50 protein-coding genes (1 of these 50 running past the window's edge) are annotated in these 57671 nt (G+C 39.2%); 33 read left to right on the top strand and 17 right to left on the bottom strand.

What is annotated here, in order from left to right:
* Together DRF67_RS14315 and DRF67_RS14310 are read right to left on the bottom strand one after the other, a co-directional pair.
* Nucleotides 1-835: the 5' portion of a DUF4349 domain-containing protein gene (locus DRF67_RS14315; RefSeq protein ID WP_115928978.1), read on the bottom strand. Its footprint begins 41 nt before the window's first position; only the first 835 of its 876 coding nucleotides appear in the window; its start codon is at nt 833-835; its stop codon lies beyond the left edge, outside the window.
* Between the two features lie 110 nt (nt 836-945).
* Nucleotides 946-1419, bottom strand: a complete 474-nt coding sequence (locus tag DRF67_RS14310) for an Mpo1 family 2-hydroxy fatty acid dioxygenase (RefSeq protein ID WP_115928977.1) — start codon at nt 1417-1419, stop codon at nt 946-948.
* Between the two features lie 74 nt (nt 1420-1493).
* On the opposite strand from DRF67_RS14310, the gene DRF67_RS14305 reads away from it, so the two are divergent.
* The 5 genes from DRF67_RS14305 (at nt 1494) to DRF67_RS14285 (ending at nt 7879) form a co-directional block, all read left to right on the top strand.
* Entirely contained in the window at nt 1494-2339 is an 846-nt protein-coding gene (locus DRF67_RS14305) for a helix-turn-helix domain-containing protein (RefSeq protein WP_115928976.1), read from the top strand.
* An 87-nt stretch (nt 2340-2426) separates the two neighbouring features.
* Nucleotides 2427-3737, top strand: coding sequence for a TolC family protein (locus tag DRF67_RS14300; RefSeq protein ID WP_115928975.1), 1311 nt, complete (start codon nt 2427-2429; stop codon nt 3735-3737).
* 22 nt (nt 3738-3759) lie between these two features.
* On the top strand, nt 3760-4878 hold the full coding sequence (locus DRF67_RS14295) for an HlyD family secretion protein (RefSeq protein WP_115928974.1): 1119 nt from the start codon (nt 3760-3762) through the stop codon (nt 4876-4878).
* A gap of 79 nt (nt 4879-4957) precedes the next feature.
* Entirely contained in the window at nt 4958-6550 is a 1593-nt protein-coding gene (locus DRF67_RS14290; RefSeq protein ID WP_115928973.1) for an MFS transporter, read from the top strand.
* 624 nt (nt 6551-7174) lie between these two features.
* Nucleotides 7175-7879: a class I SAM-dependent methyltransferase gene (locus tag DRF67_RS14285; protein ID WP_115928972.1), complete on the top strand. Its 705-nt coding sequence runs from the start codon at nt 7175-7177 to the stop codon at nt 7877-7879.
* Nucleotides 7880-8079: 200 nt separating this feature from the next.
* On the opposite strand, the gene DRF67_RS14280 is transcribed toward DRF67_RS14285, so the two are convergent.
* From DRF67_RS14280 to metG, 3 genes are read right to left on the bottom strand one after another with little or no spacing between them, the layout of a single operon-like run.
* On the bottom strand, nt 8080-8811 hold the full coding sequence (locus DRF67_RS14280) for a hypothetical protein (protein ID WP_115928971.1): 732 nt from the start codon (nt 8809-8811) through the stop codon (nt 8080-8082).
* Between the two features lie 18 nt (nt 8812-8829).
* Nucleotides 8830-9189: a hypothetical protein gene (locus tag DRF67_RS14275; RefSeq protein ID WP_115928970.1), complete on the bottom strand. Its 360-nt coding sequence runs from the start codon at nt 9187-9189 to the stop codon at nt 8830-8832.
* An 11-nt stretch (nt 9190-9200) separates the two neighbouring features.
* Nucleotides 9201-11237, bottom strand: coding sequence for a methionine--tRNA ligase (metG, locus tag DRF67_RS14270; RefSeq protein WP_115928969.1), 2037 nt, complete (start codon nt 11235-11237; stop codon nt 9201-9203).
* Between the two features lie 331 nt (nt 11238-11568).
* On the opposite strand from metG, the gene DRF67_RS14265 reads away from it, so the two are divergent.
* From DRF67_RS14265 to DRF67_RS14185, 17 genes are all read left to right on the top strand, one after another.
* Nucleotides 11569-14412: a SusC/RagA family TonB-linked outer membrane protein gene (locus tag DRF67_RS14265; protein ID WP_123912751.1), complete on the top strand. Its 2844-nt coding sequence runs from the start codon at nt 11569-11571 to the stop codon at nt 14410-14412.
* 11 nt (nt 14413-14423) lie between these two features.
* Entirely contained in the window at nt 14424-16016 is a 1593-nt protein-coding gene (locus DRF67_RS14260; protein ID WP_115928967.1) for a RagB/SusD family nutrient uptake outer membrane protein, read from the top strand.
* A gap of 19 nt (nt 16017-16035) precedes the next feature.
* A complete protein-coding gene (locus tag DRF67_RS14255) occupies nt 16036-17106 on the top strand; it encodes a SusF/SusE family outer membrane protein (RefSeq protein WP_115928966.1) in 1071 nt (356 codons plus the stop codon).
* A 79-nt stretch (nt 17107-17185) separates the two neighbouring features.
* The gene (locus DRF67_RS14250) at nt 17186-19342 is read left to right on the top strand and encodes a glycoside hydrolase family 97 protein (RefSeq protein WP_115928965.1); all 2157 of its coding nucleotides are present in this window, start codon (nt 17186-17188) and stop codon (nt 19340-19342) included.
* 80 nt (nt 19343-19422) lie between these two features.
* On the top strand, nt 19423-20409 hold the full coding sequence (locus DRF67_RS14245; RefSeq protein WP_115929054.1) for a bile acid:sodium symporter family protein: 987 nt from the start codon (nt 19423-19425) through the stop codon (nt 20407-20409).
* 25 nt (nt 20410-20434) lie between these two features.
* Entirely contained in the window at nt 20435-21484 is a 1050-nt protein-coding gene (locus tag DRF67_RS14240) for a succinylglutamate desuccinylase/aspartoacylase family protein (protein ID WP_115928964.1), read from the top strand.
* A gap of 11 nt (nt 21485-21495) precedes the next feature.
* A complete protein-coding gene (locus tag DRF67_RS14235; protein ID WP_115928963.1) occupies nt 21496-23355 on the top strand; it encodes a glycoside hydrolase family 13 protein in 1860 nt (619 codons plus the stop codon).
* 9 nt (nt 23356-23364) lie between these two features.
* Nucleotides 23365-23886, top strand: a complete 522-nt coding sequence (locus DRF67_RS14230) for a nuclear transport factor 2 family protein (RefSeq protein WP_115928962.1) — start codon at nt 23365-23367, stop codon at nt 23884-23886.
* A gap of 10 nt (nt 23887-23896) precedes the next feature.
* Entirely contained in the window at nt 23897-25279 is a 1383-nt protein-coding gene (locus tag DRF67_RS14225; RefSeq protein ID WP_115928961.1) for an MFS transporter, read from the top strand.
* A gap of 274 nt (nt 25280-25553) precedes the next feature.
* A complete protein-coding gene (locus tag DRF67_RS14220; RefSeq protein ID WP_115928960.1) occupies nt 25554-26282 on the top strand; it encodes a pirin family protein in 729 nt (242 codons plus the stop codon).
* Between the two features lie 106 nt (nt 26283-26388).
* Nucleotides 26389-26940 (top strand): NADPH-dependent FMN reductase, encoded by a 552-nt coding sequence (locus DRF67_RS14215; RefSeq protein ID WP_115928959.1) that lies wholly within the window; start codon nt 26389-26391, stop codon nt 26938-26940.
* A 289-nt stretch (nt 26941-27229) separates the two neighbouring features.
* Nucleotides 27230-28222, top strand: a complete 993-nt coding sequence (purM, locus tag DRF67_RS14210; RefSeq protein ID WP_115928958.1) for a phosphoribosylformylglycinamidine cyclo-ligase — start codon at nt 27230-27232, stop codon at nt 28220-28222.
* Nucleotides 28223-28305: 83 nt separating this feature from the next.
* A complete protein-coding gene (gene purN / locus DRF67_RS14205) occupies nt 28306-28872 on the top strand; it encodes a phosphoribosylglycinamide formyltransferase (RefSeq protein ID WP_115928957.1) in 567 nt (188 codons plus the stop codon).
* 168 nt (nt 28873-29040) lie between these two features.
* A complete protein-coding gene (gene purH / locus DRF67_RS14200; RefSeq protein ID WP_115928956.1) occupies nt 29041-30558 on the top strand; it encodes a bifunctional phosphoribosylaminoimidazolecarboxamide formyltransferase/IMP cyclohydrolase in 1518 nt (505 codons plus the stop codon).
* A gap of 89 nt (nt 30559-30647) precedes the next feature.
* Nucleotides 30648-31886 (top strand): phosphoribosylamine--glycine ligase, encoded by a 1239-nt coding sequence (gene purD, locus DRF67_RS14195; protein ID WP_115928955.1) that lies wholly within the window; start codon nt 30648-30650, stop codon nt 31884-31886.
* 173 nt (nt 31887-32059) lie between these two features.
* Nucleotides 32060-33589, top strand: coding sequence for a glutamine-hydrolyzing GMP synthase (gene guaA / locus DRF67_RS14190; protein ID WP_115928954.1), 1530 nt, complete (start codon nt 32060-32062; stop codon nt 33587-33589).
* A 301-nt stretch (nt 33590-33890) separates the two neighbouring features.
* Nucleotides 33891-35399 carry a carbon-nitrogen hydrolase family protein gene (locus DRF67_RS14185; RefSeq protein WP_115928953.1) on the top strand — a complete coding sequence of 503 codons (1509 nt, stop codon included), beginning with the start codon at nt 33891-33893 and terminating at the stop codon, nt 35397-35399.
* Between the two features lie 100 nt (nt 35400-35499).
* Here the strand turns inward: DRF67_RS14185 and DRF67_RS14180 are convergent, their stop codons facing one another.
* The 5 genes from DRF67_RS14180 to DRF67_RS14165 form a co-directional block, all read right to left on the bottom strand.
* A complete protein-coding gene (locus DRF67_RS14180) occupies nt 35500-37176 on the bottom strand; it encodes an alpha/beta hydrolase (protein WP_115928952.1) in 1677 nt (558 codons plus the stop codon).
* 71 nt (nt 37177-37247) lie between these two features.
* The gene (locus DRF67_RS14175) at nt 37248-38060 is read right to left on the bottom strand and encodes an AraC family transcriptional regulator (protein WP_115929053.1); all 813 of its coding nucleotides are present in this window, start codon (nt 38058-38060) and stop codon (nt 37248-37250) included.
* 82 nt (nt 38061-38142) lie between these two features.
* On the bottom strand, nt 38143-38754 hold the full coding sequence (locus DRF67_RS14170; RefSeq protein WP_115928951.1) for a class I SAM-dependent methyltransferase: 612 nt from the start codon (nt 38752-38754) through the stop codon (nt 38143-38145).
* An 81-nt stretch (nt 38755-38835) separates the two neighbouring features.
* Nucleotides 38836-38991, bottom strand: a complete 156-nt coding sequence (locus DRF67_RS21580) for a hypothetical protein (RefSeq protein ID WP_165851804.1) — start codon at nt 38989-38991, stop codon at nt 38836-38838.
* A gap of 170 nt (nt 38992-39161) precedes the next feature.
* Nucleotides 39162-39359, bottom strand: coding sequence for a hypothetical protein (locus DRF67_RS14165; protein ID WP_115928950.1), 198 nt, complete (start codon nt 39357-39359; stop codon nt 39162-39164).
* Between the two features lie 203 nt (nt 39360-39562).
* Here DRF67_RS14165 and DRF67_RS14160 point away from each other — a divergent pair, with 203 nt between their 5' ends.
* The 4 genes from DRF67_RS14160 (at nt 39563) to DRF67_RS14145 (ending at nt 44178) form a co-directional block, all read left to right on the top strand.
* The gene (locus DRF67_RS14160) at nt 39563-41263 is read left to right on the top strand and encodes an ABC1 kinase family protein (RefSeq protein WP_228435814.1); all 1701 of its coding nucleotides are present in this window, start codon (nt 39563-39565) and stop codon (nt 41261-41263) included.
* A gap of 16 nt (nt 41264-41279) precedes the next feature.
* Nucleotides 41280-41783 (top strand): hypothetical protein, encoded by a 504-nt coding sequence (locus DRF67_RS14155; protein WP_115928949.1) that lies wholly within the window; start codon nt 41280-41282, stop codon nt 41781-41783.
* A 95-nt stretch (nt 41784-41878) separates the two neighbouring features.
* Complete coding sequence (locus tag DRF67_RS14150) at nt 41879-43231, top strand: DEAD/DEAH box helicase (protein WP_115928948.1); 1353 nt, start codon at nt 41879-41881, stop codon at nt 43229-43231.
* A 101-nt stretch (nt 43232-43332) separates the two neighbouring features.
* Nucleotides 43333-44178: a DUF5829 family protein gene (locus DRF67_RS14145; protein ID WP_123912750.1), complete on the top strand. Its 846-nt coding sequence runs from the start codon at nt 43333-43335 to the stop codon at nt 44176-44178.
* A 47-nt stretch (nt 44179-44225) separates the two neighbouring features.
* Here DRF67_RS14145 and DRF67_RS14140 read toward each other — a convergent pair whose 3' ends face one another.
* The 6 genes from DRF67_RS14140 to DRF67_RS14115 form a co-directional block, all read right to left on the bottom strand.
* A complete protein-coding gene (locus tag DRF67_RS14140; RefSeq protein ID WP_115928946.1) occupies nt 44226-44882 on the bottom strand; it encodes a GDSL-type esterase/lipase family protein in 657 nt (218 codons plus the stop codon).
* 66 nt (nt 44883-44948) lie between these two features.
* On the bottom strand, nt 44949-45434 hold the full coding sequence (locus DRF67_RS14135; protein WP_115928945.1) for a lipocalin family protein: 486 nt from the start codon (nt 45432-45434) through the stop codon (nt 44949-44951).
* Between the two features lie 239 nt (nt 45435-45673).
* On the bottom strand, nt 45674-46837 hold the full coding sequence (locus tag DRF67_RS14130; protein ID WP_115928944.1) for an iron-containing alcohol dehydrogenase: 1164 nt from the start codon (nt 46835-46837) through the stop codon (nt 45674-45676).
* A gap of 89 nt (nt 46838-46926) precedes the next feature.
* Nucleotides 46927-47175, bottom strand: a complete 249-nt coding sequence (locus DRF67_RS14125; RefSeq protein ID WP_115928943.1) for a hypothetical protein — start codon at nt 47173-47175, stop codon at nt 46927-46929.
* A gap of 105 nt (nt 47176-47280) precedes the next feature.
* Nucleotides 47281-47886, bottom strand: coding sequence for a hypothetical protein (locus DRF67_RS14120; RefSeq protein ID WP_115928942.1), 606 nt, complete (start codon nt 47884-47886; stop codon nt 47281-47283).
* Nucleotides 47887-47963: 77 nt separating this feature from the next.
* Complete coding sequence (locus DRF67_RS14115) at nt 47964-48686, bottom strand: hypothetical protein (RefSeq protein WP_115928941.1); 723 nt, start codon at nt 48684-48686, stop codon at nt 47964-47966.
* Between the two features lie 104 nt (nt 48687-48790).
* Here DRF67_RS14115 and DRF67_RS14110 point away from each other — a divergent pair, with 104 nt between their 5' ends.
* Together DRF67_RS14110 and DRF67_RS14105 are read left to right on the top strand one after the other, a co-directional pair.
* On the top strand, nt 48791-51325 hold the full coding sequence (locus DRF67_RS14110; protein ID WP_115928940.1) for a phosphoenolpyruvate carboxylase: 2535 nt from the start codon (nt 48791-48793) through the stop codon (nt 51323-51325).
* A 1-nt stretch (nt 51326) separates the two neighbouring features.
* On the top strand, nt 51327-51896 hold the full coding sequence (locus DRF67_RS14105) for a hypothetical protein (protein WP_115928939.1): 570 nt from the start codon (nt 51327-51329) through the stop codon (nt 51894-51896).
* Between the two features lie 44 nt (nt 51897-51940).
* Here DRF67_RS14105 and DRF67_RS14100 read toward each other — a convergent pair whose 3' ends face one another.
* A complete protein-coding gene (locus DRF67_RS14100) occupies nt 51941-53536 on the bottom strand; it encodes a S8 family peptidase (protein WP_115928938.1) in 1596 nt (531 codons plus the stop codon).
* Nucleotides 53537-53624: 88 nt separating this feature from the next.
* On the opposite strand from DRF67_RS14100, the gene DRF67_RS14095 reads away from it, so the two are divergent.
* From DRF67_RS14095 to DRF67_RS14075, 5 genes are read left to right on the top strand one after another with little or no spacing between them, the layout of a single operon-like run.
* Nucleotides 53625-54749, top strand: a complete 1125-nt coding sequence (locus tag DRF67_RS14095; protein ID WP_115928937.1) for a DegT/DnrJ/EryC1/StrS family aminotransferase — start codon at nt 53625-53627, stop codon at nt 54747-54749.
* Nucleotide 54750: 1 nt separating this feature from the next.
* Entirely contained in the window at nt 54751-55257 is a 507-nt protein-coding gene (locus tag DRF67_RS14090; protein WP_115928936.1) for a hypothetical protein, read from the top strand.
* A 21-nt stretch (nt 55258-55278) separates the two neighbouring features.
* Nucleotides 55279-56301 (top strand): UDP-glucose 4-epimerase GalE, encoded by a 1023-nt coding sequence (gene galE / locus DRF67_RS14085; RefSeq protein ID WP_115928935.1) that lies wholly within the window; start codon nt 55279-55281, stop codon nt 56299-56301.
* A gap of 13 nt (nt 56302-56314) precedes the next feature.
* A complete protein-coding gene (locus tag DRF67_RS14080; protein ID WP_115928934.1) occupies nt 56315-57079 on the top strand; it encodes a methyltransferase domain-containing protein in 765 nt (254 codons plus the stop codon).
* A gap of 11 nt (nt 57080-57090) precedes the next feature.
* On the top strand, nt 57091-57543 hold the full coding sequence (locus DRF67_RS14075; protein ID WP_115928933.1) for an adenylyltransferase/cytidyltransferase family protein: 453 nt from the start codon (nt 57091-57093) through the stop codon (nt 57541-57543).
* The last annotated feature ends 128 nt before the right edge of the window (nt 57544-57671 follow it).

Below are 57671 nucleotides of genomic sequence, written 5' to 3'. Positions count from 1 at the left end.
AAATGACAACTGGAACTAATAAAAAGAAAGGCCAAAGAGAGACGACTCCAAGGAGAAAACCTACGAAAAAGTTCCAGCCTTCGGTTAGAGAGTCTATAAAGCGGCTTCCGAATCCTATTTTTGATGTGGCGGAGCTTCTTACTTTTTCTTTATATAAGCTAATGTACAGTGTGCTGTAATTCACCCGGTCATCAATAAAACGGAGCCTGCCTTCCGCAATATCCATTTCATCTTCAAGCCCCCTGATTTTCTCCTGAATTTCGAGCATATCTTTTGTTGTAGAGGCGCTTTTAAGCATGTCACGGTACTTCTCAAGATAGATTTTTTTGTTTGCGAGTTTTATAGAGATGTCAGTATATTCTTCGGTCATGTCATCGGACGAGATATTCTTTGACAGCACAGACCCCACACCGTCTGAAAATGAATTCACAAGGACATCAAAATTTTTATGGGGAACCCGGACCGTCAGATTAAGATTCTCACTCCTATCTGTATTTTGAAAATCTTCCTTCTGAATATACGCATTGTTGCTTTTTAAAATCGCATTCACCTGGCTCTGAGATTTTTTAATATCTCCCACCTGAATTTTCATATCCCCATTTTTGATGATCTTTTTGGATAGGGTATCCGTTTTTTTTGAAACAGAAGATAAAGTTTCATACCCTTTATCTGGAGCCAGCTTTTCGGAAACGGCATTGGGAGGAGCAACAGGTGATATCGGCTCATCTTCAGAAATGACCTCAAACAGATCAGCCTTTACAGAGTGTTCAGCAACTCCGGATTTGTTGCAATGGATGAGAAGAAGACAGGATAATGCCAAAACTATATTTTTCATGATTGTTTTTTGTGAATGTTATCAAAAACCATGCTTGAAAATTACAAAATCACAAAAAAAATATAAAAAATACGTTTATATCTGTAGAATCATGGTTGTTCACATGGAAATTAATATCTGATTCCTGTTTTCTTTAAGATAAAACCCAACAGCCAGATGGGCCCGATCAGCATTAACTGAATATCTTTAAGAAAAGAAGTTTTTTTTCCCTCTCTCTTATGGCCGATCACCTGAAAAATCCAGGTGATAGCAAAAATACTCAGATAAACGATCCATGACTGTTTCCCCAAGCTGATATTGGTAAGGTAAATAAGATGTTCCAGGGCCATCATGACAAAGATCATCATTATTCCGATCAGAAAAGAAAGCCTGATGTAAAATAAAGTGGCCAACAGGATAACAATAAGACTTACTGTGCTGAGACATCCAAAATAAGATGTACAGAAATGAGGCGAAGGAACAAGAGATGTAAACCCAAGGATGGCCCAGAAAATTAAGGGAACACAGATCCAATGGATGAACTTGTTGGTGGCGTTTCTATGGCTTTTACTATATTCTGCAAATAATAGATCAACCTTTCTCATAAAGACTAGGAATTTGGTAAATGCTAAAATAATAAAATTTTGTATTCGCTGGCAAGATTGCTTACATTTGTGTTATGTCTGCTTTAGAAAAGTTCGGAGTTGAAATCTTTACGCAACGCAATATCTTTGAGAGAATTGCTGTCGATAAGCCTTTCCGGCCTGATAATCCGGCTTTTATTTTTATTAAAACAGGAACAATTAAGCTGAGACAGCATTTCAGCGATCTTGAACTTTCTGCCAACATGTTTATGGTAACAGATCCTCAGACCATTTATGAGGTGGTTTCTGTAAGCGACGATTTTCAGTCCAGAATGGTTTCCTACAAAAGGGAATTTATTTCGGCTCTTTCTTTAAAATTCAACAGACTTATCACCTACCGTTATTTCAGGCAACAGATGAATAGAGGAGTGCCTTTTCCGGAAAGTGAAATGGAGGTGGTCTGGAAAAGCGTGAATTTTCTGAAATACATCCTGGATTCCGAAACAGAAATGCTCTACAAAAAAGAAATGGTAGAACATCTGTTTTCTGTTTTCTGCTATCAGATGGCCGGAATCATTTCCAAAGAAGATAACAATTCGATGAATCAGATGTCAAGACAGGAAGAAATTGTTTTTGTGTTTCTGACAGATCTGGCGACTTATCATCTCACGGAGAGATCTGTAGAATTCTATGCAGAACGGCAGTCCATTACAACCAGACATCTATCCTCTGTCGTGAAGGAGGTCACCGGGAAAACGGCAAGTCACATTATTTCACTCATTGTAATGAATGAAGCAAAAGTGCTTCTAAACTCGTCTAAAAAAACGGTTTCCGAGATTTCTTCTATCCTTGGCTTTAGTGATCAGTACTCTTTTTCCCACTTTTTTAAGAAGCATCTTGAAGTGAGTCCCAGACAATACAGACACCAGTTTGAAAGCTAATCCTACATTTGAACATCTTTTTCCAATAATCAAACATTTGATTGATTTTGTGGTTGGCCTAACTTTGCATCTGTAAAACAAGGTACAATGACAAAGAAAATAAAAACAGCACTATCAGTTCTGATAGCAGCTTTTCCTGCGCTGTTTTTTTCGCAACAGATCAAACAGATGACCGCAGGTGAGGTGGCGGAACTTGCTGTTCGAAATCATCAGCAGCTGAAAGTTTCCGCTCAGAATATTGATATTGCCAAGCAGAATACAAATGTTGTAAAACTTCAGAAACTGCCTACGATAACGGCTTCTACAAGTCAGTTCTATTTAGGAGACGCTGTAGCCATCGATAAAGATTTTTCCAATTCTACTAAGGTTCCGATGCCACATTACGGAAGTTCTTACGCAGTACAGGCTACTCAGCTGATCTTCAAAGGAGGACTGGTGAATAAGTCTATTGAAATGGCGGGGCTCCGTGAGCAGCTTTCAGAACTTGATCTGGAGAAAAATAAGCAGGATGTAAAATTTCTGGTGATTTCAAATTACCTGGATGTTTATAAGATCATCAATCAGGAAGAAGTTTTTCAGAACAATAAGACTCTGGCCCAGGAACGTCTTAAAAATATTCAGAAATTTTATCAGCAGGGAATGGTCACGAGAAATGAGGTCATCCGTGGCGAGCTTGCGATTAAAAATCTGGATCAGGGGATCCTGACGCTTTCGAACAACAAAAAAATCCTTAATTATAATTTAAATATTGCTTTGGGGCTGCCTGCTGACACTGAAATTATTCCTACAGAGGACTTAGAGAACAAAGAATCGGGTATAGGAATGGACTATTATGCAGGTTTGGCACATGAGAGCAATCCGGTATTGAAATCTGCAAAGAAGAATATCGATGTGGCTGACAAGAATATTGAAATTATCAAAACAGATAACATGCCTACGCTGGCGGGATTTGGAGGATATAGCTTGCAAAGACCGATTACGAATAGAAATCCGGTCCTGGATATGTATTCAGGAGGCTGGCAGACAGGTGTTTCTCTCAGTTATAATATTGATACCCTGTATAAGACCAAAGAAAGAGTAAAATTAGGTGAACTGCAAAAGAACCAGGCTAATGACGCAATGACTCTGGTACAGCAAAATGTAGATATGGGAGTCAATGCAGCGTATACCAAATACCAGGAGGCCATTCAGCAGGCTGATATCCTGAACGATTCCAAAAGACTGGCGGAAGAAAACTATAAGATTACCGAAGCCAAGTATCTGAATCAACTGGCGGTACAAGCTGAAATGATCGATGCACAGAATCAGAAATTGCAGGCTGAACTGGATTATGCCAACGCTGAAATCAATGTTCTGTACCAATACTATAATCTTTTGAAATCGACAGGAACACTTTAATTTAAAACTGAAAATCAACACAATGGAAAACAAGGAACAAACTACTCAAAATACTACTCAGACGCAGGCAAAATCCAGCGGAGAAGATAAAAAAAAGAAAAATAAAACCAATAAGATCAGAGCCATCTTATCTAATATCATCGTTTTTCTGGTGATCGGATTCGGATTATTCTGGCTGATCCGGGAATATTTCCATATCGGAAGCAAAACCTATACAGAAGCCGCACAGGTGGAAGAGTTTATCAATCCGATCAATACCAGGGTTTCTGCTTATATCAAGGAAATTAAATTTATAGAACATCAGAGGGTAAAAAAAGGGGATACGCTGGTGATACTGGATGACCGTGAAATCCTGACGCAACTGGGACAGGCTGAAGCGGCCTATCAGAATGCTATGGCTCAGAAAACGGCGACAGGTTCATCAGTGAACACGGTTTCCAACAATATTAGTGTGATGGAATCCAATATTGCCGGTGCAAAAGCCAGACTCTGGAATGCGGAGCAGAATCTGAACCGGTACAAGAACCTTCTGTCTGCTGAAGCGGTAACAAGACAGCAATATGATCAGGTAAAAACCGAATATGACGCCCAAAAGGCTGCATATGAAACCCTGGTGAACCAAAAGCAATCTGCCAGTCTTTCTACGACAGAAGTGAAAAGCAAACTGGGAATTAATGATGCAGAGATCAAAAGAACAAAATCTGCGCTGGATATGGCAAGAATTAATCTGTCTTATACAGTGATTACAGCACCTTATGATGGGATCATGGGAAGACGTACCATTTCTGAGGGACAGCTGATCCAACCGGGACAGCAGGTCGCTACCATCGTTCTGAACGGTCAGAAATGGGTAACGGCTAATTTCCTGGAAAGCCAGATGCCGAACATCAAAGTGGGTGAGAAAATAACCATGACAGCTGATGCGCTGGGCGGCCAGCCGTTTGAGGGAGTCGTGACCGCAGTTTCTGCTGCGACCGGATCAAGATATTCCAGTGTACCTACCGATAACTCTACCGGAAATTTCATCAAAGTTCAGCAAAGAATTCCAGTAAGAATAGAATTTACTGCTTCCAATAAAAAAGAAGACTTGGATAAACTGAGTGCGGGAATGAACATGAACGTGAATATTAATAAAGACTAAAAAGAAAGAAGGATACCAGATTCCGGACAGGCTGGCATCAGACATCTACTATCTGAAATCTGACATCTATTTAAAAAACATGTACAACAAAGGATTATATAGTGACTGGGTACCCAAACCCGTACAGCTCCTGCTGATTGTGTTGCTGCTTGCCGCAGTGATGCCGATCGGTGGAGTATATACAGGGAATATCAGCAGTCTGGTAAGTGGTACCGGCGCAATGACGGAATATTTTATGTGGGCCAATTATGCTACTACCATCGGAATGGGGGCTTGTATGCCTGTTGTGATCAGGATTAAAATGAGATTCAAGGTAAGGGATAAGATGGTTCTGCTGCTGGTTCTATTAGGATTACTAAACTATATGAATGCAACGACCTTACAGCCCATGGTTTTTGTATGTACTGCTCTGGTAATAGGATTTATAAAAATGATGATTACCATAGAACTTTTTCTGCCGCTGATGACAATGATTGGAAACCGTGGAATGTTTTATGGGCTATTCTATACATTTGTTTTGGTGATGAATCAGGTTGCAGTGTACTATTCTGCTGAATTTTCACTTTTGTACAATTGGCAGCAATATTACCTATTTACTTCAGTGTTATGTTTTATTCTGGCATTGATCCATTGGGTTTTCATGCATAACAAATACTTTGCACTGAAGGTTCCTCTACATTATATCGACTGGTTGAGCATCCTGCTTTTCGTATCCACCTTTATGTTTTCAGCATATGTGTATGCGTTCGGAAGACAGCAGGACTGGTTCAACTCAAAGAATATCATGAATGCCAGTATTGCAGCTTTTGTAAGTTTTGCCTTACTGTCCATTCGCCAGCTGACCTTAAAGAGACCTTATCTTTCATTCAAAATATTTACAAAAAACAACGTCCAGCACGGTTTATTTATGTTGTTCTGGCTGGGGATGTTTTTAGGAACAGCCTCTATTCAGAACACCTTTGCAGTGGGAGTGCTGGGATATGATCAGCTGACCAATGCAAAATTGAGTGTCATGATGATTCCCGGAATTGTATTAGCTGGTGCCATTGCTGTATTTTGGTTCAAAAAAGAAAAACCGCTGAAAATGTATATTTTTTCAGGGTTCGCAGGAATGATGGGATATGCCATTATCATGTATTTTTCTATGGTGCTGGAATTCAGCTATGACAATTGGTATTTACCCATGTTCTTAAAAGGCTATGGAATGTGTTCATTATTTATTTCCGTGTGGTTTTACACCCTGGATAAACTTGAGATGGATGAAATGCTTGCTGCTATCGGGCTTGTATTGGTGTGGAGAACCTTTCTTGCTGTCGGTATTTTTTCCACCCTTTATTCATGGTTCCAGTATCGTTTTCAGGTTACTGCAATCGGAGACCTGGCCGTTTATATGGACGGAATGACGGTGACTCCCCAGAATGTTGCTGCCAATATGAAGGCAATACAGCTCAATGCGATTATTATAGCCAGTAAAAAGATTTTCGGATATATCATCCTGGTTGGGTTTGGAGTATTATTTTATGTCTTCACCCATCATTTCGGAGCAAAGCGATTCCAGTATTTGAGATTCGTAAGAGTATTGGGCGGTAAATCTGTCATTGCAAGAAGGAGACTTCGCGAAAGAAAACAATTGTTGGAAGAAATAAAAGACGCTGCCGGACCGGCAGTATAGAAGATACCTTGTTTTTCACTAGTAAAATCCCGGGCCTTACCTCAAAGGTCGGGATTTTACGTTTTTAGGTGGATCGTTAAAGATTCTGTGGCCTCTAAGGGCATTGAAGATTAGTCATCGTAACATTCAGGAAGCTGACAAAAATCTCTGAGATTCCGGGTCCGGTCTATTAAATATTTCTACAAATTCGGTTTAGGTAAAAACGTGATGTGAGAGGTTGGTTGATGGTACTGGTTGTTAGTTAATAGATGGTTGGTTGCTAGTTGCTAGTTGCTAGATGGCAGGTCGTTGGTTGCTAATTGTTAGTTGCTAGTTGCTAGTTGCTAATTGCTAATTGCTAATTGTTAGTTGATAGATGATAGAAGATAGAAGATAGATGATAGGTGGTGGTTGCTAGTTGCTAGATAGCAGGTTGTAGGATTGGAGAGTTTAATGGGTAAAGTTATGGGTGACCAAGCAACCAGCAACAAATTAAACCAGCAACTACCACCGCACCATTTCCCTAACAAAAGCAACCTGCAACATAATAAACTAGCAACCTGCAATAAGCATCCAGTACCAACCCGCAATCCGCCCCCAACAAAAAACTTTGAACATTGCCTCCCTAACGCTTATCTTTGCCATATGAAAGATTTAATGGGCAGAGCGATCTGGGATTATTACCATCAAGAAAATCCTGAAGATCTGCAGACCGAAACGTCAATTTCCGAACTGGATGAACTTCCGGTGGATTATTTATTCAGAGATTTTGAAGAGATGAATGCCATTGAGCAGAAAGCACTGCAGTTATCCGAAGGAAAAGTTTTGGATATTGGTGCGGGAGCAGGTTCTCATGCTCTGTATCTTCAGAATGAAAGGAACCTCGACGTTTGGGCATTAGATATTTCGCCCAAATCTATTGAAGTCTGTAAGCTGAGAGGAATTGAAAATGCGGTTTGTGAAAATATGCTTGATTTCTCCGGAGAAACCTTTGATACCATTTTGATGCTGATGAATGGGACGGGAATCTTTGAAAGCCTGGCAAAAATTGATACCTACCTTCAGAAGCTGCATTCGTTATTAAATGAAAACGGACAAATCTTGATCGACAGTACAGATATTTTGTATATGTTCGACCGCGATAAAGATGGGGGAGTGTATATTCCTGCCGGTGGATACTATGGAGAATTAGATTATGTGGTGCATTATAAAGGGGAATCTGAAGAGCCGATTACCTGGCTGTACCTTGATTTCAATACTTTGAGAAATGCAGCTAAAAATAACGGCTTTAAAATAGAAAGAGTTTTGAAGGATGAGGATTCTTACCTGGCGAAACTGACAAAGAAATAATGACTGGGTGATCATTGTGAACTGAAACCGAAGTAATTTCAAAAATAATAGATTGTCATTCTATATGGGATGACAATTTTTGTTTTTTTGTACTTCTTCTAGCCCCGATAGAAACGGTTACCCCACAGCATAGGATGGACACTTCAGAGTGACCGCTTTGGCGCGAGGAGTAAAAGTGGATAGCGGGAATCAGCTCCTGATTATTGTCTGAGTAAATGCATGCTTCTTACAAATGGATAATGAGAGAACCATTCCGGAAAGTAAAAATACATCAGAACAACAGTTCCGGCACATAAAATAATAGGAAGAACATACGGTTTTTGGCGGTATGGTAATTTTTCTGGAATCGCTAAGACCCAAAGGACAATGAACCCCAGTGCTCCAGCACCAATAACGCCTATTTCCGGGCTATATCGTGGAGATGAACCAATCTCAAAATGGGATAACAGAACGTATTTTTGCAAAACGAAAAAAAGAAATCCATACATCAGCGTCAGAACCGCAGCGAAATACTTTTTTAGCTTGATTAAATTCAGGGAGAGCAGAATGGCCGCAGGAATAGTACTGAACAGAATACTGCTTATAAAAATGGTCGTTCTTGAATAAAGCTTAATGGCATTGGGATCTTCCGTCACATGATCCTTCCAAAGTTCTTTTTCCTCTCTGGATTTTGATTCTTCTGCTTCCTTTTTGCGCTCTATGAATTGCTGAACGGCAGTTTTTTCCTGTGCCGTAAAATACCTTCCTCTTTCTTCCAGGATTTCAAAGGCCATCTGTACTGCTTCCGGAATAAAGCCACTGTCTTCTTTTAAATACTTTTCTAATTCTACGTTGGACAGCTTTCTTAAAGCACCCTTGTTGACCATAATCATGGCTGCAAAGATAAAATTAAAAATGGATTGATCATTCTGATCATAAAAAAAGACCGCCACCAGGGCGATCTCTTATTTCTATTTACAAAATTTTTCTAACAGCGGATTAAAAATACTCTTCTCCAGAATGGATCTGAACGGCATTTTTTTACGGTCAATCTGATATTTCTGATCTCTGAATTTGATTTTAACAATCTCATCAGACATTGTTCTATCTGAACATTTAAATTCTACAAAATATTCTGTAGATTCTGTGTCTGGGTTTTCTGTTGCCGTGTATACCACTTTAACCCAGGAATAGAAGCCATCAGTAGTTTTTTTGTCAAACGAATAGCTCCATTCTGCTCCGTATTGATCTTTACTTATCGGTAAATATTCAAGCTTTTGTGCGCTTGAAATTGATGAGTATACAACAAAAAAGAGTAGGATGCCTTTCATAAATGAAGGGGTTATCCGATCTCAATACCGTTTTCAACATTGCTGTCGTCCGGTGTTACGAAAGATAATTTTCCGTCTGGCTTTGTCGTTAGCAACAACATTCCCTGAGATTCAATTCCTCTGATTTTTCTTGGCGCAAGATTTAATAAAATCATTACCTGCTTACCAATAAGTTCTTCCGGAGTGAAACTTTCTGCAATTCCTGAAACTACAGTTCTTACGTCTACTCCTGTATCAACAGTCAGTTTTAATAATTTATCTGCTTTTTCTACTTTTTCAGCTTCTGTAATCGTTGCTGTTCTAAGGTCTATTTTAGTAAAATCATCAAAAGTGATCTCTTCTTTCATTGGGTTGGCGTTAGGGTTTGTCTTTTTATTGTTTTGTTTAGTGTCTTCCAGCTTTTGAATCTGAGCATCGATCACACTGTCTTCAATTTTTGAGAAAAGGAGAGATGCTTCATTGATCTTATGACCCGTTTCTATTAAAACAGGTTGAGTTTCAATATCATTCCATGCTTTCTTTTCAACATTGAACATGTTCAAAAGTTTTTCGGAGCTGAAAGGCATAAAAGGTTCACATAACTGAGCTAATGCTACAGCGATCTGTGCTCCAACAAATAATGATTGAGCAGCCTTTTCTGGACTATTTGTAATCGTTTTCCATGGCTCTTCCGTTTGAAGATATTGGTTTCCAAAACGGGCAAGGTTTATCAATGCCGTTAAAGAATTTCTGAATTCATAATTTTCCAGAAATCCGGAAATCTCTTTTGCCGATTTGGTGATTTCTTGCAGTTCAGGACTGTTAATATCTCCTTGCGGTACGACCCCATCGTAATATTTATGAATAAGAACTGCAACTCTATTGATAAAGTTTCCAAAGATCCCTACCAACTCAGAATTATTCTTAGTCTGGAAATCCTTCCATGTAAAGTTATTATCTTTTGTTTCAGGAGCTGAAGAAAGCAAAGCATATCTTAAAACATCCTGTTGACCCGGGAAGTCTTCAACATATTCATGCGCCCATACCGCCCAGTTTCTTGAAGTTGAAATTTTATCATTCTCAAGATTCAGGAATTCAAAAGCAGGAACATTTGCCGGCATGATATAATTGCCGTGGGCCTTCATCATCGCAGGGAAAATAATACAGTGGAATACAATATTATCTTTTCCAATAAAGTGTACCAGGTCACTGTTTTCGCTCTGCCAGTAATCTTTCCAGTCTTTTCCGTTTTTCTCAGCCCATTCTTTGGTAAAAGAGATATACCCGATAGGAGCATCAAACCATACGTACAATACTTTTCCTTCTGCATTGGGAAGGGGCACCGGAACGCCCCAGTTCAGATCTCTCGTCATGGCACGAGGCTTCAGGCCGTCATTCAGCCATGATTTAACCTGTCCATATACGTTGGGTTTCCAATCGTCTTTATGGCCTTCAATGATCCATTCATTTAAGAAGTCTTCATATTCATTTAATGGAAGATACCAGTTTTTTGTTTCTTTAAGAACAGGAACGTTTCCGCTGAGCATTGATTTAGGATTGATCAGTTCTGAAGGAGAAAGCGTAGAACCACATTTCTCACACTGGTCACCATAAGCATTTTCGTTGCCACAGTTCGGACATGTTCCTACAATATAGCGGTCAGCAAGGAACTCTCCTGCCTGTTCGTCGAAATACTGCTCAGAAATTTCTTCGGTAAATTTTCCCTTATCATATAAAACCTTGAAGAAATCCTGGCTGGTCTCATAATGTTTTGGAGACGTTGTTCGGGAATATTCATCAAAAGAAATTCCAAGATCCGAAAAAGATTTCTTAATGATCTCATGGTATTTGTCGACAATATCCTGAGGGGTAACTCCTTCTTTTTTAGCCCTTATGGTAATAGGAATTCCATGTTCATCCGATCCACAGATAAACGCGACATCTTTTCCTAACCTCCGCTGAAATCTAGCGTAAACATCCGCAGGAATATAAACACCTGCCAAATGTCCTATATGAACCGGACCGTTTGCATAAGGCAAAGCTGCCGTAATCATCTTTCTGTTTGACATTTATACTAAAGTTTTATCTGCAAAGATAAGGATTATCTCTTGAATACCGCTATGAGTAGACTTATTAAGATGTTTCTGCCCTTTTTGGCAGGCTGAACATGAAATAAAGTTAAACAATTGTTTAACTTTATGTTAAACTCAAGTTTATATTATGCAAAACATAGGATCGTTTAAAATATTGACCATTAGATTATTAATCTATTGGGGTATCGTAATATACATAATTTTATCTTAAATTATATTAATTTTATGATAATTCTATTTTTTTTATAAATTGCAAAACTGGCTTGAAGCCAAAATACAACGAAAACGAAACTATAAAAATAAGATTGTGAAGAACTTTACAACGGTATTAAAAATAGCGCCTGCTTTTTTACTGGCCAGCACAGTAATGCACGCGCAGACCAAAGACACCATTCCTCAGGAAAAAAAGATTGAGGAGGTTGTACTTATTGGGTACGGTGCTAAAAAGAAATCAGACCTTACAGGGTCAGTCACTGCGGTTTCCGAAAAAGATTTCAATAAGGGTGCCATTGTTTCTGCGGACCAGCTGATCAATGGAAAAGCACCGGGTGTAAGGATTACCAGCGATGGCGGAGCGCCGGATTCTAAACCCAATATCAGAATTCGGGGAGGTGCTTCTTTAACGGCTAATAACAATCCGCTTATTGTCATTGATGGTGTTCCTTTGGATTCGGCCAATCCAGCAGGGGTATCCAATCCGTTGTCATTGGTAAACCCGAATGATATTGAATCATTTTCGATATTAAAAGACGCTTCTGCTACGGCCATCTATGGTTCCAGAGCCTCCAACGGGGTTATTATCATCACCACGAAGAAAGGTTCTTCCGGAAAAATGAGAATCAACTATAGTGGAAATGTCTCTATTGGTAAAGTGGCCAAGACTATTGATGTCATGGACGGTCCTACTTTCGAGAGATTCATGAATGAGTATAACCCAACGTATGCTAATATGCTGGGCGTTACAGAAAATGGAAAACAAGTCATGTACAATACCAATTGGCAGGATGAGATTTTCAGAACCTCAGTATCCACTGATCATAATTTGAGTATCAGGTCCAATCTGTTTAAGGCAATTCCTGCAAGATTTTCATTTGGATATAATAATACCCAGGGGATCGTAAAGACTAATGATTACGACAGGTATACCGCTTCAATGAAGTTGAATCCGACTTTATTTGATAATCATTTAAAAATAGATATTAACATCAAGAATATTATTTCTAAGAAAAATACAATTGATGCTGAAGGTGCAATTGGCGGAGCAATTACTGCAGATCCTACAAAACCGATCTATAATACAGACGGAAGTTACTACCAAACCTTTAATGGTTATGTAATGACTGGTGCCAGAAACCCGGTGGCTATATTAATGCAGCGTACAAGACCTGAAGAAGTGCAAAAATTCTTAGGAAATATTGAACTCGATTATAAAATGCATTTTCTGCCAGACTTAAGGGCCGTTGTGAATTTGGGAGCTGAATCTTCTTATGCGAAAATCCGTGAAGTATATGGTGCCAACGCACTGCAGTCTTACAGACCTGTTTATCAGGGGGATGTTGCCGTAGGAGGAGTGTATAATCCCGGTTTGAACTATGGCGAAGATCAGAATATTTTCAATCGCCTGATGGATGCTTATCTGGCATACAGCAAGAAATTCGATGACAAATTCATTTCAAAGTTCGATATTCAGGGAGGATATTCTTATCAGAATTTTGACAATAAAGGAACAAAACAATTGTTTAATATGGATTCCCCAAGCGGCATCCGTGAAGAATCTCCTTATAGCAAATATGCCAATAACTATCGGAATGTTCTTAATATTCAATCATTCTTCGGTAGAGCAAATATTGACATACAGAATAAATATTTATTCACGTTGAGTTACCGTGCAGACGGTTCTTCTCTTTTCCCGTCAAACAAACGATGGGGACACTTCCCGGCAGCTGCTTTCGCATGGAAGATCAACGATGAGAAATGGATGGAAAACTCAGGCTTCTCAGAATTAAAATTAAGATTAGGATGGGGTAAAACCGGTCAGCAGGATATAACTGGATCAGCCGGTTTCTATCCATACAGCCCCTTATATGAAATTGGAGATATCAGGTATTTCTATTTCCCAAGGACGGTGTTGGCCAACGGTGCGATTTTGCCGGAATTGTATACTGCGCTGGCCTATAATCCAAATCTTACCTGGGAAAAAACAACAACATATAACGCCGGGATTGATTTCGGGACCAAAAACAGAAGATTGTCTGGATCCATTGAGTATTATTATAGAAAAACAACCGACTTATTGGCACAGGTTCCTTTCCCGTCTGGGCAGATGCTTACCAACCAATTCATCGATAATGTAGGAAGCTTAACCAATAAAGGTTTCGAAGCTTCTTTTAATGCTACTCCTGTAAAAATGCAGGATTTTAACTGGGATCTAAATGGTAATATCGCGTATAATATCGGAAATGTAGACGATCTTAGAGGTAGAGATAAGGTAGCAGCTAATGAATCTTCTCTGGCTTTTGCAGGGACAGGAGTCATTTTAGCACAACATGCGGTCGGGCAACAACCGTACTCTGCCTGGGTTTACAAGCAGGTTTATGACAGCGATGGAAGAGTCTTGCCTGGTGTTTTTGTAGATCAAAACGGTGATGGAATCATCAATGATGACGATAAATCTTTTGTTCCTTTAAGACCTAAATGGACGTTTGGGTTCGGAACTTCTGTGAATTATAAAAACTTTGACCTGACTGCCAGCTTCAGAGGACAGTTAGGAGGTAAGGTTTATTATGCTGCAAGAGTAAACAGAGGATTTACTGAGGCTTCCAACCCGGTAAACAGTAACAGTTTATACAACGTTCTCGATTTTTACAGCGGAGCTGCAGATCCACGTTTTACTTCCAAAGCAAGTGCAGAGCCATTGTCTGACTACAACTTGCATGATGCAACGTTCCTACGTTGCGAAAACATCACATTAGGATATCGATTTGATAATCTGTTCAAAGGGACAACATTAAGAATTTATGGTTCTGTTAATAATGCGTTCGTGATCACCAATAACTATGTAGGTCAGGATCCTGAAAATTTTAATGCGATAGATGCCAACTTCTATCCACGTCCTAGAATATATACTTTTGGAGTAAATGTTGATTTTTAAATTTGAATACAATGAAACTTAATAAATTAAAAATAATACTACTATCATTCGCATTGATTTCAACTACTTCATGTCTGAATGAACTGAATACAGAGCCCGAATATCTTCTAACCCTGGAACAGCTTTTGGAATCTCAGCCTAATGCAGCCAATGGTCTTGTAGCTAAAGTATATGCATCTTTATCTATGTCCAGCGCGAAAGGACCCGGAGAAGCAGATATTACCGGAGACGATAAAGGAGAAACTGTATTTCTAAGGGGAATCATCAATCTTCAGGATTTTACTGCTGACGGAATGAAAAACAGATGGGGAGACAATGGTCTGGACCAGTTGACTACAACAGCAAAATGGACTGCTGATAATAAGTTTTTCAGATATCTTTTTGACAGGGTCTATTATACGGTACCTCAGGCTAACGCATTGATTGACGCTTTTGGTAAAGTAAATATTAACAACAAAGAACAGTATGTCAGTGAATTAAGATTTATCAGAGCTTTCTCTTACTTCTATATGATCGACTGTTTCGGAAAAGGAGTTATCGTTACAGAGAAAGACCTTGCTAATCCGGTTCCAAAAGGACAGGCGTCAAGGAAAGAACTTTTTGAATATGTGGAAGGTGAACTGCTTGCTATCGAACCCACCATCGCAAAAACAACAGAATACGGCCACGTGAACAGAGCTACTGTACAGATGCTTTTATCAAGATTGTATCTTAATGCTCAGGTGTACACAGGTACTGCAAGATGGAATGATGCTGCTACGTATGCTAAAAAAGTAATTGATGAGGGTGGATACTCATTAGATACCAACTATGTCAAAATGTTCTCTGCAGATAATAATACTTCATCTGAAGTTATTTTCCCATTGATTGCGGATCCCATTGGAACACAGAGTTATGGAAACTCTACCTACATCATCAATGGTAACACCGGAGGTAGCCCATCTACTCTGAATCCTGCCGTTCTTGGTATAAAAGGAGACGGCTGGGGCGGTCACAGAGCCACAAAAGCCTGGTATGGGTTGTTTGGAAACAGCCTTACAGATTACAATGGAGGCAGTGCTTCGGCTTTGGCGGCTACCCAGGATCAAAGAGGGAAGCTTTTCTGGCAGACCGATCATCAATATGAAATGACTGATTATAAAACGTGGACAGATGGTTACCCTTCTACGAAATTCAGAAACCTGAGAACAACAGGGAATTCTGAAGCAACAGACTTTTCAGGATCAGATTTTCCAGTATTCAGGTTAGCAGAAGCCTACCTTACCTATGCTGAGTGTGCGATAAGAGGGGCTTCTACAGCAAACGTAGGACAAGCTTTAACCTATATCAATGAATTAAGAGGTAAAAGAACCGCTTCCCAGATTAATGCAGGTAATCTTACCTTAGATTTTATCTTGGCGGAAAGAGGAAGAGAATTCAATCTGGAAGGTCAGAGAAGGACAGATCTTATCAGATTTGATAAGTTTACAGGTGGTACTTACTTATGGCCATGGAAAGGAGGTGTAAAAGACGGAACAGCAATTTCTGCCAATTATAATGTATTCCCGATTCCAAACACAGCTTTGTCTGCCAACCCTAATTTGACTCAAAATCCTGGTTACTAATCTCAAACAGAAACTAAAAATGAAACATTTTTTTAAAATATTAACACTGGCCTTCATTGGTTTTCTGGTTATTTCCTGTTCAGAGGATGACCAGGTGATGCTTACTGAAACTGCCCAGAGCAAAATATCATCAGATAAAACTGAGGTTATTTTGGATAAAGATCATCTGGATGCTACAGCCATTACTTTTACATGGGCAAAACCGGCATTTGATCAGCCTATCGTTTCTTCTTCGAAAATTGAATTCGGAATTAAAGGCGAAAATTTTAAAAACAGTAAAACTGTAGATGTGGCAACTTCTCCTTTCGTTATGACCAATAAGCAGCTTAATACCTTATTATTAAGCATGGGAGCGATAGGGAATGAACCCAATCAGATAGAAGTACGGTTAAAAACTGCTGTGGGATATGGAAATTATCATTCTAATACCTTAATGCTTACGCTGACCCCTTATATCTTAGGACCTGTATACAATTATACTGACCTTTATCTTGTGGGTGATGCTACTGCTGGAGGCTGGGATAATTCTGCGACCAATGCAAAACTTTATCCTTTACAAAAATCTGCCACGGCAGGCATATATTCCTACACGGGATATTTTGCGGCAGGTGGATTTAAGCTTATTCAGAATCCGGGATCGTGGGATCCTCAATATGGAATGGGAGCTTCTGCAGGTAGTCTGTTAGCGGGCGGGGGATCCTCCAATATTCCAGTTGCTGCAGCTGGATATTATAAATTGACCATTGATATCAATACATTAAAGTATACTTTAACGGCGATCAGTGACCCTACAGTTTCCTATACTACTATATCCATGATTGGAACGGCTTCAGGAGACTGGAATACAGATGTAGATTTAGAAAAATCAACCTTTGATCCTCATATCTGGGTGAAGAAAAAAGTAGCAATGAATGAAGGAGAATTTAAGTTCAGAGCTAATCATGACTGGACAACAAGTTGGGGGATTGCTCAGGAGTTTTTTGGAGTTACAACCATTGGAGGTGCCAATATCCCTTTAACAAGTTCATTTAATTATGATGTGTACTTCAATGATATCACAGGGGAGTACTCTGTAGTTCCGGTATTCTAAATAAAATCAGATTTAATTAAAGCAAAGTGCTGCTTTACTGCAGCACTTTATTTATTTTTTAAGTTAATAAATAGTCATTATGAAGAAAATTACAGTTGGAGCGCTTTTGCTCTCAATGATGTTTGCAGGTGTGAAAGCACAATCTTTAAAATCTCCGGATGGGAAGTTTGAAATGAGCTTCCAGTTGAAAGAAGGAGTACCTTACTATAACCTGAAATACAATGGCGCAGTAGTGGTTGAAGATTCTAAATTGGGATTGAGATTATTTAAAGACACAGCCATAAAATTTGCTTCTGAAATTGCCAAACCAGAAGATGCAAAATTCGATTTGAATAACGGTTTTGCAAAGGTAGATGAAAAAAGAGACTCCAAAAACGAGACCTGGCAGCCGGTTTTAGGAGAAAAGAAAAATTATATCAATCACTACAACGAATTGGCGGTTACGCTGAATCAGGCTTCTACAGACAGGAGCATTGTGGTGAAATTCAGACTTTTCAATGATGGGCTTGGGTTCAGATATGAATTCCCACAGCAGAAAAATCTTAATTATTTCGTTATCAGAGAAGAAGATTCGGAGATCGATTTCCCAACCGATATGAAGGCCTGGTGGATGGTGGCAGATTATGATTCCCAGGAATACCAGTATCAGGAAACAAAAGTTTCTGAAATTCCTGCAAAATGGGATAAAGCTTATGATGCCAACGCTTCACAGTCTTTGGTGAAAAATGCGGTACAATCCCCATTGATGCTGAAAAAAGAAGGAAAACAGCCTCTGTACATCAATGTAGCTGAAGCAGCTGTACTGGATTACCCGGCTTCGCACCTTGAAGTGGATGCCCAGAATTATAAGTTCAAAACGCATTTGACCGCAGACAGACAGGGAGCAAAAGGATACATCCAAACTCCTTCGGTAACCCCGTGGAGAACCATTATCGTTGCACCGAAAGCAGAAGAAGTAATGGATTCCAAAATGATCTTTAACCTGAATGAGCCTACAAAATATACGGATACCTCTTACATTCACCCTACAAAATATATGGGGGTTTGGTGGGAAATGATCATTGGAAAATCACAGTGGGCCTATTCTACAGCTGAAAACGTTCATTTGGGGAAAACAGACTTTAATAAGCTGACTCCAAACGGAAAACACGCTGCTAACAATACCAAAGTAAAAGAGTATATTGACTTTGCTGCTGAAAACGGATTTCAGGGACTGTTGATCGAAGGATGGAATATCGGATGGGAAGACTGGTTCGGTCACTCCAAAGAATATGTTTTTGACTTCGTTACGCCTTATCCGGACTTTGACATCAAAATGCTGAATGACTATGCGCATTCAAAAGGGATCAAGCTGATTATGCACCATGAGACGTCAGGATCTGCAACCAATTATGAAAGATGGGCAGATAAAGCATTCCAGACCATGAATAAATATGGATACGATGCTGTGAAAACAGGATATGTAGGAGATATTATCCCTAGGGGAGAACACCACTATTCTCAGTGGACGATCAACCATTATTATAGAATTGCTGAAAAGGCAAATGACTATAAAATTATGATCAACTCTCACGAATCTGTACGTCCAACCGGAGAAAGCCGTACCTATCCGAACTATATTTCTGCAGAAGCAGCCCGTGGAACAGAATATGAAGCATTCGGAGGAAACAAGCCGGACCATCAGACCGTTCTTCCTTTTACAAGATGGATGGGTGGATCTATGGACTATACACCGGGTATCTTCCAGACAAAGCTCGACTACTACTTCCCGGGAGACAACCGCTTTGTGAAAACCACTTTGGCAAAACAGCTTGCATTGTATGTAACGATGTATATGCCGCTTCAGATGGCTGCTGACCTCCCTGAGAACTATAAAAAGCATATGGATGCCTTCCAGTTCATCAAAGATGTGGCCGCAGACTGGGATGATACAAAAATTTTGTCTGCAGAGCCGGGTGATTATGTGATCACCGCCAGAAAGGCAAAAGGTACCGAAAACTGGTTTGTGGGTGGTATTACCGATGAAAACAAAAGGGAGTATACTGTAGATTTCTCCTTCCTGGATAAAGGAAAGAAATATGAAGCAACGATCTATGAAGATGGAAAAGATGCTGATTATATTGACAATCCTCAAAGTTATAATATCTATAAGAAACAGATTACAAGCAAGTCTAAAATTAATTTTAAAATGGTAAGAAGCGGTGGTTTCGCGATCTCTATCAAGCCTGTAAAATAAATATTTCTTAACTTTATAATCCTTAAAGGTTTTTGCCTTTAAGGGTTTTTTTATGTGTAAAATTCTATCCCTTAATGTTGATGGCTAAAATATTTAATAAGCAAAATGTATTTCTTCTTCTGTTGATCCTGATGGTCGTCATGGCAAAACTGATCCCGTTTAAAGAATCCTACAACAGTTATTTTAATCTTTCAGCATTTATAGACTGGGGTATTGCAGGTATTTTTCTTCTGTACGGGCTTAAGCTTAATCTGAAAGAAGTAGTAAAGGATATTTCAAACTGGAAGCTTCATTTGCTGATCCAGTCCGGAACGTTTATTATTTTTCCCCTTTTGGTTCTGATCTTTTATCCGTGGGTAAAAGGTTCTGAATATTATGATATCTGGCTGGCTGTATTTTTCCTTGCCTCTCTGCCTTCCACTGTTTCTTCATCTGTGGTAATGGTTTCTATCGCGAAAGGAAATGTTACATCAGCAATTTTTAACGCGTCTATTTCTGGGTTGATCGGAATTGTTATGACTCCATTGCTGATGAGCTTTTTCTTAACTTCGGATGCCGGTCCCGGAAATCACAGTGAAATTGTACAGCAGCTTCTGATCAAAGTTTTATTACCCATTATTTTAGGGGTCTTATTAAATCCTGTTTTCAAAAAATGGATCATAAAATATTCAAATGTCATTGCGGAATTTGACCGCTTAATTATTTTACTGATCGTTTACGAAAGCTTCTCGACCGCATTTATCGGAAATGTTTTCAGTTCTGTTCCTCCGGTGGTCTTTTTAATCCTGGCCTTAAGTGTGGTTTTTCTCTTTTTTACGGTCTATAATATTCTTAAATGGATCGCACGGAAGATGAGATTGAACGCTCAGGATACAATAGCCGTAACATTCTGCGGTTCGAAAAAGTCACTGGTTCACGGAAGTCTTTTTCTGCTGGTTTTAAACGTTCCGGATGAGCAAAAAGTACTGTTTTTATTACCGGTAATGGTATATCATAGCTTTCAGCTGTTTTATGTGAGCTGGCTGGCAGGAAAAATTGCAGAAAAGTCTTTAAAAATCAAGGAATAAAATATATTTCATTATCTTTAAATCTATGAAATCTATTCTTAAGACCGTTTTATTGTTGTCGGGTATAATGGGGCCGTTGGCAGATGCACAGAAGATAAGCCGGATGCTGGAGCAGAAAGGTCCTTTTCGAAAAGATACCGTTTTTACCATGACAGCCGGTTCAAAAGAAACCCGTCTTCCGGTTATACTTATTAAAGGAAAAGAAAAAGGCCCTGTTTTCAGCATTGTTGCAGGAATTCACGGATATGAATATCCGCCTATTGTTGCTGTTCAGGAAATCACAAAGGAGATAGATGCATCATTTGTTTACGGAACTCTTATTATTGTTCCCGTTGCCAATGTCGAAGCTTTTCACAGGAGAACCCCTTTTATTAATCCGTCAGATCACAAAAACCTCAATAATGCTTTTCCCGGATCACCCAACGGAACTGCTACAGACCAGATCGCAGACTTTATGACCAGAGAAATCATTGCCCGTTCTACTGTTTTTCTGGATATTCATGGTGGTGATGCCAATGAAGATCTTTTACCCTTTGTCTGTTACTATGACAGGAAAGACACTCCTCAGAATACACAGATGGCTCATGAACTGTCCGTTCAGTCTGAAATAAAGCATATTGTATCGTACCCTTACAACCTTACACCGCAAGAGCCCGCAAAATATGCCTTCAAACAGGCCGTGCAGCATGGAATTACGGCATTAAGCATAGAAGCGGGAAAACTGGGAACCGTGCAGAAGGAAAATGTCGACCTGATTAAAAAAGCAGTGTATAATATGTTAGAACATTCCGGCGTTTATGTAAGAAGAAAATCAAAACTTAAAAGTCCTAAGGCAGCGATCTATTTAAACCGTCAGGATTACATCCGTGTTCCGGAAACGGGAATTTTCTACAGTGATTTGAAAAGCGGAGATCCCGTTAAGAAAAAACAGCTGCTCGGTTACATAACAGATGAGTTTGGAAATAAAATACAGGATATCGTTTCCGATTCCGAAGGAACCATCCTGTATAAAGTAGGTACACCTCCTGTGAACAAAGGAGAAACGTTGTTTTGCATTGGGTATACTCAAAATTGAAATAAAAAATTATGAAGAAGTTATATTGTATCATAGCATTATCGGCAGCATCAGCTGCTTTTTCTCAAAAAGCACTGGAAAGGGTAGAGCCTTCATTTTGGTGGAAAGGAATGAAAAATCCCGAACTTCAGATTCTTGTGTACGGAAAAGGAATTGCCGGCCAGGAAATCAGCCTTTCGGACGGGATACAGATCAAGGATCTTCAGAAAGTAGAAAACCCGAATTATGTTTTTATTACGGTCAATACCAATGAAATTACCGTTCCTAAGTTTACCATCAATATTAAAAAAAATAAAAAAACGCTGGGCTCCTACGTCTATGAGCTCAAGCAAAGAAATTCCGGATCTGCCGACCGGGAGTCTTATACCTCAAAAGATGTGATGTATCTGATCATGCCGGACCGCTTCGCGAACGGTGACGAAAAGAATGATTCCACTCCGGATTTAATAGAAAAAGCCGATCGCAGTATGCCCAACGGAAGGCATGGAGGTGATTTAAAGGGAATTATTAATCATCTCGATTATATCCAAAACCTGGGTGCAACGGCAGTTTGGTTAACGCCTGTAAACGAAGATAATGAAAAAGTCTATTCCTACCACGGATATGCCCAGACCGATCTGTATAAGATTGATTCCCGGTACGGAACCAATGAAGACTACAAGACCCTTTCCCGGGAATTGAATAAAAGAAATATGAAACTGGTCATGGATTATGTGACCAACCACTGGGGAGTTTCCCACTGGATGATCAAAGATCTTCCTACAAAAGACTGGATCCACTGGTTCAGTGATGGCGAAAAAGGATTCAAAAGATCCAACTATAAGATCACCTCTCAATTCGATACCAACGCATCGGAAATCGATAAAAAATATGCACTCGACGGATGGTTTGATACAACGATGCCGGATATTAACCAGAAAAATCCTCTGGTTTTAAAATACCTGACCCAAAATGCCATCTGGTGGATAGAATATGCCGAACTGGGTGGGTTCCGTGTAGATACCTATCCTTACAATGATAAAGAGGCCATGGCCCAATGGGCCAAAGCGATCACAGATGAATATCCGAAGTTTAACATCGTGGGAGAAACCTGGCTTTCTACACCCGGACATATTTCGGCATGGCAGAAGAACTCCAAGACCGGAGAAGCTGCGGGTTATAATTCTAACCTTCCTTCCGTAATGGATTTTGTATTATTTGCAGAAATGCCCCGCGCCTTCAAAGAAAAACAAGGCTGGAATGCGGGTATGAATAAGATTTATGATGCCATGACCAGTGATTTCCTCTATCCGGATATCAATAATCTGCTGGTGTTCTTTGAAAATCACGATACTGAAAGGTGGAACGAAATCTTTAATGCAGATCCTAAGGCTTACAAAATGGGATTAACCCTTATTTCAACAGTCCGCGGTATCCCCCAGATTTATTATGGATCCGAAATAGGAATGCGTGGTAATAAGGAAAAAGGAGGTGATGCAGATATCCGAAGAGATTTTCCGGGAGGCTGGAAATCTGATAAACAGAATGCGTTCAGCCCCGCTATGCAGACTCCGGAACAGAAAGAATTCTTCCATTTTACACAAAAGCTGTTAAACTGGAGAAAAGGAAAAGAAGTGATTCATACCGGGAAAACCAAAAACTTTACCCCGGAAAATAACGTTTTCACCTACTTCAGATACAATGATAAAGAAAGCGTAATGGTAATGATCAACAATAATGACAAAGACCAGGCCGTACCTCTTAACCGCTTTGAGGAATCACTGGAAGGATTTACAAAAGGAAAAGAAGTGATCTCCGGAAAAGAAATAATACTGCAGAATACACTTAGTATTCCAGCAAAAACCTCACTGATTATCGAACTTGAAAAATAAGTATTACCCATGAAAAAATTAATAACACTCCAGTCGTTTATTCTGCTTCTGTTTGGATTTTCCTTACTCTCTGCACAGTCAAAAGGTCAATTTGAAAAAGAAAAGTCTGAAATCAGCTCGATGCTTGATGCTTTTAACGTCGCGGCAGCAAAAGCTGATTACAATACGTATTTCAACTATTTTGCAGAAGAATCTACCTTTATAGGAACAGATGCCACAGAAATCTGGAATAAAAAAGAATTTATGGTGTGGGCTAAGCCGCACTTTGATAAAAAAAAGACCTGGAATTTTACCGCACTCAAAAGAAATATTCATTTCAGTAAAGACGGAAAACTAGCATGGTTCGACGAGCTGTTGGATACTCAAATGAAGATATGCAGGGGATCCGGTGTCGTAGAAAAGATCAACGGAAGCTGGAAAATCAGACAGTATGTCCTTTCCATGACGGTTCCCAATGATGTTGTAGACAAAGTGGTTGCCGAAAAGACGGTACTTGAAGACGCCCTGATTCAACAGTTAAAATCAAAATAAAACCAAATAAATGGCAAAAAAAATAAAACCGGAACTTTCACTTGCTCAGATTATCAATATGAGCATGGGATTCTTAGGAATTCAGATGGCATTTGGGCTGCAGAATGGAAATGCCAGCCGTATCCTTGCCAATTTGGGAGCTGATGTTCACGAATTGTCGTGGTTCTGGCTCGTAGCACCAATTACCGGACTTATTGTTCAGCCCATCATCGGGCATATGGGAGACAATACTTGGAGTCCATTGGGGAGAAGAAAACCTTACTTCCTGATTGGGGCTGTCTTATGTGCCGTAGGATTGGTGCTGCTCCCTAATGCGGCTTCCATCACGCATATGTTTGCCGCCAGTGCCCTTTTACTTGCAGTTATCTTTCTGGCGATGATGGATGCTTCCGTTAATATTGCAATGGAACCTTTCAGAGCTTTGGTAGGAGATATGCTTCCCAAACATCAGGGTACGGTAGGATTTTCTGTTCAGACCATTCTCATTGGGATAGGAGCTGTTTTAGGATCGTACCTTCCGGACTGGCTTACCCGACTTGGGGTTTCCAATGTGGCACCAGAAGGCTTTGTGGCGGATAATGTGATTTACTCTTTTTATGTGGGCGCAGCATTGCTTTTAGCAGCCATACTTTATACAATTGTTACCACCAGAGAATATTCACCACAGGAGTTTGCAGAATTTGAACAGGATAAAAAAGAAACAGAGCAGCATTCTAAATTTTCAGATATTTTTAAAGACTTTGCGACCATTCCTCCCCAAATGAAAAAACTGGGAGCCGTACAGTTTTTCTCCTGGTTTGCTTTATTTACCATGTGGGTATTTACTACCAGCGCTGTGGCAACCCATCATTTCGGGCTTTCGCCGGAAGATACCCATTCCAAAGCATTTAACGATGCAGGCGACCTAACCGGTAAGCTCTTTGGAATGTATAACCTGTGGGCTATTCCGTTTGCATTTTTATTGACCCCGATAGCCAAATGGATAGGTAAGAAACAGACGCACGCCTTAGCTTTGCTTTGCGGTGGATTGGGGCTGATCTCCATGTATTTTATAAAAGACATCAATAACCTTTGGATTTCCATGATCGGGCTGGGATTTGCCTGGGCAAGTATTCTGGCAATGCCTTATGCAATGCTCATCGAAGTGATTCCCCAAAGAAAGATGGGTGTTTATATGGGAATTTTCAATTTCTTTATCGTGATTCCGCAGATCATCAACGGAATCTTTGGAGGACCCATTGTAAGCAATATCTTTGGAAAACAGGCCATGGATTATGTAGTAGTGGGAGGAGTCTGCATGCTTATCGGTGCTTTGGTCACCATGATTTTTGTGAAATCCGAAGACGAAACCCCTAAGGAAATTGAAGAGGAGATAAAACAAGTGCATTTTTAAGATTACTGATAAATAGAGTAATCTCTTACAGATATAGCAGATGTTTGGATTTCGCTCCAAAATCTGTCCAATCCGTTCAATCTGCGAGAGAAAAACAATGTACAAAATGAAATTTATCGGATAAAAACATAGTGAAGGAAAAATGAAGTGCATCTTTGCGTAATCCAACCTTCCGACTATTTTCCCCTTTTATCTCTGCAATTTCCTTTCTTACCTTACATCAACATTTTTTGAAGCCTTACATTGTACATTTGTACCATAAATAATTACAGAAATGAAAACAGTATATCATAAAGCAGATTCAAGAGGCCATGCCAATCACGGATGGTTGAACAGTTATCATACTTTCAGTTTTGCCAACTATCAGAACAGGGACAGAATGAACTTCGGAGTCCTGAGAGTATTGAATGACGATACCGTTTCTCAGGGAATGGGATTCGGAACCCACCCGCACAGGGATATGGAAATTATTTCAATCCCTTTGGAAGGAGATCTTGAGCATAAAGATTCTATGGGTACGACCGCGGTGATCAAGAAGGGAGAAATTCAGGTGATGAGCGCCGGAACCGGAGTGATGCACAGCGAGTACAATAAAAATAAGGATGAAGAGGTGAAGTTCTTACAGATCTGGGTTTTCCCGAAAGAACAGAACGTGGAACCGAGATATGATCAGAAAAGTATCATCGAAGGCGAAAAGATCAACGGTTTCCAACAGATTTTATCCCCTGATAAAAACGATGACGGCGTGTGGATCCATCAGGATGCGTGGTTCAACCTGGCTAATTTCACAAAAGGAAACGGGAAGAATTATATGCTCAACAAAAAAGGAAACGGAGTCTATGCTTTTGTTTTGAAAGGAAGCGCTAAAGTAGGGGACCGCGTTCTGAATGAAAGAGACGGTCTGGGAATCTGGGATACCCAAAGCTTCAACATTGAAGCCGTAGAGGACACCGAAATCTTATTGATGGAAGTCCCAATGGAATTACCGTCTTATCTTAAATAAAAACTAAATTTGTATTCTTAAAAATCAAAAACAGGATGAAAGCCGCCTTTAAAGGAGTGTTCCCAGGTGGCACCGATCTGTCATTTAAAAAAAATAAATATCACGTATGAAAATTTTAGCAATCGCAGGAAGTAACTCAGATGTTTCCATGAACAAGCAGTTGGTAGCATATGCCTCTACATTATTTGACCATGCAGAGGTAGAAGTAGTGGATCTGAATCCTTTCGAAATGCCGATCTATAAACATGAAAGAGAATTATCTGGTGGAGTACCTCAGGAAGCTCATGATTTTGCTTCGAAAATCGACGGAGCGAATGTATTGCTGGTGGCTTTGGCTGAGCATAACGGAACGTACTCTACCGCATTTAAGAATGTATTCGACTGGGTATCGAGAATCAAGGACAGAACTGTTTGGAATGAAGTGCCCATGTTGCTGATGTCTACTTCTCCGGGAGGTAGAGGAGGCGCAGGAGTTTTGGATGCTGCATCAAAGCGTTTCCCTTTCCATGGCGGAAATGTGGTGGAAACATTTTCACTTCCTTTTTTCAATGATAACTTTGATAAAACCGCTCAGAAAATTTCTAATGAAGAGAAAAACAGCGAATTAAAAGAGAAAATCAAGAAGATTGCTGCCATTGAAACCATCCTTGAAAAATAGAATTTGAATATTCATTTAAAATTACTATTTTTGCAAAAAGAAAAGAGATGAAAATTCAGACCTCCTATAAACAATGTTTTTCTCATAAAGGGAAAACTGTGGGCTCTGAAATTCTGAGATAAAATAACGGCCGATAATCTGAAAAGATTGTCGGCTTTTTTGTTTTCTAAAATCGAGTATAAAAGTAAATATGTAATGTACCAATTTATCAATGTACCAGTCTAACAATTCAACTTATTGTTACATGAATTAGATTGTTACATAGCTAGATTATTATAAATTATTAAACATGAGCAACACTTACAAATCAGCAGGAGTAGACAAAGAAGAAGGATACAAAACGGTTGACAAGATCAAAAAAGCGGTCGGTGAAACCCATAATTCCAATGTACTGAATCATTTGGGAAGTTTTGGAGCCTTCTATGAAATCGGAGGATACAAAAATCCTGTTCTTGTTTCAGGAACAGATGGTGTAGGAACCAAGCTGAAAGTAGCTTTAGATACTAAAAAATATGACTCTATCGGAGTAGATTGCTTCGCGATGTGTGCCAATGATATTCTTTGCCACGGTGCCAAGCCTTTATTCTTTTTAGATTATCTTGCTTGTGGAAAGCTGGATTCTGAAATAGCTGCTGAAATCGTTCTGGGAATGGTGGAAGCCTGTAAGGATAACAACTGTGCCCTGATCGGTGGAGAAACTGCTGAGATGCCGGGAATGTACCAGCCTGGAGACTATGATGTTGCAGGATTCTGTGTAGGAATCGTAGAAAAAGATCAGATTATTGACGGATCAAAAATTAAAGCAGGCAATAAAATTATTGCATTACCTAGCTCAGGATTCCATTCTAACGGATTCTCTTTAGTAAGAAAAGTATTCCCTGATTTTGAAGAAGAATTTGAAGGGAAACCTTTATATGAAACACTTTTAGTACCTACAAGATTATATTATAAAGATATCCATAAAGTATTGGAGGAGGTAAAAGTATGTGGAATTGCTCACATTACCGGTGGTGGTCTTTATGAAAACGTTCCGAGAATCATTCCGGAAGGATTATGTGCTTCTGTCGATGGTTCAAAAATCAGAATTCCTAGTGTAATGCTTGAGCTGGAAAAAAGAGGTGGAGTAACCCGCGAGGAAATGTTCGGAACATTCAATATGGGTGTAGGAATGGTTATCGTAGCAGATGCTGAGCATGCTGAAAAAGTATTGCACCTTTTAGATGATGCCTACGAAATAGGAGAAATTACAGAAGGAGCAGAGAAAATCAATTTATCATTATAAAATATACCAATATAGCAATGTAAAAGTGTACCAATCAAAATCATTTTTACATTGCTAGACTGATACATTGTTACATTATTAACATGAAGAACATCGTTGTACTCGTATCCGGTTCAGGGACCAATCTGCAGAGAATCATAGATACTATTGAAGCTGGAGAAATTCAGAATGCACAGGTATCCCTGGTCGTAGCAGACAGAGAATGTTACGGACTGGAAAGAGCCAGGAATCACAATATAAAAACTTTACTGATTCCAAGAGGAAAGACCTTCAGCAGTGAACTGGCAAAAGTAATCCCGGCAGATACGGATCTGATTGTGCTGGCTGGATTCTTATCCATTTTAAAACCTGAGTTCTGTGATAACTGGAATGGTAAAATCATCAATATTCACCCGGCTTTGCTTCCGAAATTCGGAGGAAAGGGAATGTGGGGGATGAATGTTCATCATGCCGTTATTGAAGCCAGAGAAATAGAAAGTGGGGCTACGGTCCATTTTGTAACACCTGGTATTGATGAAGGAGAAGCTATTCTTCAGAAATCATTTGAGGTAACAGCCGATGATACTCCCGAAACATTGGCTCAGAAAGTTCATCAGATTGAATATGAAATATTTCCTTTAGCGATCAATAAGGTCCTGGAAAACAGTTAGTGTAACAATCTAACAATGTAACAGTTTACCAATCATTTAATGGTTACATTGTTAAACTGATACATTGCTACATTAGCAAATAATCTAAGTAAAATAAAAGTAAGTTCGGAGGTGAAAGACCCGGATACAGTTTGAAATAGCTGTAAAAAGTAAAAAATTGAAAGTAAAATGAGTAAAAAGAGAGTTTTAATCAGTGTTTCTGACAAGAGCGGATTAATTGAATTCGCGCAGTTTTTGGAAGCTCAGAACTACGAGCTGATCTCTACAGGAGGAACATTCAAACATTTGAAAGACGCTGGTTTAAATCCCATTCAGATTGATGAGGTAACCGATTTTCCTGAAATGCTGGACGGAAGAGTGAAAACTTTACACCCTAAAGTTCACGGAGGATTGCTGGCGGTTCGTACCAATGAAGAGCACATGAAAACCGTTCAGGAGCACGGAATCGGTCTGATTGACATGGTAATCGTTAACCTTTACCCTTTCTTTGAAAATGTAAACAAAGACATTTCTTTACATGAGAAAGTAGAGTTTATCGATATCGGTGGTCCGTCAATGCTTCGATCTGCAGCTAAAAACTTTGATTCTGTAACAGTAATCACTGACGTAGAAGATTATGCAGCAGTGAAAATTGAGATGGAACAAAACGGGGATACGTACATCGAAACCCGTAAGAAACTTGCCGGAAAGGTATTCAACCTTACGTCAGCTTATGATGCCGCTATTTCAAGAATGCTTCTGGAAGAAGAATATCCAACCTATCTGAATGCTTCCTACAAAAAAGTATCTGATCTTAGATATGGAGAAAACCCTCACCAGACAGCTGCTTACTACGTTTCTACTTTCGAAAACGGTGCCATGAAAGACTTCGAACAGCTGGGTGGAAAAGAGCTTTCTTTTAACAACCTTCGTGATATGGACCTTTGCTGGAAAGTAGTCACTGAGTTCAAAGAAGAAATGGCCTGCTGTGCTGTAAAACACTCTACCCCTTGCGGAGTGGCAATAGGAACTTCAGCATTGGAAACATACCAGAAAACTTTCGAATGTGATCCGGTTTCTATTTTTGGCGGAATTGTTGCTATGAACTATAAGATCGATGCGGCAACAGCTGAAGAATTAAACAAAACATTCCTGGAGATTGTAATGGCTCCGGACTTTGATGAAGAAGCACTGGACATTTTAAGAAAAAAGAAAAACCTTAGAATCATTAAAATCGTAAATCCTGTTTCTGATAAGCAGACCTGGGTGAAGATTGACGGTGGTATCCTGATTCAGGATAACGATACTCATTTCTCTGATGATATTAAAGTAGTTACTGCAGTGCAGCCTACCGAACAGCAGAAGAAAGCTTTGCTTTTCTCTCAGAGAGTAGTAAAATATGTGAAGTCCAATGCTATTGTTGTTTCCAATGGGATCCAGGCTTTCGGAATCGGAGGCGGGCAGGTCAACAGAATCTGGGCAACACAACAGGCTATTGAAAGAGCAAAAGAAAAATTCTCAGGAGATTTAGTATTGGCTTCAGATGCATTCTTCCCTTTCCGTGATGTGGTAGATTTCTGCGCTCAGGAGGGTATCAAAGCGATCATTCAGCCGGGTGGAAGTGTAAAAGATCAGGACAGCATAGAGGCTGCCAATGAGCACAGTATTCCGATGATGTTTACTGGTGTTAGACACTTTTTACACTAATTAAAATAGAATTAAAAAATAATTAGAGATTGTATTTATAGCAGTCAAAATTATATATTTGTACAATAAGACTAGATAATAAATAAAGTATGAGAATATTAATCATAGGTGAAGGCGGTAGAGAATCTGCTTTAGCAGCAAAACTTCAGAATGACCCGAGAATTTCTAAAATGTTTTTTGCCAACGGGAATGCGACTACCGATGTAATAGGGAAAAATGTTCATTTATCCGAGATCAAAGAACTTAGAGATTTCGCTATTAAAGAAAAGGTTGATTTGACGATCGTAGGTCCCGAAGCTCCACTGGTAGCGGGGTTAAAGGATGAGTTTAAAAAGCACGATCTTAAAGTTTTCGGCCCTACTCAGAAAGTAGCAAGCCTTGAAGGAAGTAAGGCTTTTTCTAAAAAGTTTATGCAGACCTATGATATCAAGACGGCTAAAGCTGTAGTATTTGATTCATATAATGAAGCGATAGAATATGTGAAGGAACAACCGTATCCTTTGGTAATCAAGGCGAGCGGTTTGGCGGGTGGAAAAGGAGTTGTTATCTGTGACAATCTTGAAGAAGCTGAAGCGACCATCCATGATTTTATGATCAGAAGAATCTATGGTGACGCTGGTATCCGTTTGGTTATCGAAGAATATTTACAAGGTTTTGAAGCTTCTATCATTGCTTTCTCTAACGGTGAAAAATTATTCCCTTGTGTAGCGGCAAAAGATTATAAAAAAGCTGGAAATGGAGATACCGGACCCAATACAGGAGGTATGGGTTCAGTAGCACCAAGCCCGGAGTTTACTCAGGAGCACTACGCAGATTTTGAGAAAAATATTTTAGAACCTACCATTACAGGTCTTAAAGCGGAAGGTTTCGGATTCAAAGGAATTATCTTCTTCGGATTGATGGTAACCAAGAACGGAGCTTACCTTCTGGAGTACAATATGAGATTCGGAGATCCTGAAACTCAGGTATTGATGGCGCTTATGGAAAACAACCTGCTGGATGTGATCCAGGACTGTATGGAAGGAAAAGATATCGAGCTTACATTTAAAGACGAAAAAGCTGTTTGTCTCGTAATGTGTTCAGGTGGTTATCCGAGAAATATCGAAACAGGTTTCGAAATCGTAGGAGAAGACAAGCTGAAACACAGCAAGCTGTTATATGCCGGCGCTATCAGAAAAGGAGACAAAGTGGTTTCCAATGGAGGTAGAGTTCTGAATATCGTAGCTACAGGAGCTACCTACGAAGATGCCCGCAAAAAAGCTTACGAAGACGCAGGACATGTACATTTCGATTACGGCTTCTACAGAGAAGACATCGGAAAGTTTTAATAAAATCACGAAAAAAGATTTGGAGACATTCCAAGTCTTTTTTTGTAAAACAGTTAAGTAAGCAATAGGCCTTAGGCTAGAGGCAATAAGCATATTGTAATATAAAAAAGCTTATTGCCTAAAGCTTATCGCCTGAAGCTTTTAAATTAATCATCATTTATCAATTATAAAAAATGAACAACGGTATTATTATTTTAGATTTCGGATCCCAGTACAACCAGCTTATCGGAAGAAGAATCCGTGAGATGGGCGTATATTCGGAAATCTTACCTTACAATACACCATTACAAGATATTATAGCGAAACAGCCAAAAGGAATCATCCTTTCTGGAGGTCCAAGCTCTGTAAATGCAGAAAATGCCCATCTGGTTGAGAAAGCTTTATATGAACAGGGAGTACCTGTGCTGGGAATCTGCTACGGAATGCAGATGACGGCTCACCTTTTAGGAGGGAAAGTAAACAAAGGAGAAAAGGGAGAGTATGGTAAAGCAAACCTTGAGATCGTAAAAGAAAGCTCTTTACTGAAAGGAGTAACTCAGAACTCTGTCGTTTGGATGAGCCACTTTGATGAAGTAGGTGACTTGCCTGCCGGTTTTGAACTGAATGCCAAATCAGGAGTAATAGCTTCTATCTCCAATGAAGAAAGTAAAATCTACTGTGTTCAGTTTCACCCGGAAGTTTCCCATACAGAAGAAGGCGGAAAAATGCTTGAAAATTTCGTTTTCGGAATCTGTAATGCAGACAAGAACTGGAAACTGACCAACTATATCGAAAAAACAGTTGAGGAAATCCGTGAAAAAGTAGGGGACAATAAAGTAATCCTGGGCCTTTCAGGAGGTGTAGACTCTTCTGTAGCCGCAGTTTTGATCCATAAAGCAATCGGTGATCAGTTGACATGTATCTTCGTAGATACAGGATTGTTGAGAAAAGATGAAGGGAAGAAAGTAATGGATCAGTATGGAGAACATTTCCATATGAACATCAAAATGGTGGATGCTAAAGAAAGGTTCCTGTCAAAACTGGCGGGAGTAGATGATCCTGAAGCAAAAAGAAAGATTATTGGAAACGAATTTATCCACGTATTTGACGAAGAATCCCATAAAATTGAAGGCGCTAAATTCTTAGCTCAGGGAACCATTTATCCTGACGTTATCGAGAGCCAGTCTGTCAACGGTCCATCTGCAGTAATCAAGTCTCACCACAATGTTGGAGGACTTCCTGAAGATATGGAATTCGAATTACTGGAACCGTTAAGAGAGCTTTTCAAGGATGAAGTACGAAGAGTAGGTGAAGAATTAGGAATTCCTCACCACCTGGTATACAGACACCCTTTCCCTGGCCCTGGATTAGGAATCAGAGTATTGGGAGCTGTAGATGCCGAAAAAGTAAGAATTCTTCAGGAAGCTGACGATATCTTCATCGAAGAACTATATAAAAATGATCTTTATGAAAAAGTATCTCAGGCTTTTGTAGTGCTTCTTCCGGTAAAATCTGTAGGAGTAATGGGAGATGAAAGAACTTACGAATACACAGCAGTCGTTCGTTCTGCCAACACGATTGACTTCATGACTGCAACGTGGAGCAGACTTCCTTACGAGTTCTTAGATACGGTTTCCAGCAGAATCATCAACGAAGTAAGAGGAATCAACAGAGTAGCGTACGATATTTCAAGCAAACCACCAGCAACCATTGAGTGGGAATAATCCTTGACTTGAATTTTACATATAAATCCTGCCCCATTGGGTAGGATTTTTTTGTCTACATATGAAATTTGTTTCTAGAAATTGCAAGGCTTCCATTCCAAGCTTTATTTTCTGCAAAGAAGAGGTGAAAGGAGGAAATTAAACAATATCCTTTCCTTCATTACGAGTCTTTTTGCAAATAGGGTATTTACTTTGATTCAGAAAAATTATTGCCATTTCTAATTGAAACTTTGGTTAATGTTTTGCTTAGTAATAGGCTTATAAGACAAATTTTCCCTAAATTTAAGTAAAATTACATCAAATGCAAATAGAAACAAGACCCCTGAGCATTCAGGATTATGATGAACTGGTTGTAACAATGAAGCGTGCCTACCCCCAGATGTCGGAATCGATCTGGTCTAAAAAAAGCATCGAAAAACTCACCAAGATATTTCCAAAAGGTCAAATCTGTATCACAGTAGATGGAAAGCTCGCTGCCGTAGCATTATCTATTATCGTGAACTATGACGAGTTCGGGGATGACCATACTTATGTGGATATTACCGGAAACTATACCTTCAATACCCACCTGTCAACAGGAAATGTACTGTATGGAATTGAAGTCTTTGTAGATCCGGAATTTCGTGAGCTTCGTCTTGGAAGAAGGCTTTACGATGCTCGAAAGGAACTTTGTGAGCTCCTGAATCTCAAATCGATTGTCTTGGGTGGTCGAATCCCGAATTATCATAAATACAGCCATGAAATTTCTCCCAGAGAATATATACGCAGAGTGAGAGACAAGGAAATTTACGATCCGGTACTGTCCTTTCAGCTTTCCAATAATTTTCTTCCGATAAAAATCTTAAAAAAATACCTTCCTGAAGACGAATCATCATTGGAAAATGCTGTTTTGCTTCAATGGAACAATATCTATTACAGCAAAAAGCCCAATACGATGCAGGACAGCATCATCCGCCTAGGCCTCGTACAGTGGCAGATGAGGCACTTTAAAAACATTGATGCATTTTACGAGCAGGTAGAATTTTTTGTTAATGTAATGGGAGACTACAAGTCGGACTTTGTCCTTTTCCCCGAACTGTTCAATACACCGTTGCTGGCACCATTCAATAAACTCTCAGAAAGGGACAGTATGATAGAATTAGCTAAATTAAGCGAAGAAATCAAAAATAAAATTTCCGAGCTGGCTATCAGTTACAATGTCAACATCATCTCAGGAAGCATACCTGTTTTTGATTCTGAAAACAATGATCTGTACAACGTAAGTTATCTGCTGCACCGTGATGGCCGTATCGATGAATACCGAAAGATCCACATTACGCCCAATGAAAAGAGATATTATGGAATGAAAGGAGGCAACGAAATAAAAGTGTTTGATACCGACTGTGGTAAGATCGGACTTGTGATCTGCTACGACGTAGAATTTCCGGAATTGCCGAGGATACTCGCTGATCAGGGAATGAAGATTCTTTTTGTGCCATATCTTACAGATACACAGAATGCCTATATCAGAGTCCGGCATTGTGCAGCGGCAAGAGCCATTGAAAATGAATGCTATGTAGCCATTGCGGGTTGTGTGGGCAACCTTCCGGGAGTTAATAATATGGATATTCAGTTCGGACAGGCAGCTGTATTTACTCCTTCTGATTTCGCCTTTCCATCCAATGCTGTAAAGGGAGAAGCTACACCCAACACCGAAATGACCCTGATTGTGGATGTAGACCTTAATCTGTTGAAAGACCTTCATCACAACGGTTCTGTCCAGGTGATGAAAGACAGAAGAAAAGACCTCTATGATACCTATTTGAAATAAAGGCAATCACTATAACATGAAAAACCACCTCCGATGAGGTGGTTTAATCTTTAGGTAAGGCAGCTGAAAGTAGACGATCTTTTTACAGGTGAAGATTACATTAAACTTTAAAATGAATACGGTTGATCCAGATCCGTTCCCGATCCCTGTTTTTCTCAAAATTTTCAAGCATCAATTCCCGGTCATACTTTATTTTCCGGTTGAAATACAACTTTCCATTGATAAAGACTTTAACCCTTTGACCAGGATCGATCATTTCCGGAGAAATATTTATTGAAAAAGAAGCCACGCGGGACGTTTCAATTCTGAATGTATTCTGAGTATATTCTGCCTTTATCTTTCCTGATTTCCTTGGAAAATCAAAAGCATTTTTATCAGTTTTTTCAACAATAAGGCTGTCTTTTTCATCATATTTCAGCCATTTCGTTATTCTGAAGTTCAGATTTTTTTGCCATGCGGCCTGGAACTGCAGAGTATCCAGCTTTATATCTGACAGCCAGTCTATGCTGCCATACCGGTCGTCGTCAAACTCCCATGAAATTTTGCCCGGAAAGGGATTTCTTTTTCTGTTCTCCATATCACTGAAAATAACCGGATAAGCCGGTTCAGATTCACTGAACATAGGAAACCAATGGGGAAATCCTTTAAACCGATAGTCGCGGTAATCTGCTTGTATTTCCTTCATCAGCCTGGTCATATCATCATTGGCATCTGGAGGATAATAGTAATCCTGATCTGTGGAAAAATTAATGAACGAACGGTTTTTTATATTCTCAATAAAAGTACCGCCGGTAAAAACTTTAGGATGGGTGTTAAAACCATAGAAACCTGCAAAGGGAGAGGGTTGCTTCATCAGGTATGAAAACGATCCGGTTGCTCCATTGGAGTGGCCTGAAATAAAAACTTTGTTATCGTCGATGTTAATGGCTGTTTTGATCTGCTTCAGGATTTCCGGAACCATAAAGAATCCGTTGTCTGAGGTCATCCAGTTGTATGTTTTGCTGCCCTGTGGGAAAACCAGGATTACTTCCTGCAGATCTGCGTATTTGGTATAATATCTGTTCCAGCCACCCGGTGCTTCCTGAGGAATCTGATAATCAGCTAAACGACTATACCGTACAGCACCATGAAGAAAAAAAAGTAATGCATATTTCTTTTGCGGTTGATAGTTTTTCGGCAAATGAACAAGATAAGAAGTGGTGGCAGAATCATTCACTTTAAAAGAAACCGAATAGTTCCGCATCGCTTTTGGTAAAAACGGCTGATTATTCTTAATTTGAGCATATAACGCCTTCGGAGCTTGTTTGTGGCCAAACTGTACCTCTTTTTTTCGGAAAAATTCCTCACGGTTTTCAGACAGAGTTTGATAGAACTCTTTTTTTTCCTTTGCGGTACTTTGCTTCAGGATCTTCCATCTGCGATCCGATAAAAGATTTTTATAGTCACTTTCCGAGGATTCTCCCTCAATATAGCTCCATCCCGGAGCATGCTCTTCATCTGCTTTTATCTTTACAAGCGGGTTCAGATATTGAAATGCCTTATCGTAATCTTTCACTTCAGAGGCCACTACTGAAGCATTGTAGAGATCGGTACTGGCAATACTATCCGGATATAAGGTGAAAGCTTGCTCATACAGGTTTAAGGCTTTCCTGTATTCTGCTCCGTCTTTGGTATTTTCCATTATTTCCGATGCTTTTAGTACCAGGGCAGAATAATTTTTCTGCGCATGAACAACGAAACCTGCTAAAATCAAACTCAATACTAAATAATGCTTCATATCATCTGCAATCTATGGCACAAAAGTAAAGATAAAGGATATTTGGAAATTGTAAAAATGGAACATCAGCATTAAGAAAGTAAATGCCAAAAGGTATCCTGAGTACCGAGAACCGTACCCTGATCAAAAAAACTTCCCGGTGAGTTTTCGGTCAAATTTTTATACGCTTTGTTAAGGTGGGACTGGTCGTTGTAATTGAACTCATACGCCAGTTCTGTAAAACTTTTGTCTGGACGTTCAAAAAGCTTTTGATGAACTGTTTTTCTGAAAAGAACAATCTCATGAAACTTTTTAACAGATACGCCTAAGTGTGTTTGAAAACTTCTGTTAAGATGCTGGCGGCTGATTCCCAGGTTGGCGGAAAGTGATGTAACCGTAAAATGCTCACAGTGATCGAATACATATTGAACCGATCGTTCCAGAATAGGATTTTGAAAAGGGCAGAATCTTTCCTGTAGAAAAGCGTCCAGCAACTTCGTAAGCAGTTCTGGATCAGGGGTGGAAAAAATAAGGTTAAGCTCCTCAGAACTGAAAAACTCTGAATCAGTGGTAAGATCGGTGAACTTTACATGGTTGTAAAACTGCTGAATTCCCAAAGGATGAAAGACAATCACAACCCGATGTACCTGTCCAGACTGCAACACATGCAGTACTTTCTGCCGGATGGGCGTGAAGATCTGCAATACACCGGCATTCTCATCAAAAGTAACCTTTCCATTGCCTGTTTCGATATGCGATTTGTAAAGAGAAATGGTATTATTAAAATGTGGAAAGCACTGATAGGTATGAATTGTATTTTCCGGTTTTATATCCAGATAATAATAATCCACATATTTTGCGACCACCGGATTCTTCGGTTGAAATGTATGAAATCTTTCTTTCATGGGCTGTCCTTTGTGTTTTTCCTGTCCGAATATACATAATTTATAAGAACAAAACACAAAAGCTCTGTGATACAAAAAGTTTTTAGATTTTTTGAAAGACAAGGCGTGACCAGGTAATGAGTTCTTTTCCAGGTAGAATACTGGGCTGGTTTTCAAGAATCAAAAGTGTTTTCAATCCTCTCTGTTCAGCCCGTTCAACAACCTTCGCGGTATGTGTAGGAAAAATACAGGTTCCTGCTCCGGCAGGACCATTCCTTAAGCTAAGGGCAAAAATACCGTTTTTCTCCAGAAAATGTGAGACCTTTATCAGGGCAAGATGCTGCTCACTGGGGCTGAGGTGGTGCCATACCGCTGATGCCAGAATAAAATCGAATTTTAATTCAGGATCTAAATATTGAAGATGAGGTAATGAATCCTGTATCCAGTGGATCGCCCGATCAGAGTATAACTTTTTTCCTGCCTTAAGAAGAGCTTCACAAGGCTCTATTGCAGTCACTGAATGGGACATCGCTGATAAGGCTGAGGCATCTTTGCCTGTTCCCGCTCCAAGATCAAGTATTCTGCTGGGACTTTTTGGGATAAAAGAAATAAAATCCTGATGGAGAAGGGTGAAATCTATAGAAAGTGTTGCCTCAATAAACTTATTGAGGGCTTCCGTGTATCCTGTTGTTCCCGCAACATTTGATTTTATCATAAAAGCGGCTTATTCCAAAAGGTAAAGAGAGCAGACGTATTTTTCGCTGCTCTCTGATTTAGTAATAGACTCTGCTTATTTTTACTTTGGACATACTACAGCCGGACAGTGATATCCCGGACACAGCGGTCTCCCGTCTTCGGGGCAGCATTGATATGTACAGCCAATAATGATTCCGCTACCTGAAATGTCTTTTAATTGTTCTCTTGACAATTTTTTGTTTCGTAAATTTTTCATTTTTTCAATATTTTTTTGGTTAATGTACAGTCATTTGACTGTATTGAGTGTATGCGATAAAAACGCTGTTTTATCCTTTTTATTATTGTTGATTCGAATAAAGGATCATAAGAAGGTTATACAGAGATAATGGTATGAAAAAAAAACAGAACACTTATGCATTCTGTTTTTTACCTAAAATTTAAAAAGGGTATCTGGGCATAAAGATACTCCGGGCATATCACAGCAGGACAGATCAGCCTTGGGCATTTTGGTCTTCCGTCTGTAGGGCAGCACTCGTTGGAGCAGTTGCCACCGATAATGATTCCGCTTCCTGAAATACTCTTTAATTGTTCTCTCGATAATTTCGTGTTACGTAAATTTTTCATGTTGTAATACTTTTATTGGTTTGTTTTAAGGTTTTGTACGTTGTAAATATAAATAAATATATTATAATGAATAGAATTTCTTTTTATTAAAGATTTTAACCATCATAAATAGTGTTTTTTGATAATGCTGAATTATTATATTTGGGGTTTTTTGAAGAACCTCTTTACATGAAAGAATGATGTTGGCTTCAGGAGTGAAAAAAATGTTATTAGGAATAGTTTTTGGAGTAAATTGCACTTACTATTTGAATATTATGTTTGACAAACAGCAAAGAAAACTGAAAAGATCAGCCAGGCTTATTTCCGTATTGAGTAAATATGGTTTTAAAGATATGCTGGCGAGAATGAATACAGGGAATAAGCAGGAACATATTCCTGCAGATGTGGATGAAGTGGTCTCAAAAGGGACGGTGTATGAACGGATCAGATTGGTGCTGGAAGAGCTGGGGCCTACCTTTGTGAAGCTTGGTCAGACATTCAGCAACAGGGAAGACTTACTTCCACCAGAACTTATTCAGGAGCTTCAGAAACTTCAGGACAAAGTAGAAACGGTAGACATGGATGTGGAAGAGATCCTGGAAAATGAATTCAATATATCAGTTAAAGAACACTTCAGGGAAATTCAAAAATCCCCTCTGGCTACAGCATCCATTGCACAGGTATATAAAGCTGTTTTGATGGATGGAACTCCTGTTATTCTAAAATTCAAAAAACCTGGTGTACAGGAGGTGATAGAAGATGATCTGCTGCTCATAAAAGATTTGGAAAAACTCATATCGGCCTATTCCGAAATAGGTGATAAACTCAATCTGAAACAGGCTATTTCTACATTCGAAAGATCCTTGCTGGAAGAGGTTTCCCTAATTAATGAGAAGAACAATATTCAGCAGTTCCGCCTGAATTTCAAAAATAATAAAGAGACCTATGTTCCGAAAGTGTACGACGAATTCTCCAACAATAATGTGCTTTGTATGGAATTTATCGACGGGATTAAGGTAACCGATAAATCAGTCCTGTCAGCTAATGGTATTGACCCTGTAAAAGTTTCTGAAACCGGGCTCAGGTTATTTGTTTCCCAGATCCTGGACTACGGTTTTTTTCATGCTGATCCGCATGCCGGGAATATTCTGGTCCGGAAAGACGGGAAAATAGTTTTCATCGACTTTGGAGCGGTAGGAAAAATCCAACCTAACGATAAAGAAATCCTCGAAAATCTGATTGTCAGCTTTGTGGCGAAAAATCCTCATAAAATAGTGCGCTATCTGAAAAAAATGGCAGTGAGCTATGAAATTCCTGATGAAAAAAGATTTGAAAATGATGTAGAGGATATTCTTAATTTTGTGCACAGTTCATCATTGCAGGATATCAACGTACAGGTGATTATCAATAAAATGAAAGATATTCTTACCCATAACAGGCTGTATATGCCGGATTATTTCTATCTGTTGTTTAAAGGAATCAGTCTGATAGAAGGTGTGGGAAGAAATATCAATCCGGATCTGGATATTGTGAAAAGCCTGCATCCTTACAGCAAAAAAATATTTGCCAGAAAAATAAGTCCTAAAAACCTTATGAAAACGGGAATGGACAGAATGATGAATTTTACCGATAATGTAGATGAAATCCCTAAAGAGCTCCGGTCCGTCCTTCAGAAGCTGGATGAAAATAAGTTCACCGTATCCAGTGAAATCAAAAATATTGAGAAGACCAATCAACTGATCAAATCCAGTGTGCTCAATCTGATTCTGGCAATGGTTCTGGGGGCCAATATTATTGCAACTGCTATTGTGTTCGTCTCCGAAACAGGACCAAGAATCGGGGAGTTGTCTCTGGTTGCCCTATTAGGATTTATTTTTTCAGTCCTGTTAATCATTATATTACTGTTGAGAGTAGCAAGAAAATAACCATTATTTATAAAATATGAAAACACTTATTATGTTAGCTGTGGTATGCTGCAGTTCATTATTGATGGCTCAGGAAACGGATAAAGGCCTTCTGGGAGATTTTGACGGAAACGGGACAAAAGAATATGCTTTTGCGAAAGTAAGCGACTGTGGGGAAGAATGTGAAGGAAAATGTGAAACTACTGTTTACTTCAGTGATAAAAAGATGAAGTCATTTGTTGTAGCTACGGCGAAGGGTGGTGCATTATATAATTTGGAAGATCTGAATAACGATGGAAGAGACGAATTGGGGTTTTACCCTAACTGGTGTACCAGCTGCTGGCATTCGTTTTATGCATATACTTTGGACAAAGGAGGATGGAAGCATCTGCTACCTCCGATCTCTACCCACTGCGCTCAATGGGAAGAAGAAAAATTTCCGATCGTAAAAGACCCCAAAAAGAAAGGATATGTGATTATTACTTCAAGCAAATTCGAGGACGATGATATTAAAATAAGCAGTAAAAGTGTGAAATTGTAGACCGGTAGCTTGCAGCTTTGAGAATAAAACATAGGGAACTTCCGCTCACTGGCTATTCCCATTTCTACTTCTAATTAAATGCCTATCTTTGCACCATGGAAAAACTCACTTTTGCAGATTTTGACCTGCCGGTTAAAATTCTTGATGTTTTGGCGGATCTGGAATTATTTGAACCTACTCCTATTCAGGAGAAGAGCTTAAGACCTATACTTTCCGGAAGAGATGTGATGGGAATTGCACAGACGGGAACCGGGAAAACATTAGCCTATCTTTTACCCGTTCTAAAAACATGGAAGTACAGCAAAACAGGAAATCCAACAGTTTTAGTACTGGTACCTACAAGAGAGCTGGTAGTGCAGGTAACTGAAATTCTTGAAAAGCTGACCGAAAACATTACGGCAAGAGTTATTGGAATATATGGTGGGAAGAATATCAATACTCAGAAACTGCTGTTCAATAATGGATGTGATATCCTGGTAGGAACACCGGGAAGAGTGATGGACCTTTCCATAGATAATGCCATTTCACTGAAGGAAGTACAAAAGCTGATCATTGACGAATTTGATGAGATGCTGAATTTAGGATTCAGACCACAGCTGACCCACATCTTTGAAATGATGAAGGAGAAAAGACAGAATATTCTCTTCTCTGCAACAATGACGGATGCTGTAGATGAAATGCTGGATGTTTACTTTGCCAGTCCGGTAGAAATCTCTTTGGCAAAGTCCGGAACACCACTTGAAAAAATCCAACAAAGCGGTTATAAAGTAGAAAACTTTAATACAAAGATCAATTTGCTTGAGCATTTGCTGAAGAATGATGCAGAGATGTCTAAAGTGTTGATTTTTAATAATAATAAAAAACATGCGGACCTGCTCTTTACTAAAATTAATGAGCTTTTCCCAGAACAGTTTGATGTAATCCACTCCAATAAATCTCAGAATTACAGGCTTAAAGCAATGAAAAGCTTTGAAAATGAAGAGATCAGAGGACTGATAACCACCGATGTTATGGCAAGAGGTCTTGATATTTCCAATATTACCCATGTCATCAACTTTGAAACCCCGGATATCCCTGAGCAGTACATTCACAGAATCGGTAGAACCGGTAGGGCAGATAAGGATGGTAAAGCCATTACTTTTGTAACCAAAAAAGAAGAACCTTTGATTCTTGATATCGAGCTTTTGATGGACAAAGACCTTAAATTTAGTGATTTCCCTGAAGAAGTAAAGATCAACCCTAAGAAAATTGCTTCCGAAGAAGAACAGGTAGCGATGAAAAACCCTGCCACGGTAAAGCTTAATGAGGGTGGAGCTGCGTTTCATGAGAAGAAAGCCAAAAATACCAAAGAAAACTGGGGTGGTCCATCCAAAAGAAAAGCTCCTAAGAAGTTCGGAGCGAACAGAGCCCAGCAAAAAGCAAAATCAAAATCGAAAAGAAAGAAATAAGAATGGTAAAGCGTTCTATCAAAGCAGGAGAAATTCCTGCTTTTTTTGTATGCATGAGTCTCGTTTTTTTTGTAAAATTGATAATCAAAATTTGGAATACCATGAAAAGATATGTACTCATACTATTAACGATGCTTTTGGCAAACAGGATTTCCGCTCAGGAAGAGGACTTAAAGGTGAATCATCTCTATTTCGTACTGGATTCTGCTTCTTTCAGTACCATCAGAAGCAGTGGACAATTTGCAAAATGGAGCAGCCTGGACAGAGGGCTTCCGGATTTTCTGCCGACAGATACCGGCAGTACAACATTGTATATGCGCGGGAAGTCGACCTACCTTGAAATAATGGGACCTGATAACAGATTCGGAGAAAAAGAAGGTGCGATAGGAATTGGTTTTTCATGGGATACTCCTGGTAAGTTCTCTGATGACATCAGCAAAAAAATAAAAAATAAAGGACTTCCCTTTAAGAGAAGCAATGCCATGTGGGATTTTAAAGGTAAAGATGTACTGTGGTATTCCGCTTATTACACTGACCTGAAAGGAGGAATAGCGACATGGTATGCATTCTATAACCCTGAGTTTTTAACCCGCTTATATCATAAAGAATATCCTTTTTTTACCAGAGAAGCATTTCTGGAAAAAGCATTTGATGACAACAAAGAAATTAGAGATCTCTCATCCATCGCTCTTGAATGTACTGCTGAAGATTTTCACAAACTGACCAGGGAGCTGCACAGCCTTGGAATTACACCAGTGGAAAAGAATGGGGATGCTGTTACTTTTGACATAGATTCAATCCGTATTACAATGACTCAAATCCCAAATACAAAGTCGAGGATAAAAGAACTAAGGCTTAAAACAAAAAAAGGAAAGAAAGAAGATCTCGAATTGGGAAAAATAAAGGTCCGGCATCAAGATAACGAATTGATAATGATGTTCAATTGATTCTTCTGCAAAAACTATAAAAATAGCCCTCATAGGAGGGCTGTATGTTATTTTAAGTAGGGGTATATTACTTTCGTCCAGATCTGATATCCTTCCGGCTTAAAGTGAAGCATGTCTTCTACAAAAATATCTTTTCTCACCTTTCCGCTGGCATCTTCCATCGCTTTGGTTACATCAATAAACTCAGCATTGGGTTCTTTCTTCATAAAAGCGGCGATCTTTTTATTCGCTGTTTTCATCTGGGGCCAAAGTTTTTCTCTGCTGGGAGAATACTTTATGGAAATAAAATCCACTTCAATATTGGGAAATCTCGCGCGAATTTTGGTATAAAATTCTTTATATCGGTTCACTAATTTTTGTGCCTTCAGCTTATGATTGTCTGCAAAATCATTTTCACCGCAGTAAATGATGATTTGCTTCGGTTGATAAGGTGCTAAAAGATCATCTGCAAAATCGTTAAGGTCGGTAAGCCTGGAGCCTCCAAAACCTCTGTTGATGATGACTTTGTCCGGGAAATAGTCTGAAACATCAGTCCATTTCGTAAAAGATGAGCTTCCTAAGAGAAGAATGGCATCTTTTGGAGGCGGATTTTCCTGATCTGCTTTTTTAAAATTTTGAATGTCTTGCCAGAACATTGGCTTTTTTTCCTGTGAAAAGGCAAAAGTAAAGTACAGCAATAGAAATGCTGATAGAATCTTCTTCATTATATTCAGTTTTAAATCTCAGATAAAAGTAATAAAAAAACTCCCGATAAAAAGGGAGTTTATGATTTATCTTTTATAAGTAATATAAGTGATATCAGGAATTTTGTCTCCGTCTACATCAAAATTTCCAAACTTCTGTGCCAGTCTTAACTGCTGGTTGGTTAATATATCCACTCTATAATCCATGCTTTCTGTCTCACCCGCATCCTCACTTTCTGTACCTTTGAACTTAATCCCCAGGTTTTTATTATCTGCGTCATAAGTATATGTACCTTCATTTTTAGCCGCAGCCTGACAATCTGCTCCAGTGCCTACGTAAGCCGTATAGCTCACATAAAAGTCGGTTCTGAAGAAAAGTGTGTTTTTTACATTACATCCTTCAGGAGTTTTGGTATCAAGCACCGTTTTATTATCTTTTCCTGAAATAACTTCTGTCTTTACTTCCTTCCAATCTCCTTTCATAATATCCATTTCGTAAGCTTGAAGATCATCGTCTTTACAAGAAGTAAGTGCCAGTGCAGAAAAGGCAAATAAAAGTAGCTGTTTTTTCATTTTTACAAATTTAAGAATATGCTAAAATATAAATAAATTTGAAATATCCGTAATGAAATGCCGGTTTTTTAAACGAATGTTTGTAAATTAAATAATTTATAAAAGACCAGATCCCAAAAATCAAACGTTTGAGTTCTGCACAAATCATCGTTGATAGAAGCGGACTTTTGTCCGCTTACCATATACTTCACAGGCTTACAGCTTCAGCTAAAAACCTAAAAAATTAGAATAAGCCTGGATTAATAGCTCATTTCTACAATCTTAAAGGCATCCTTCGGAGTCAGTTTCTTATACTCTCCAAGCCCCAGCCAGTTTCGGTCTGTAAATGCTTTCTCCACTTTTTCAGCAGTTCCTTTAAAGTCTTCTGTATATTCAGAAAGTCTGGTCTTGATATGCAGGCTATGGAAAAATTCTTCCAATTTTCTGATTCCCAGTTCTGCCTTTTCTTCCAATGTTCCGTCTTTGATCCCCCAGACTCTTTCTGCGTATTGTGCAAGCTTCCCTTTTTTGTCCTCAAAATTATAACGATAGTGAGAAGGGGCAATGATGGCCAGGGTTCTGGCATGGTCGATACCATAATAAGCGGTTAGCTCGTGTCCCATGGCATGTACGGCCCAGTCTGTGATCACTCCTTTCTGGATGAGTCCATTTAAGGCCATGGTGCAACACCACATAAAATTTCCGGCAGCATCATAATTAAACTCCTCTGCCAGTACTTTCGGAGCCGTCTCCTGAAGGCTGATGAGAATGCTTTCTGCAATTCTTTCCTGCAGGTCGGCAGAAGACGGAGCGGTCATATACTGTTCCAATACGTGAGTATAGGCATCCGTAATTCCGTTTACAATTTGATTTTTTGGGATGGACTTGATGACTTCCGGATCCAGTACGGAAAACTGTGGGAAAAGACCTGGCCCACCAGATGATAACTTTTCATTCGTCTCTCTTCTTGAAATGACATATCCTGAATTCATTTCTGAACCTGTGGCAGGGAGTGTTAAAATACTTCCGAACGGCATTCCTTCACCTTCAAAAGTTCTTACCGAATTTTTTAGAATATCCCATGGTTCACCGGCATAATGGGCTGCAGCTGAGATGAATTTTGTCCCGTCAATGACAGATCCGCCACCCACAGCAAGAAGATAGGTGATGTCTTTTTCTTTGATAAAGCTTAAGGCATTGAGTAAGACTTCATATTCAGGGTTGGCAGGAACACCGCCAAATTCATACAAATCATGATCTCTCAAGGCCTCTTTCACCTGATCGTACACCCCATTGTTTTTGATGCTTCCACCACCATAAATCATTAGTATTCTGGCATCTTTAGGGATTTCTTTGGAAATTTTGGAAATTTCACCTTTTCCAAAAAGTATTTTTGTTGGATTTTTGAACTCGAAATTAAGCATTGTTCTATATTATTTTACCCAAATTTACGGAATGGAAAAATAATATTGAGTTAATAAAGTGGTAAAATTACGATGCTGATTTTCCAGAATTATTTTGAAGTTCGTGATTTTATTTCATTATTAATTTGCCCGAGATTAATAATACTTGGCATCAGTGTGATGAGACATCCTATCGCTACAGCAATAAGCGCTGGGTTTTTAATTTTTACTGAGAGAAACATAATGGTGATGCAGGCCATCAATATGACAATACCGAATCCGATGGTCATATTTTGTAAGCTTTTTCTCTTGGTCTGCAGTTCCTCTAAAGTCAATTCGCTTAATTTGTTATTTTTCATGGTATGATGTATAGTAACGAAATTACAAATATAATAGAGAATAGAATGCTTAAATTCAATTTTTATGATTGTGATCGTATCAAACGGATTAAAAATACCAATAAATTACAGCGTACGGCAATCCTCATTTATCGCATAGATGCCATTGCTTTTAGCTTCAAGCTTCCCGGTCTTTCTGTTGATTTTAAGTAAAAAAGATTCATGGATAACGGGACAGCTTTTGGATTGTAGCCCATAGATCGAAATATATTTTTCGTCGATTTTATAAGAACCCGTAAACCGGTTTCGGGGATCAACTGAATACCCATAGGTCGCTGCAATTAAAATCGCTTCGGGAAGGTTATCAATTGTTCCTATAAAATCTCTCAATTGCTGTTCATTGGAAAAATAGACAGATCTGTCCTTCTTACAGGCAAGGATGTATGAAAAACAATTGTTGCCGATACATCTTTGAAAAAATCCCTGTTCGGGAGCAGGTTCATTGATCGTCATATATTCGGGAGCCTCGCTCTCATAGATCACTGCTTTTTCCGGGTCAGCATCATTGGTAAGTACCCGCCAGTAGGCGTACTCTTTGTCGGGAACAATAAAAGGGTAGAGGTAATCAGCAGTATCCAGAATGTTGGGGATTTTTTTATAATCATCGGGAACTCTGATCTGGGCAAAAAGCAGATTGGACAAAATCAGGGAAAATAGGATGATGATCTTCATAACTAACTACAGTGTTTTCTCAGCAAATTTACAAAAATTACCAATGCTATATCTGGCTTAGACAGTAATCTGAAATGTTAAAAAATAGCATGCTCTACAAACGGAACAATTTTATTGTTCTTAATTTTTCCTTTTATATACACAGAATCTCCATTTTTAAAAACATACTCGTTGACTAAAATATTGTTGAGACCAAAAGGCCCGAGAAATGAATTGATCCACGGGTGTTTATCTTTCAGTGCAGATATTTTCTGATTTTCTATCGGTTTGTAGTTGTTCAGATAGTACGGGGCTTTATAAGTGGTTCCAAATGTACCTTCTGTAAAATGCCTTTCACCACCTCCAAGGCTATCCATGATACACAGGGTAAAGTCGATATCATATAGTCGGCCGTTCACTGATAATTTTGATCCCTTGGAATACCCTGCAGCCATGCTGTAATCAAAATCTTCATAAATTTTAGATGAATATCTGGAAATTCTTCTGGCTTTGCCAACCTGCAGAAAATACAGTGCGGCATTATCTCCAGATAACGGTGCGGTGACGGTTGTATCCGTATAGACCGCACATTTCAGAACGGGAAGAGACTGTACATACTTTTGTTGTCTGTTGTATTCTTCTACTGCTTTTCCCATCGAACTAACTGTTCCTGCGATAAAAGACCCAACTCCAATCACCCCTGAAATAGCAACAAAAATAAATAGTCCGAAGACAATGAGAATGATTTTGATTCCTTTTTTGTCTTTCTTGTCCCTATTCGACGTGACATTAGCATTGAAGTTGAAGTTAAATTTGATCATACGTTTTACATGGCGTTCAAAACTACTGATTTTTGATAAAATTAGGAGGATTTTTTTGTCATTTGTTAATTCACTCAACGATAAAATCTCTTACATTTGTTATTATGATACACGACCAACGCGCAGAAAAATTCAGGCAGATTGTGGAAAATAAGTTCCAGATCTACAATTCATTATTTATGAGCCTGCCTTATGATAAAATGACAAATATCGGGATGCTGCTCCCATTTCTTTACGAGGAAAGCAGAATCGGCTATGACGCGGGAAAGACCCCTGAAGAAATCGTTGAGGAGTTTTTTAAAAACCATACGGATCTTCAGACTGAAGAGCAGAAACTTGAATTGCTTTTCAAAATCATACAATATATCGAAAGACAGGTAGTTTTGTTTGACAGCATTGAAGACGCTGCCTTTCCGAATCTCCATTCCGAAAGTGACAGTGGAACAGTGACTAATTTGTTTGAACGCTCATTTCAGGATCATAAGCTGGAAAAAGTACGGGAGAAATTAAAAGATTTCAGTGTAAAAGTTGTATTTACCGCGCACCCTACCCAGTTCTATCCTAGCTCTGTGCAAAGGATTATCCAGGATCTGAGAGGTGCTATTACCAGTGATTCCGTTACGCAGATTGACACTCTCCTGCAGCAGCTTGGGAAAACTCCGTTTGTCAACAAAGAAAAGCCTACGCCTATTGATGAGGCAATGAGCATTATTTCCTATCTGCGCTATGTATACTATGATACCATCGGTGAGCTGTTTACCAAAATCAAAAAGACCTTTGGTAATGGACACTTCCATCTGCATGAAGATATTATTCAGCTGGGCTTCTGGCCTGGCGGAGATAGGGATGGAAATCCGTTTGTAACAGCAGATGTTACCAAGAGAGTGGCCGAAGAACTCCGTTCGGCGATCCTCAAATCCTACTATAGCCATTTGAAATACATCAGAAGAAGATTAAGCTTCAGAGGAGTGTCAGAAGTTCTCACACAATTGAGCGAAGAGCTGTATGGGGCTATTTTCAATGGAAAAACCATTACTGCAGAAGAAATTTTAAAAAAGACTGACGAGGCGGAAAGGATATTGGTGAGCGAACATAACTCTTTGTTTTTGGATCTACTGATCAACTTCAGAGACAGGGTAAATATTTTTGGAACCCATTTTGCCACTCTTGATATCCGTCAGGACAGCAGGATTCATCAGAAAGTAATTGATGAAGTCTTTGCAAAGTTATATGACGATACAGAAACTGATGATGAGGAAAAATTCAACAGACTGATTCAGGTTTCGGAAAAAATAGATAGTGGGAATTTTGATGATATTGTTAAAGATACATTACTGACGGTTTCCCAGGTTTCAGACATTCAGCAGCTGAACGGGCTAAGAGGGATGAACCGTTATATTATTTCGAATTCTGATGCAGTGAAAGACGTGATGAATGTATATGCGTTCTTTAAAGTCTGCGGCTACAAAGATGAAGAGATCAATATGGATATTGTTCCGCTTTTTGAAACCATGGAAGGTCTTGCCAATGCGGAGAATGTCATGAATGAGCTGTATCATCATCCGGTATATAAAAAACATCTCAAGAAAAGAGGGAATCAGCAGACCATTATGTTGGGCTTTTCAGACGGAACGAAGGATGGGGGCTATTTAAAAGCAAACTGGGAAATTTATAAAGCAAAAGAAGTTCTGACCAGACTTTCAGAGCAGAATGATATCAAAGTTGTTTTCTTTGACGGACGGGGAGGCCCGCCGGCCAGAGGTGGTGGAAAAACCCATGATTTCTATGCTTCACAGGGAAAAACAATTGCCAATAATAAAATTGAGCTGACGATTCAGGGGCAGACGATCACCAGTATTTTTGGTAATAAAGAACAGGCAAAGTATAATTTTGAACAGCTTCTGACCGCGGGTGTAGAAAATGATGTTTTCAAAAATGCCAAAAAAGAGCTTACAGAGAAAGAAAGAGCCTTAATTATAGAGCTGGCGGAGATTAGCTATAAGAAATATTCAGATCTTAAAGCTCATGCGATGTTTGTTCCCTATCTTCAGGAGATGAGTACACTTGAATATTACGGGAAAACCAATATCGGAAGCCGTCCGTCCAAAAGAGGCAATGGCAGTGAGCTGAAGTTTGAAGACTTGAGAGCAATTCCTTTTGTGGGATCATGGTCGCAGCTGAAGCAAAATGTACCCGGCTTTTTCGGTTTCGGATATGCAATGCAGCAGATGAAGGAGCAGGGAAGGTTTGAAGAAGTAAGGGAACTGTACAAAGGTTCAGATTTCTTTAAAACGCTGGTTTTAAACTCGATGATGAGTATGAACAAATCATACTTTCCTTTGACGTATTACATTAAGAACAATCCGAAATTCGGAGCATTCTGGAACGTCCTTTTTGATGAATATGAACTGTCAAGAGATATTATGCTGGAACTGACCGGCTTTAAAATGTTGCAGGAAGAAGATCCGCTTTCAAGAAAATCCGTGAAAATCCGTGAAAAGATTGTCCTTCCGCTATTGAGTATCCAACAGTATGCGCTTATGAAAATTCAGAAAGGAGAAGGAAACAAAGAAGCTTATGAAAAACTGGTGACAAGATCTTTATTCGGTAACATTAATGCAAGCAGGAATTCTGCATAGAATGAAAAAAATAAGCATTTTGCTGTTATTGTTCATTTCTATTTTGGGATTTGGTCAGGATGGACAAATGTGGAGATTTGATTTTGAGTTTAGCATAAAATCAGAAGGAAAAAATTCATATCAATACCAAGACCTGGATGCGTTTGTAAATGAAACCAGCAAATATCTTGTAGGGTCTGAACTGAAATATAATCCTGTAAGCAAAAAATATAATGTATTGCTTACCTATACTTGTATTGGTTGTGGGAAAGAAAACCGATATCAGCCGCCAGAGCTATACCTGAAACTGAATATGAAAGATGTTACACCTTCTGATCCTGAAAAGTTTTCGGTTTTCATTCCTGTTTATTTCTCTGCGTTATCACTTGAGGAGGATACACAAAAGAAAAATAACACTTTTCATATAGGGGAAATTAATATTGATCGTTTTCTTTCAAAAACCTCCGATACGTATGAGGTTATAGAAATGCTTTCCCCGTATGCAAAAAAGCATAGTGTAAAAGGAGAATATATTCCCAGAAAAATGACCAGAATGGTAAGTATTTCTTCGTGTGGCAATTCAAGGAAATAGAATAATAATAAAAATGGCTGCTTCAAAGGAAACAGCCATTTTTATTACTCTTTTATAAATTTTTCATAGTGGAATTTATCTTTTGATAAAATTTTCAGATAATATATTCCTTTAGGTAAATCTTCAACCTTTACAACATTCTCATTGAGTGTTCTGCGGATCAGCCTTCCGAGATGATCATAGATTTCCAGAGACTGAATGGCGTGCTCGGAAGCAATATTCAGAATACTTTCAGCAGGGTTTGGAAAAATCGCAAACTTTTCTTTTTTAATAATTTCAGAGGTATTCAGGACATTGTTATACAAACTTCCAAAATTCAGGATTCCATAACCCATCTGATCGGTATATGAAGGATAGAGGGAGGCCGTCTGTCTTAGTTTTACCCTTATCTGCTCCCTGTTCATGGCAGGAAACGCCTGAATGAAGCAGGCTACACCGCCCGCTGCAATCGGAGCTGCAATAGACGTTCCGTTCATTGTCGTTGTCGCATGGTCATAGACTGTGGATGTTCCTGTTCCCTGGGCACTCCCATCGGGTTTTACGATTCCCAGAGCATTGGGTCCGTACGAAGAAAATACAGAAGAACTTCCTGAAGAGGTAACTGCTCCAATAGAAAATACCTTTGCGTTGTCTGCAGGGGTCAGAAGATAATGCCAGGGTTTGTCCCCTGAATTTCCTGCTGCAATAAGAACGAAAATACCCTTTTCTGCAGCAATCTGTGCCACGCGGGCAATGAAAGAAGTACTTCCGTTCATATCTGCATAGCTGTAATTATACCGGGGGTCATCAAAAACATGATAGCCCAGTGATGAAGTAATGATCTCGACACCCTTACGGTCTGCTTCTTCAGCTGCTTCTATCCAGTACAGCTCCTCTTCAGGAATTTCTACCATAGAATTCTCACTTCTGTACAGATAAAAATCTGCATCGGGTGCAGAGCCCGTAAATGTATTTTCCAAATAGCCTCCGATAGCCCCCAATACTACCGATCCGTGAGGAATCAGAGAAGTATTGTAGATGTCATTGGTCTTGGTCACAAAATCATATCCGCCCTTTATCTGGTTGTTGGTCCAGAGCCGCGAAAAAGCAGCTCCGGTATTTACGGTCGGGAAACCGGCATCAATAACGGCAATGGAAATCCCTGTTCCGGTATAACCTGCAATATGAAGTGGCCTAATGTTCACCTGATCAATCTGGGCTGCTCCCGTACCATATTCAAAATGAGTTAACAGCTTGTTGTCATTGCTTTTCCATGAATTGCCGGCTGTTTTTGTTCCTACCGCAGTGTTTCTGGCAAAACTTTCTACAGACAGTACAAAAGGCTGTGCCAGTAAGATCGCTTTTTGGGGTACGGTAGCATTAACAGCAGCTCCATTAAGCCATTTGGAATAATCGGTTACCGTAAAACCAAGATTCTGGAGATTTTGAAGGTAGGACTGCTCAACAGGCGCGTCCTGATCATTGAGCGGAATTCCCAGCGTGGTACGCCTGCTGAGGGATTTCTGACTGAGTTCCGAAAGTGGATTGGCGTAAAATGCAGCTTTATTGGGCTTATCCTTGAAGTAGACAAAAACGAGTTCAGTTTGAGCAGACACATGAAGATAAACAATTAGGAAACAAAAGAATAAAGTTTTTTTCATGGAATTTATTTGTATAAAGATAAAAACAAAATCAATAAAATTTTTGATAGGATTTTAAATTCCTTATTTTTACAGAAATATTTGTTATATGAAAAAAATTCAGATGGTTGACTTGCAAAGTCAGTATTACAAAATAAAGAATGATGTAGACAATGCAGTTTTAAATGTAATGGATTCGGCGGCTTTTATCAACGGTCCTGAAGTAAAGTCTTTCCAGAATGAATTGGAGTCTTATTTAGATGTAAAACATGTGATCCCATGTGCAAATGGAACCGATGCTTTACAGATTGCCCTGATGGCACTGGATCTGAAAGAAGGAGATGAGGTGATCACAGCAGACTTTACCTTTGCTGCAACGGTAGAAGTAATTCACCTGCTTAAATTAAAATCTGTATTGGTAGATGTAGATTATGATACCTTCACCATCTCTACGGAGCAGATCAAAAAGGCAATTACCCCAAAAACAAAAGCGATTATTCCGGTACACATTTTCGGACAGTGTGCCAATATGGAGGAAATTCTGAAAATTGCTGAAGAGCACAACTTATATGTAATTGAAGACAATGCCCAGGCCATCGGTGCAGAATATACCTTTGCTGATGGAACTGTAAAACAGGCAGGAACAATGTCTACAGTAGGGACCACCTCTTTCTTTCCTTCAAAGAACCTTGGATGCTACGGTGATGGTGGCGCTATTTTTACCAATAATGATGAGCTCGCACACCGCCTGAGAGGAATTGTAAACCACGGAATGTACGAAAGATATTATCACGATGAGGTAGGCGTAAATTCGCGTCTGGACAGTATCCAGGCTGCCGTTTTAAGAAAGAAGCTTCCCCATCTTGACACCTACAACGAGGCAAGAAGAAAGGCAGCAGATTATTATGATGAAGCATTTGCCGGAAATCCTAATATCCTTACTCCAAAAAGATCTGAGAACTCCAGCCATGTGTTTCATCAGTATACGTTAAGAATCCTGAACGGCAAGCGTAACGAACTTCAGAAATTCCTTACAGAAAAAGAAATTCCTGCCATGATCTACTATCCTGTGGCATTGAGAAAGCAGAAGGCTTACTTCCAGGAAAGCAACGACGTAGATTTTGTGAATACAGACAAGCTTCTGGATCAAGTCATCTCATTGCCGATGCATACGGAGCTGGATGAAGAGCAGCTGAAGTACATTACGGATGCGGTTCTTGAGTTTATGGGATAATATGATGAAAAATATTTTTTTTTCCCTAGCGTTCATGACCAGCCAGTTTATCTTTGCTCAAAGCGGGAATCGATTTGCTATTAATGATGTATTAATAAAATTCCCGAAGGAGGTTGAGCTCCGTGATTTAAATAAAGTTGCCGGGCAATATTTTTTTGTTGATAAAGCTAAAAGTAATATTCAGGTTTCTGTAAAGAATGCCGACAAAATGGAGTTTTATAACGCAGCATTTACCAAAACGGAACTTTTGGATGCCTTTTATCGATGGGACTTTGATTACTGGAAAACCAATTCAATCGGAGGGGAGGTTAAGGAGATATCCAAAGATTTAGATAAGAATCAGATTCTCTGGGAAGTAACACTTAAAGAGGGAAAGACCATCTTTTTATTTGGAATATTAGAAGATAAACTGATCTCTATTTCCATACATAATGCCCGTCTTTCGGACGAAGAACAGATAAATTTTGTCACAAAGGTGTACAGGCAGATTTCAAAGTATAAAAAATAAACACGAAGATTAAAAAATAAAATGGCAATACTAGTTACAGGAGGACTTGGATATATCGGTTCTCACACGGTAGTGGAACTTATCAATAATGGCTTTGAAGTGGTTATTGTGGATGACTTATCCAACTCGGAGCGGTTTATTTTAAATAATATTGAGGAAATAACAGGGAAAAAGCCTGTTTTTTATCCTTTTGATCTGAGAAGAAAAGAACTTCTTACTCAGGTTTTTGATGCCCATCGGATTGACGGGTGCATCAATTTTGCAGCCTCCAAGGCGGTGGGAGAGAGCCAGCTGAAACCTGTGGATTATTATGAGAATAATTTATTTTCACTCATTAATATTCTCCAGGAATTTAAGAAGAGAGAAATTTCTAATCTTATTTTCAGTTCATCCTGTACAGTATATGGGCAGGCTGATGTAATGCCCATTGACGAAAATACGCCTTTGAAAATGCCGGAGAGCGTTTATGGGAAAACCAAGCAGATGGGCGAAGAGATCCTGATTGATTTTGCAAAAGCCTATGGCCGCAAAGTTTCGTTGTTAAGGTATTTTAATCCTATTGGAGCTCATCCGTCTGGAAAGATTGGAGAATTGCCTATTGGAATTCCTAATAATCTGGTACCTTATGTGATGCAGACTGCGGCGGGAATCCGTGAGAAGCTGAGCATCTGGGGTGATGATTATCCTACAGAAGACGGTACTGCTGTACGTGACTATATCTATGTGGTTGATCTAGCCAAAGCACATGTTGCCGCCCTGAAAAAGCTGATGAGCGACCAGTCTGGTGAAACATTAATAGATACCTATAATCTGGGAACAGGGAGGGGCTCTTCCGTTTTGGAAGTCGTAAAGGCTTTTGAAAAAGCAAATGCCGTGGAAGTACCTTATCAGATTTGTGAGCGTAGAGAAGGAGACATTACCATAGCCTATGCTGATCCGGCTAAAGCTGAAAAAGAACTGGGCTGGAAATCTGAAACTCCGCTCGAAGAATCTTTGAGAACAACCTGGGAGTGGCAGAAATACCTGAATAGCAGAAATTCATAAAAATAATATTAGTATGGCCTGGAATCCTGAAATATATGACCGGTTTAAGGATGAGCGTTCAGCTCCCTTTTTTGATTTATTGAAGCTTGTTGAATCCAGGACCGGGATCTCTGTTATCGATCTGGGATGTGGAACAGGTGAGTTGACCTCTAAGCTCTTAGATTATCTGGAAGATTCTAAGGTTCTTGGAATAGATTCCTCTGCAGAGATGCTTGAAAAAGCAGCTCATTTCAAGACCAGCAGACTCAGCTTTGAGAAAAGAAGTATAGAGGAACAGCTTCATCTTGGGGATACCTATGATCTAGTGATTTCCAATGCTGCGATCCAATGGTGCAGTAATCATAAAGAGCTTTTTCCAAGAATTATCAGGAAGATAAAAGAGGGTGGCCAGCTGGCTGTACAGATACCGTCCAATCATGAATATGTGGTGCATCAGCTGCTCAGAAAAGTGGCCCGGACAGAACCCTATAAGACAGCGTATCATTCGTGGGAGAGAGAATATACGGTACTGAAGATAGAAGACTATGCACAAATACTGTTTGACAATAAAGGTACAGAAATCACCGTTTATGAAAAAGTATTCGCTCACGTTCTTGATAATGCAGAAGCTGTATTTACGTGGGCTTCAGGAACAGCAATGCTTCCTTATATCGAGAACCTTCCGGATGATTTGAAAGAACAATTTAAAAACGATTATAAAAACGAATTACAAAACATCTTTACTGAATCTCCGGTCTTTTATCCATTTAAAAGAACATTTATTTCAGCAAAGTTTTAATTAAAATTAGTATGAAGACACAAAGAATAGGCATCACATTTTCCTCTTTTGACTTATTGCATGCAGGACATATCAAAATGCTTGAAGAAGCTAAGACGGTATGCGATTATTTAATTGTAGGATTGCAGATTGACCCTTCTCACGACCGTCCCGGTAAAAATAAGCCGAGCCAGACTATCGTTGAGCGATACATCCAGCTGAAGGCTGTAAACGCAGTAGATGAAATTGTTCCTTACTACACGGAGGAAGATTTGCTTGATATCTTAAAATCTTTCGTAATCGATGTAAGAATCATTGGTGACGATTATTTAGACCGTGATTTTACGGGCAAGCAATACTGTGAAGAGAAAGGAATAGAGATTTTTTACAACAAAAGAGATCATCGTTTTTCTACCAGCGACCTGAGAAAAAGGATTTATGAAGCGGAAAAAGATAAAATTTCCAAACCTGAATCTGTGAAATAGAACATAACAAAAATCCCGAAAATTAATTTTAGACTGCACCCAAAAGTTTAGACGAAATTAAACAATATTATTATATGAAAGAGTTCGGTACTGTACCGGACTCTTTCCTTTTAGATTAAGTCTTATCC

Origin of the sequence: Chryseobacterium pennipullorum, from assembly GCF_003384725.1 — a bacterium.
In the GTDB taxonomy this organism is placed as follows: Bacteria; Bacteroidota; Bacteroidia; order Flavobacteriales; family Weeksellaceae; genus Chryseobacterium; species Chryseobacterium pennipullorum.
Note: the sequence above shows the minus strand (reverse complement) of the source record. Positions and strands in the feature narration are given on the sequence as shown.

Coding starts and splice junctions, on each gene's coding strand:
- DRF67_RS14310 (WP_115928977.1), bottom strand. CDS start 1,419: ATGAGAAAGGTTGATCTATTATTTGCAGAATATAGTAAAAGCCATAGA.
- DRF67_RS14305 (WP_115928976.1), top strand. CDS start 1,494: ATGTCTGCTTTAGAAAAGTTCGGAGTTGAAATCTTTACGCAACGCAAT.
- DRF67_RS14300 (WP_115928975.1), top strand. CDS start 2,427: ATGACAAAGAAAATAAAAACAGCACTATCAGTTCTGATAGCAGCTTTT.
- DRF67_RS14295 (WP_115928974.1), top strand. CDS start 3,760: ATGGAAAACAAGGAACAAACTACTCAAAATACTACTCAGACGCAGGCA.
- DRF67_RS14290 (WP_115928973.1), top strand. CDS start 4,958: ATGTACAACAAAGGATTATATAGTGACTGGGTACCCAAACCCGTACAG.
- DRF67_RS14285 (WP_115928972.1), top strand. CDS start 7,175: ATGAAAGATTTAATGGGCAGAGCGATCTGGGATTATTACCATCAAGAA.
- DRF67_RS14275 (WP_115928970.1), bottom strand. CDS start 9,189: ATGAAAGGCATCCTACTCTTTTTTGTTGTATACTCATCAATTTCAAGC.
- metG (WP_115928969.1), bottom strand. CDS start 11,237: ATGTCAAACAGAAAGATGATTACGGCAGCTTTGCCTTATGCAAACGGT.
- DRF67_RS14260 (WP_115928967.1), top strand. CDS start 14,424: ATGAAACTTAATAAATTAAAAATAATACTACTATCATTCGCATTGATT.
- DRF67_RS14255 (WP_115928966.1), top strand. CDS start 16,036: ATGAAACATTTTTTTAAAATATTAACACTGGCCTTCATTGGTTTTCTG.
- DRF67_RS14250 (WP_115928965.1), top strand. CDS start 17,186: ATGAAGAAAATTACAGTTGGAGCGCTTTTGCTCTCAATGATGTTTGCA.
- DRF67_RS14245 (WP_115929054.1), top strand. CDS start 19,423: ATGGCTAAAATATTTAATAAGCAAAATGTATTTCTTCTTCTGTTGATC.
- DRF67_RS14240 (WP_115928964.1), top strand. CDS start 20,435: ATGAAATCTATTCTTAAGACCGTTTTATTGTTGTCGGGTATAATGGGG.
- DRF67_RS14235 (WP_115928963.1), top strand. CDS start 21,496: ATGAAGAAGTTATATTGTATCATAGCATTATCGGCAGCATCAGCTGCT.
- DRF67_RS14230 (WP_115928962.1), top strand. CDS start 23,365: ATGAAAAAATTAATAACACTCCAGTCGTTTATTCTGCTTCTGTTTGGA.
- DRF67_RS14225 (WP_115928961.1), top strand. CDS start 23,897: ATGGCAAAAAAAATAAAACCGGAACTTTCACTTGCTCAGATTATCAAT.
- DRF67_RS14220 (WP_115928960.1), top strand. CDS start 25,554: ATGAAAACAGTATATCATAAAGCAGATTCAAGAGGCCATGCCAATCAC.
- DRF67_RS14215 (WP_115928959.1), top strand. CDS start 26,389: ATGAAAATTTTAGCAATCGCAGGAAGTAACTCAGATGTTTCCATGAAC.
- purM (WP_115928958.1), top strand. CDS start 27,230: ATGAGCAACACTTACAAATCAGCAGGAGTAGACAAAGAAGAAGGATAC.
- purN (WP_115928957.1), top strand. CDS start 28,306: ATGAAGAACATCGTTGTACTCGTATCCGGTTCAGGGACCAATCTGCAG.
- purH (WP_115928956.1), top strand. CDS start 29,041: ATGAGTAAAAAGAGAGTTTTAATCAGTGTTTCTGACAAGAGCGGATTA.
- purD (WP_115928955.1), top strand. CDS start 30,648: ATGAGAATATTAATCATAGGTGAAGGCGGTAGAGAATCTGCTTTAGCA.
- guaA (WP_115928954.1), top strand. CDS start 32,060: ATGAACAACGGTATTATTATTTTAGATTTCGGATCCCAGTACAACCAG.
- DRF67_RS14185 (WP_115928953.1), top strand. CDS start 33,891: ATGCAAATAGAAACAAGACCCCTGAGCATTCAGGATTATGATGAACTG.
- DRF67_RS14180 (WP_115928952.1), bottom strand. CDS start 37,176: ATGAAGCATTATTTAGTATTGAGTTTGATTTTAGCAGGTTTCGTTGTT.
- DRF67_RS14175 (WP_115929053.1), bottom strand. CDS start 38,060: ATGAAAGAAAGATTTCATACATTTCAACCGAAGAATCCGGTGGTCGCA.
- DRF67_RS14170 (WP_115928951.1), bottom strand. CDS start 38,754: ATGATAAAATCAAATGTTGCGGGAACAACAGGATACACGGAAGCCCTC.
- DRF67_RS21580 (WP_165851804.1), bottom strand. CDS start 38,991: ATGAAAAATTTACGAAACAAAAAATTGTCAAGAGAACAATTAAAAGAC.
- DRF67_RS14165 (WP_115928950.1), bottom strand. CDS start 39,359: ATGAAAAATTTACGTAACACGAAATTATCGAGAGAACAATTAAAGAGT.
- DRF67_RS14160 (WP_228435814.1), top strand. CDS start 39,563: ATGTTATTAGGAATAGTTTTTGGAGTAAATTGCACTTACTATTTGAAT.
- DRF67_RS14155 (WP_115928949.1), top strand. CDS start 41,280: ATGAAAACACTTATTATGTTAGCTGTGGTATGCTGCAGTTCATTATTG.
- DRF67_RS14150 (WP_115928948.1), top strand. CDS start 41,879: ATGGAAAAACTCACTTTTGCAGATTTTGACCTGCCGGTTAAAATTCTT.
- DRF67_RS14145 (WP_123912750.1), top strand. CDS start 43,333: ATGAAAAGATATGTACTCATACTATTAACGATGCTTTTGGCAAACAGG.
- DRF67_RS14140 (WP_115928946.1), bottom strand. CDS start 44,882: ATGAAGAAGATTCTATCAGCATTTCTATTGCTGTACTTTACTTTTGCC.
- DRF67_RS14135 (WP_115928945.1), bottom strand. CDS start 45,434: ATGAAAAAACAGCTACTTTTATTTGCCTTTTCTGCACTGGCACTTACT.
- DRF67_RS14130 (WP_115928944.1), bottom strand. CDS start 46,837: ATGCTTAATTTCGAGTTCAAAAATCCAACAAAAATACTTTTTGGAAAA.
- DRF67_RS14125 (WP_115928943.1), bottom strand. CDS start 47,175: ATGAAAAATAACAAATTAAGCGAATTGACTTTAGAGGAACTGCAGACC.
- DRF67_RS14120 (WP_115928942.1), bottom strand. CDS start 47,886: ATGAAGATCATCATCCTATTTTCCCTGATTTTGTCCAATCTGCTTTTT.
- DRF67_RS14115 (WP_115928941.1), bottom strand. CDS start 48,686: ATGATCAAATTTAACTTCAACTTCAATGCTAATGTCACGTCGAATAGG.
- DRF67_RS14110 (WP_115928940.1), top strand. CDS start 48,791: ATGATACACGACCAACGCGCAGAAAAATTCAGGCAGATTGTGGAAAAT.
- DRF67_RS14105 (WP_115928939.1), top strand. CDS start 51,327: ATGAAAAAAATAAGCATTTTGCTGTTATTGTTCATTTCTATTTTGGGA.
- DRF67_RS14100 (WP_115928938.1), bottom strand. CDS start 53,536: ATGAAAAAAACTTTATTCTTTTGTTTCCTAATTGTTTATCTTCATGTG.
- DRF67_RS14095 (WP_115928937.1), top strand. CDS start 53,625: ATGAAAAAAATTCAGATGGTTGACTTGCAAAGTCAGTATTACAAAATA.
- DRF67_RS14090 (WP_115928936.1), top strand. CDS start 54,751: ATGATGAAAAATATTTTTTTTTCCCTAGCGTTCATGACCAGCCAGTTT.
- galE (WP_115928935.1), top strand. CDS start 55,279: ATGGCAATACTAGTTACAGGAGGACTTGGATATATCGGTTCTCACACG.
- DRF67_RS14080 (WP_115928934.1), top strand. CDS start 56,315: ATGGCCTGGAATCCTGAAATATATGACCGGTTTAAGGATGAGCGTTCA.
- DRF67_RS14075 (WP_115928933.1), top strand. CDS start 57,091: ATGAAGACACAAAGAATAGGCATCACATTTTCCTCTTTTGACTTATTG.